Raw genomic sequence first — 57,671 nt, forward strand, 5'->3', positions numbered from 1 at the left:
ACGCCGGAGGGAGATATTTGTCCATCGTACACAATGACTCCACCTACTGGCTGACTATAGCCGTAATGTCCATCCGCACATAACACGCCACCTATGACATTTCCGGCTTCCAAACAATTTCGAAACTGACGAAGAGTATTTTCTTCGTGATCTCCAAAAATCACTGTTTGCATAAAAGGATTCCTCCTATCATTCTAGTACTTAGTATCCTTGGCTAAAATATTCTATTATTCAAGTATATAACAGGTTTAGACTGCATACACCTGTTCTCGTTGACAAAATATGTGTATTCTTATGATTGCGAATATAATAGCAGAGAAATGTATACTATTTCTCTCACCACTAAAAACCCCAGCATCCATTTCTGAACACTAGGGCCTTAAATCAATCTTATAAAGTTCTAAACTTCTATCCCACTTACCGACCACGCAAAAAAGCCACAAGATCTTGATGATTGTCTGGCGTGACACCATGTCCGTCATTGTATGTCTTAAAGGTCACTTTCGCACCTAGCGTTTCGAAGTACTCCTTACTTTCCTCACCCCAATGCGGCGGAATAATATAATCATAGGCCCCATGTGAAATAAAGATGTTCAAATGAGCAACTGTGTGCTGTTCATAATCCATCTTCACAAAATCTGGTACGTAGCCACTTAACGCTACAACGCCACGTATCATGCTGCCCATCGTTAACGCTAAAGACTGAGCAAGGACCGCGCCCTGACTAAATCCAAGTACATAAATCTGATCCTCATCAAGCCCAAATTCCACAATCGCCTCTTGAATAAAGGATTGAATAGTGGTTAGTACTTCATCAAATTCAGCACGGATTGGCTTTCCTTCCTCTTCAATTGTAAAAAAAGTATAATCTGGATACAACACAATCGGACCCCGTAGACTGAAAATATGGTGGCTACCTTTGAAATCTTGGACAAGCTGCGGCAAATCTTCCTCATTACTTCCCATTCCATGCAACAAAAAAATAGCTGGTTGCTTGTCAGCCGTCGTTTCAGGCACTGTATGTATAAATGTTAATGGTGACATCATCACAAACGCTTCCCTTCAAATTAACCTATCTCTATCTTAGCATATTTCGTTTCCCCTAAAATAATCTACACCACAACAAAAGCGATTGCATCTATGATAGATGTAATCGCTTTTTATATGCCCATATCATTTCCAACTATCGCCAAGTAATTCACCTAACCCATTTCAACTGTGCTTCATGATCTGATGTCTTTATCGTCAGCATGTCAATTAATTTTCGTTGATGCAGCAGAATTTCTTCAAATAGTACATCATTTTCTTTTAATTCTTGAATGTCGATTTTCATTCCATCCGTCGTTTCTCTTACTGCAGCTAATTCATGACGTGATTCTAATATAGCTTGTTTAATTAACGGAATGTCTGCAACATCAGCTTTAGTTGCTAGCATCGAGATATCTTCCTTGGTTGCCATGTTTGAAATGTCTTCCTTGGTTGCCATTTGATTTCGAATTCCATTCAGTTCATTTTTAATTTCAAGTAGAATATTCTCCATCTTTCTCCTCCTCCCTCATTACTCCAATTATTTCCTTCATTATATTACTGTCCCTCATAGCAGCAATGAAAACCATAGTCACCAAAACTACCACGTGAGTTTACTTACTTAAGGTTACTCAAAAGAAGTCCTCTTAATTATATCACGCGAGAACGTACGTTTCAAACATAAGTATTTGAAATGTTGCTACTTCAGAGCGCAATGGCAATTGAGTAGATTTCTTTGAAAAAGGAACTTATCTTTTATTTTATTCAGTATCCCAGTCTATATCCTCAAGCCGGACATATTCACCATTTTTCATTTCTTCTCGAGCCTCATCAATTCTTTTTTGTTCACGTGGAGTTAATTTTGTGAAATCAGGATCCCATTCGCGAATAAGGGTATAAATATATTCAATCGCCAATTTTTGTTTATCTTCTGGTAAAGCCTCGAGCAAATCTATGATTAGTTCTGAATCTATCTCCATATATGAAAAACCCCTTCTCCAAATAATTAGTGTGCTGCTTGTTTCAAAGGTTCTTTAATTACCCTTACAAAATTAATCATTGCCTTACATAAGAATTCTATGATTTTGTCCCAGTCATCTCGATTAAAATAATTTACATCCTCTAATCTATAGGATATACGTGATGACTTCTTATCATCTAGCCTTTGCCAGAACAATGGAGAACCAAGATTTTTTTCGATGTCTTGGATTGATTGATAAAGCGCATCAAAAATTCGTTTATTCTCAGCTTGTCCTCCTACATTTATGAGCACTTCAACGGCTGCATAAGATCTTGTAATAACAAAACTAAATGGTACACCACTTACACCAGAGCCACTTGAAAGCCAATGATCTTTGTTTGGATTAACATTCTTATATTGGTCGGACATCGTATTAAACTTTTCAAGCAACTGTCCCCAGAATTCTTTGCGAATTTCATATCGCTTATGATTCAGTTCTTTGTTTTCCATCACTTGGCGTTTTTTATCAGTCATTTTAATCATTAATTCTTGAGTTTCTTTAACGGGAATAATTTGTTCAATATCCAACAAAATCTTACTCTCGAATTCATACGGTGAAACTTTAAAGCATTGAACCTTAATCCCATGGTCAATTAGCCATAACACTGTAGACGTAACCTCTTTACGAAACTTCCCAGCAACCAAAATCATCCGCTGATCATTTTCATTTAAGGCTATCTCTTGAAACGGTTCACCATTGAAAAATTCCTCGATATTCTCTTCTGCATCTTCGCCTGTCATATTCTTGTCCAAATAGGACTGGTAAATCTCCTTAATTTGCGGTTTAGTCAACGTGTGGCAATAGGAAACATACTTTAACGCCTGCCACGTAACATCCCTACCACTGTCATCTAACTTATTTTCTATAATGACCAAATCCCCATTTTTATCAAGCGCAAGAAGGTCTAATCTTTCATTGGTATCATCAAAACCATCGAATTCCTTCTGAATGATTAACAGCTCTTCTCCAAGGCACTCCGTATTATCCGCAATCCACTCTTGGAGATGCTCTCTTTCCCTTATACCCAATTCTTGAAAAGTTTTATTTGCTATTTTTGTGATTTTATTTAATCCTTGATCGACGACAAACATGATATACCTCCGTATCTAGTAGCTTCATACTTAAAATTCGCTCTGCTTAATTATCTCCATTAATTTCGCAATTAATTTTTCCTTCTCACCACTTTCATTCGTGGCTACTCTAAGCAATGGAAGATTACTTTTGGATAATACGCTATCCTTCAGCGTATCCCTTTGTCTTTGCTTTTCATTATGATGAAACATCACGCCATCTACTTCCACTGCCAACAACGCTTCCTTATCTAATTTATTAAAAATCAAAAAGTCTACATGTGACCACGGATTCCTAGCGAACTTCTGCTCTTCTACTGTTAAATCTGAATAATCGATGACCAATGTATTTAGAGGTATGTGTATGACACACTTAAAAGACTTAAATTCAGGAAGTGCAAGCACTTCTTCAATAATAGCGTACATCAAATTCTCTGACTGGTATTCAGATACTCTTTTGCCTTGGTTTCTATACTGCAACAGTACTTTAGAATATTCCGTATATAAAAGATCGAAAACTGAAACCTTTTGACTCTCAATAACACTATCAAAGGAATTGTATTCTATATAACGGATTAAATCACCTAGTTGGCTACCTTGCTGTTTATAAAGCTTATCTGAAGTGACAACCACTAGTTCATCGACAGCCCTTGAAACAGCTACATTGATGAGATTTGGATCATCAATGAATGAAGATATTTTATTGGCGACAGTTGGAAAGATAATAGTCTTTTTTTCACGCCCCTGAAATCTATGTACTGTATCTACTTCTAACGCCGGGTATGTAATTCGCTGATTAGTTTCAATCACATGCATTCTAAATGGAGAAATTATACCTACATCACCACAATCGCTATATCTTTGTCCATGAACAGCAATTATTTCATCTTTAATTACTTCTATTTGACGAACATTGTACCACCCTTGGCTTTCACCTTGCCTACTTTTTCGTGCATGATTACCAGGTGCTGTTTTATAAATTTTCAAAGGCGTATCATCTGGAGTTTCCTGAGTCATCACAACCAGTTGGTTATTATAATATTTTGCGTTACAAAAGCCAATAATCTTTGGATGACAGCGATAGTGTTCACTTAAAAATGTTGTTGGCAATGAATGTTCATATAAATTCATTAAAGATTCAATAATGCTATATTTATTATAATCATAAGCTTCTTCTATTGAGTATTCACTAAATAAATTAGCACTTAGCTCTTTCATCTCAGGAGATACTATATGAGGCAATTGCTTGACATCCCCTACAATAACAACATTTTTACAACACGCTAATGCTAATGACGCTGTCACAAGATCTACTTGCGATGCTTCGTCAATAATGATGTAGTCAAATAAATACTCTTTCGGAATTGCATTCAATATTGAATGCGTTGTACTTAAAATTACGGGATAATCCTTTGTAAATTCAGAAAATCTATACTTATAATCTTTTGCTGAATAGCCCCTTTTCCCATGATCTAATCGAGAATATTTGCGACTAAATGATGCCCTAAATAATTTCGACGATAGTTCTTCATAACTTTCTAGCAACAAATGATAACTTTGAGTGTTAAGCTTCATTTCTAACTCTTTAATTTTACCGTTTCTGTCTTCAATATTATTTTTGTAGTACTCCCTTTTAAGAGAATTTATTATATGATTACGATTCTGCTCGAATAAACCAAATTTATAAACGCCATATTGAAAAAAAACTTGTACCTTCGATTTAAAAGTAATTCCCTTATTTGAAAGTGCCAGCCCCTCTATCTGCATAATAAATTTGATAATATCCTCGGGCGTCCACACTTTCCGAAAAGAATATTCTTTCTTCGTGATATATTCTCCTATAAAGCTACTCTCAAAATAGCGCTGCTCCAATTGGAATTTTGATAATTCTTCTTTTAACTTAGCCAATTCCCTTTGATTTTCTAACAACTTAGTAAGTGTTTGGGTCGTAGCCTCAAGTTGATCTGAAAGTGCCTTTTCTTCATCCTCAGTTATTCTCCAAACAGTCATATCTGGAAGTTGGGATTGATGCTTTTCAAAAAACTCCTTTCTTAATGATGCATTACCTAATAACGCAGTCATAAAGCCATATCCATGCTTCTCCAGTTTCTCTTGTACATTTTCTGTTGCAGAGTTGTTGCCAGAAACGATGCCTACTGTTTTTCCTCTCCTAACAATATTGGCTACAATGTTTAAAATCGTTTGGGTCTTCCCTGTTCCAGGAGGACCTTCAATTATACTAACTGAATTTTCCATAGCCATTTCAACTGCTTTTCTTTGGCTTAGATTCACACCAAATGGAAATATCATCATCTCTTCATTTGTCCTACTTACTATCGTACTTTTAGATAAATACTGATACAGCACACTTTGCTTATTTGGCTTGACTAGCTGTTCATATTGGCTTAAGAGTATTGATTTCCCATTGTAAGAAAAACCAATAGCAGCTGATAGTTTTTTTAGATATTCAAATACATCTTTTGATTGTCTATCTTTTTCATGTTTGTGTTCATTTGTAGAAATGTTAGTTGATGCTTTAATAATAACCACTCTTTTCTCTCCCCCCCAAAAATATTGCTTAGTGATTGCATCAATTTCATAGCCCCAATCCCTTGCGAGTCGAGGACTTCCAAACAAAAAAAGAAGTACCCTCCAAAATGTCAAAATGAGAAAGTGACCAAATAAACTCACAGACAAGAAGGGGAACTTCTTATGTCCATAATACGACAATCATCGCAGTTTGAGTTAGAAAATAATACTCTAAACTAACTTCCAACCGTCAACTTCTAATATGAATATAATCATGATTATTAAAATGTTCTTTCATTCCATCGATATCTATCTCATTTTCTATATGCATAGCTATTTGGTAGTTATCTGACAAAAAGTTTGAATACTTTGTAACGTATCGTTCATGATCTAATGTTACTCCTAAAAAATCTTCATCTTTCCAATATCTATCTTTTATTTCCCTTAGAACATCCATAATTTCATGATTGGATCGCTGTATAAATATCCTGCCAACTCCATCTAACTTCGTTGGAGTCACCCCCATATATCTCAATGCCCATAATAGTGTTTTAGCTATAGTGGTTCCAGTGTAGGTCTCTATGATAATACCTTCTCGATTTTCCCACACAACTCTCTTCAAAGGGTTAACTTCATAGTGATGATACGGTGCTCTCGCTTCTTCCAAAGCATATGTCGCTTCATCATTCATATAAGCGATCTTATTTTTGCTACAACGAATTTCCATCATTTTTTGGCCAATACGTTCATGAATCTTTACGCCCCCGCCAGAATAATGGGGTCTTTTTGCATTTACTGCTTTTTGTACATACACTTTATTCGTATTACTATCAACCACTATAATGGTCCAAAGTTTGCCTGCAAGAATAATATTTTCACCTACATTAACCATCGGGGTTTTATCAATGGCCCCTATCTTTCGGATCCCTTCAAGCACGATATATTCTTCTGGAGACATAAATACAGCATAGAATTCTTTACTTCGAAGAAGACGTTCTCCTTCCAGCCCAACAATAACCTCGCCACTTCCTTTGATTGCCTCAAGGTAATCATTAGCAATCATGTCTAAAATAATTTGTTGAATATCTTCTTCCGCGATATGATGAAAGACATCATTTCGCTTCATTCGCAGTAGTAACTCATCCTGGTTAAGTCCATTGGTTTCCGCACAAAGGGAGATAATCTGATGGAATAAAATATCATAAGGAGCGCTTATAGATTGCGCTGGCTCAATCCATTTCTCTACTATCAGTTCCATCACAGCTACCGACTGTAACAAATCATCTGAAGAAGTCGTATATAGTTGTAAGATCTGATTGGCATTCATTTTTCGTCCTGAACGTCCCAATCGCTGTTTCAACGATGATACTGTAAATGTACTGTCAATTTGAATAACAATATCTACATCACCTATATCAATCCCAAGCTCCAGGGAACTAGTCGCAATAACACTTTTGGGCGTCTTGGATTCTATCATGCTTTTTTCAACATACTCTCGCTCTGCTTTGTCTATAGATGAATGATGAGCATAATAAGTTTCCCCTACGTGTTCACGCTCCGCCAATCGATTTAACATAACTGTCGACTCTTCGACATCTCCTCTGCTATTACAAAATACAATCGCCTTTTGATTTCTGGTCAAATTCCTGATATCTTCAAAGAGCGCAACTGGCTTTTTTCTATCCTCTTCAAGATTAAAATGCATTAGATGATACAATAGTTCTTTGTCACTACCTTTAGCCTCAACAATTTCTACGTTGTCTGGTTGCTGATAATTAACCCAGTCTTTCACAACAGAAAAATTGTCTATCGTTGCCGATAAACCAACTATTCTTGGACGGGAATTTGCATATGGCTCTATACGTGATAAAAGTGACCGAAGCTGTGCCCCACGTTCCGAACCAATAAATGAATGTATTTCATCAATCACAATAAACTCCAAGTTTTTAAATAGATGATGAATATGTCCAGTCCTATTAATAAAAAGACTCTCGATTGATTCGGGAGTAATTTGCAAAATTCCTGTTGGATTTTGAATCAACTTTTTCTTTTTACTTTGTGTGACATCTCCGTGCCATTTATGTATTGCAATCTGATTATATTCACATAACTTTTCAATTCGATCAAACTGGTTATTAATTAAGGCTTTTAAGGGAGATACATATAATACTTTAAGCCCTTCATCTGCCCTTTCTTCTATCATTGATAGAATCGGTAAAAAAGCTGCCTCTGTCTTGCCAGAAGCAGTTGCGGATGAAATGACGACATCATTAGTAGTAGTCATTATAATTGGTATTGTTTGATCTTGAATCGGAGTAAATCTATCCCACTTCATATCCCAAATCTTTTGTTGCATGGATTTTGATAATAATTGAAAGGAACTCATGGACCTCTCTACCCTTCCATTCTAGAAAAACGATTTTGAATTGTCGATGACTCCGCGTATACGTTCTTTTCACCAAATAGACCATCACGATTAATACTGGGATTCTGATGAATAATATTTAATGCACCTAAGAAAGTACGAATGACATCTCCTACAGTTAAGTGCTCATCCGCTCCAGGTCGTGAGTATTCCCCCCTGATAAAACTCATTATTTCACCATCTGCTACAGTAGAAATATAGCCGTGATGAAACGCATGAATGTCTCTTAATTTCTGCATTAATACAAAAGTTTCATCATGCTGAAGCGGTAATAACTTAATAACAGGTTGGGAATAATCACGAAACTCTGTTGTTTCGAAACGATTTGATTGCAAACGACGTTTCAAGGCACCATAGCTAAATAGGCCTCTTCTTTCATCCTCTAAGAATTCAGGTGTACCTCCAATTGTTACGTACAATCCTTCTACATTTCCTTGTAAAGTATCATTGTAAATTTTAAGGATAGTCTCATAATTCTTATCCCTCGTTTGGGAGTGAGTTATTTTGTATAAATTTATGGCTTCATCAAAATTTACCACAAAACCCGAATATCCAATTTGTTTTACAAATTGGGAAAACACTTTAATGTAATCATAATAGTTATTGTCATTAATAACTTCCCGAACACCTAAATCTGCACGTGCTTCTGTCTTCGTACCATATTCCCCTCGCAGCCATCTTAATGCACGTCGTTGTAGGTCGGTATCGTCTTCCACAAATCCACGAAAATACTGAATCAGTATCCTTGAAAAATCGTACCCTCCCGTTAATTCATCCATTTTGGAAACTAAATTCACAATTTCATTTTCGATATCTTTTACAAATGAAGGATTATCAAGCCCGACAAGATCATAATCCTTTTCTTTTGCAATGCTTGACTGTACTTCACTAATCCATTTGTCTAAAATGGTCGGAAGTGCATTGCCATCTGGAACAGTAGAAATGGACAGGTTTTTCATTAATTCTGTATATATAGCGACGGCCTTCCCCTCGCCCCCATACAATCTTCTCTCAGGGGTAAAATCCGCTTTGGCTATAACAAAGTTTTCACTAAACGCAATTTGTTGGATTAATGCCTGAATGAAGCTCTTTCCACTCCCGAAAGGACCGATGAAGAATTTAATAATCGATGACCCTTTCTTAACATTTTGCAAATCGATTAAAATTTGTTTAGCTTCGTCCGCTCTTCCAACCATAATATAATGTAATCCCCTACTTGGTACGACTCCACCAAAAAGAGAGTTCAAAATAGCAGAAGAATCTCTTGTTTTTATCTTCATCTTCATGCTCCTTTCAAGGTTTCAATAACAAAAGTGAACTCTTCATAAAGTAAAATCTTATCCTGCTCAAGTTCAATAATATTATCGCCTAAATGCTCACGCGCTTTTTCATTTAACTCGCTCAAAAAGGCTCCCAGCATCTGACCTTTTCCTTTCACAAATACAGATGCATCTTCCAAAGTGCACTCCCCATTGTCCAGGCTAATCAAAAATTCTTTTTCGATTACTGTTAAAGTTTGAATATAGCCTTCTTCATCTTCTTCTTGATTTATATCTAGATTATCGAAATAGGAATTGATTGAATCAACATGACCGATCACATCAGTTTCCAAAATGGAAGGCTCAATTAGTTCTTCTTCCAATTCAGTTATAGGGTCCAGTTCATCGAATAGCTTTTGTAAATCTTGGTTTTCACTATTTAGTCGATTAATGTTTTCGCTGTCAAAGGAGATAGTAGATGCAATAGTAATCGCTACTTCTGCTTCGGCATGTCTATCAGGTGATTTCGGAATTTCACTACCTGATACCAAGTGATTTTTTGATTGAACCTTCTTAAAGCGTTCTTTTGTTTCATTAGATTTCCCCCTTAGGTTTTCCATCATTTTTTCTTGGAATTCGTCAGGCAACACACTGTTGTCCACCTTTATTTTTCGTTTTTCCCCGCTATGATCTCGGACTATATTTTCCGACATTCTAAACAGTTCCGTGATTTCACTATAAAAATTGTTTCTCGCGATAACTTCATCGGAGTAAACATGAATTGGCTCTGTTTTCCTACCAATAACAGCTCCAGAGAATAATTGAACTACATTTCGAACCTTCTTTGTTTCAAACCAAATTTCACCAAGATCTTTGCTCTCACCCTCATAATGTTGCTGCAATAGAGCTACTCCAGATTTAAATGTTTTATAAATTTTGTTTTTATGAGTGTCGAAAAAAGCTGTTTCCCTATAATTACGTATATATGGCTTCCAGTTAGTAATCGAGATTTTCTCTATAGGAACTTCGGCTTCAACAATCCGTTTATATAAAGTGGGTTTATGCTCCTCACTTCCCCATTCATTCGCCAGCTTACTTTCCTCTAATTCATTTAACATATCATGAATCCAACGCGGTAAATAATTATCAAGTTTAGGATGCATGTCTATATAATTCTCGTGAATTCTCACTAACGCACTGACGTTGAATGCCGCTTTTTCATTAAAGGAATAATTTAGAAGTTCGTAAACAAATACAAAAATATAACTAAGATCTACTTCAATATAGTTCCCTTTCAGCATTTCTTCTCGCCAGTACAAGTACCACTTTAGTTTTTTATCATCTAAATGCTCAAAGGTAGTCCAATAAGCTTGTAAAGGTATCTCCCTTGCTTTTTGACCTTTTTGATTGGAGAGCTTAACGGATTTCTGTATAAACTCTTTGCCAGAATTCGAGTATGATACTTCAATATTAAATCCCGTAGATCCGGAACGCTCTCTTGTATTAGGCTTTACGGAATCACGGACAGATTTCAATATAAAATCGGGTGTTTTTAGATGACTATATTTAGGAAGGATTATCGCTCCCTCATCATAAAATAATTTTGATTTACTTTTACTCGTACCTAGATTTGTTATTCTCTGCTCTGGTGTTGATGACTCCCTAGATACAGCTACTTGCAATTGATTATCACCATTGTGGGGAATGGTAGTCACTTGCTCCTCAACCAAATGACTATCTGAACCATTAAATCGTTGAGTCCATTTCTTCACAAAAAACATATCAATCCAACCTAGTATAAATGGTATGTATGTCCAGCTAAATATAAGATATAAAATCCCCCTAAGATACTTTTTATAGTAAAATAGATGGATTCCAAAACCTCCCAAAAAGAACGCTAATAAATATCCAACGACGCTAGACCGATTGCCTTTGACACGAAGATTCCTTTCCATTTAACTCCCCCTCAATGTTTTTGATATAAAATCCACTTTCATGTCCACCATATGCTAATCGTCATGGTTCATAAGTAGTTATATTCATTGGAATTATTCTACCATAGATGACAATCTTATTCACCAAAACATTCTAATAACTCTTTTTATTACCTTTCTTAAAATAGGAAGAACTACAAAAAAACACATCCGGACACCAAACGTTAAATATAACTACTGATTGTTCGGCACCTACAACCCAAAGACCCCAGCATCCATTTCTGAACACCAGGGCCTTACATCAATCCTATAAAGTTCTAAACTTCCATCCCACCAGCCATCAACTTCGCCTGCTTTATATGGATCATTCATTCCCTTTGCAAGTGCGATGAGTTCTTCGATGGCTCGTTTGTTGTATTTATTGATGGCGTTGTTCAACATGTCCGTGAATTTCACACCTTTACTAGGTTCGTTCGTTGCATGTTTTTCACTTTTCCTAAATTAAGGTGTCTCTAATACATTAGAGCAATTTAAATCCTGTCCCCATTTAGATAGGAAACAGGATTTATTGGGTAAGTCATCTATCAATAGGTTCTATCCATCCTTAGCCCTTCCCACAACACTTTTTATACTTCTTCCCACTGCCACAAGAACAAGGATCATTTCTGCCGACTTTTATCGTGGCTATTGACTCCATCTTAGGAAAGCTTCCACGCCGTTCATATTCTTGCATAGATTGTTCTTTACGTTCCCTAGAAGCCTTCCATGACTCGCTATCCGGGTGCGTTCTTCCCATAAGTTTAAAGAAACTATAGAGAACTTGATCCATGTCATTTACTCCGTACAGATACCCTTGAAGCAGGTAGTCATCAATTAACGGAAATGCCCTTTCTGATAATTGATGTGTCAAGCCTTCAATGACCATACCCTTTCCATCCTCATCAAGGACATCATAGCAATCGACGAGAACCGTCTCCGCGTAATCAGTTTTTGTGTTTCCCAATACAGACAAGGCAAATATGAAGGTTTCATGCCGCATGGCGAATGGTTTAACTACTTTTACAACCTCATCAGACTGATAGCGACTAAGTGCTTCCGCTACTTCCTCCAGCAGTATATCTTCATCTCGAGCGAGCAATTCGGCTAGCGTAGGTATGTAGGATGGCAGCTTTAATAAGCCGATTGCGCGAACAGCCAACAACCCACAATATGAAAACCAGTCATTTGCTAATTCAGCTTTTAGAATGATAGCTAATTCAGCTTCATCAAGCCATCCGCGCCTGAACAGCTCATTTTGAATAAATTTTGCTTCCCTGTAAATGGATTGATTGAATCTATTTTGCTTTTCTAACTGGGCAATTTTATCATTGAATTGTGATATTAATTCCTCTTGAGTGCTATTCACTAAGCCGTGATAAAACTCGAATTGCTCCTTTGCCAAATAAGGAGCCAGGTCCATTTCATGTTCGACAATTACTGTAGGGCTTAATTCAAAAAGGAAGGACATACCCAAATGCTTAAGGTGGCTAGGAAGCTTATTGATCAGTCGAATTAAAAGAGGTACAGATTTTGCATCGACATTACGTTCATTCAGCCAAACGAGAATGGCCGAATTCACTTCATTTTGATTTAATAAGTCCTGGATGATGAAATCTGTCCATTCCGGTGGCGTGTGCGGATATCCTTGTAATGCTTGCACGACAAATTCTTGTACTAATGGTTCTCGATCAGTGAGAAAGGGCTGTATTTTTTCTAGAAAATTATTTTGCATGGCTTTGTTCTCCCTTTATTGTTTTTTATCCTATGACTAATAACGAGTACTAATTTCCAAATCAATTCGCTTTTACATCGGAACCCAGAACCTATTATAGTTGATATTCCCCTTCTCATCAATCCTTTAGAAATCTCTCAATCACCATAAAGCGTATCGTCCAGTGTAAATGGAGTATCATCATTTTCGAGTATGATCATCTGTTGAATGCGCTTTAGGAAATAAACCCAATTTGCAACAAATCGGTCCAAAGACTTTTCTGTTTCTTTATAGTTGCCACCGACATGGAGCACACAACGATGAGTAGAATCAATGTTCATTCCCTTTAACAATAAATAATGCATAGTTAAGCTTTTTAATGAATTCTCCAACACTTCTTTTTCAAAGGAATTCAGAACAACAAAATGATCGGGATGAAAATCAATTCTTAGCTGATGTTTTCTAACAATCTCCCCAATTTCGCCCAATTTCTTTTTTAACGGCTCCATATAACTCCAATTAGGAAGTTCTCCATGGTTCGCCAATGGAATCAGTCGAGAGGTTAAGCGATAAAAATGAATTCCATTAAATACATTATGTTTCAGCAATCTATGTGTATTTTCAAGATTAGCCAGCGCAATCCTTTCCAATTTGCGAATCGCCGCCTCACGATCCCCGATCTTTTGGAACTGAGCAAACGTCATTGTTTTGGATGGAGAAGCATTTTTCAGTTCCATACTCATCGCAACATATCCTAGTCGTACAATCGTCATTTTACCACCTCATCCATCAGTATGAAGCTAATGTGGTGACAGTAGACATTGTTATGCCCTTACGATTAAACTATCCTTCTTGCTTTTCAAGTAGATTGCATAGGTAGTATAAGCAGGCAAATCACATCCAAATTTGTGATCCAGTTCATATAGATTCTCTTTTTGTAGATACGAATCCGAAGAAATCCCCACTCATCAAGTAATTGACGAGAAGTGCTATTTGAATGATCTAATTGTATTGGTGCGATGTTAAATAATTAAAATTCGATAATTGTTATAAAAATACAAATGAAATCGTTCTACACATTGGTTTAACAGACTTTTCATTTTTTATACAATTGCAGTTAATTTTCCGAATTGTTCATTGCGGGTACCTGAAAATAAGACAAACAGGAAGTGTTGCTTTATGGCAAGCGTGGACTCGTTTTGACATGGAAAAAGGGAATTTCACACCATTCGCCTACGGAAGCATCCGCGGAGCCATGTTGGATGAATTAAAAAAGAAAAATATAGTTGATTCGAACACAACCCAAATGGACAATGAGGCTCTAGAAGAGTTGCTCAAAGTCGCTGATACAGTCGAATCCGAATGGTCTGAGGCAGTAGACGAAGCATTTGAACAAATGACAGCTGCTGACCGCAATCTCGTTCACTGGCTATTTGTAGAGGAGTTGTCCTTGTCCGAATGCACAAAAAGGGCTGCTATTTCACTTCCGGGCATTAAAAAACATCGGCAGAAAATGATCGCGAAGTTACGGGAGGTTATGGTGAAATAAGTTGAAGGTTCAAGGAGAAGTTTGGAGAGTAACAAACAAGTAGAGAATAAGAGATGTAAAGCCATTGGAACAATAACATTCCAATGGCTTTTTTGCAGTACCTGTGTACTAAAACAACAAATCATTCAACTCTCCAACAAAACTAAATCATCCTTCGTAATTTCTTTTTCGAGCGCAAGCCTATTTTGTTTATTGCTCGCCACAGCCATTCGATAATCAACTTTACGCGTCATTTCTTTCGCTATTTTTTTAGCAAGACCGGCATTTCCGAAATGACTATCTCTACGCGCATAAATCTCTTCATAGTGACGAACTAATGCACTCTTTGCTTCATCTGTTATGCCGTACCCTTTACTATAGAGGTCGGTAATCTCCATTAATTCCTTTGGTGTATAATCTTCAAAATGGAACGTTAGTCCGAAACGTCGACGGAGTCCGGGGTTGCTGTCTAAGAAACGATTCATTTCTTTTTCGTACCCTGCGGCAATTAATAGGAACTCGCCTTGTCGATCGGACATTTTTTTCAGCACCACTTCCACTGCTTTTTTCCCGAAGTCATTCTCTCCACCACTCGCAAGCGTGTACGCTTCATCAATAAATAACGCACTACCCATCGCTCGTTCAATCAGCCCGGCTGTCAGCTTCTCCGTTTCACCAATATGACTACCGACTAAATCGCTGCGATCTACTTCAATCAGATCGCCTCGTTCTAATAATCCAAGCGCTTGATAAATACCAGCGAGCACACGACCGACCTCGGTTTTACCTGTCCCTGGTTTACCAATCAACAGCGTGTGGTTCATCAACTTCTCTGTAGAATGATTTTCTCGTTTGTAGTATCTCATTAATTCAATCATTTTATCTATTTCAGCCTTCACAGAACCAAGGCCGATAAACTGATGGAGTTCTGCACGTTTATGGGCGAGTAGTACTTCATCGATTGGAACATCGTACGTCTTCACTCCACGCTCTTGTACCGCTTGTACAACGTCTTGTTCTTCAAACGTCGTCAATACCTTTTCCGTCCACTCTTCACGCGGAATTTTCGCAATTCTCATCGACTGAGCAAGCCCGATTTGATCGTATAGTATACGTGCCATTCGAGCGTTACTAAATGTTTCATCGCGCATACGATAACGTTCCACGAACTCCTCATAAACTGCTTGTTTGGCAGCAGGAGTAAGCACATAGCTTCCTTCACACCGGCTTAAGAAGATTTGAAGCAACTCATCTGGTGTATAGTCAAGAAAGTGAATCTTTTCAGTAAAACGATCTTTCAATCCCGGATTAGACGCTAGGAAACTGCTCATTTCTTCGGTATAGCCTGCCGCGATGACAATGAATTCACCGCGAGAATTTTCCATTGCAGGAAGCAACGTTTCAATTACTTTTTTACCGAAATCATTACTAGAATTGCCCCCTGCTGCAAGCGTATACGCTTCGTCTATAAAGAGGACGCCACCCATAGCTTCCTTAATAATTACTTTCGTTCGTTCTTCTGATTCACCAACATGCGTTCCAACGAGATCTTCCCGCTTCACTTCAGTTACGTGGCCTGTCTTTAATAAACCTAGTTCCTTAAAAATCTTTCCTATAAGCCGAGCGACTGTCGTTTTACCAGTACCCGGATTACCTTGAAAGACCATATGAGGCGCTATCATCAGATTAGCTTTCATTCCACGCTCTAATTTGAATTGATTAATGTCGCTTACGTTTTTAAACTCCTGGATTTTGTCTTTCACATCTTCCAGTCCAATAAACCCGTTCAAACCACTCATGAAAACATCCATCTGATCAGTAGGTGATGAATCTATAGTAGAGGAATGTCCAGCACTGCCGCCTAATTTACTAGTGATTGGTGGAACCTGCAAGTCCGTATCGGTAAGCAAAGGAACACTGTCATCCCAACGAACTAAATCTCCTGCTTCGTTGTTCTCAAAAGAACAGTCGTTAAGAACCGGAACCGAACGCTCGAGCCTCAGTCCAGCCTTCTTCCCATTCATCACTTGCACCCCAGTGAATACAGCATCTGAACAATCTTGCAAGATGATTTGATCATCACGATGACCATGTACTCGAGTTACCGTCACTTCAGTACGCTCCACCTGACTCAAGACGATTCCTGACGATTGACCGTCATAGATTTCACATTCCGTTATAAAGACTTCTGCAGATTCCGTTGCTCTTATTTGTGGCCTTTTATGATTGAACAAAATTGACCGTTCTACTGAAATAACTACTTCAGGACCTGCAAGTATACCGTTCTTATCGCCACCCGATATTCTACAATCCGTAATTTCTGCTTTAGCCGCAGCACTGAGTAAAATGTTGGATCCCTTATGACCGAAGATGATGCAATTGGCTGCCGTCAACTTGGATTCTTTTACAACTATCCCTACACTATCCCCACTCTTTACTTCGGTCGCCGACAGAATTACTTCCGATTGTTCAGAAGCAAAAATCTGTACACCACTATGATGGCTAATAAGAGAATCCGAAATAGTCACTTGACTACTTGTCACGTAAACTCCTTTATTGTTTCCACTCTCAACTTCACAACCCAGAATCGTGAACACGCTTTGAGTAAACGCAGAGAGTTGCGTCATCTGATTGTACTTCACTTCAGATTCGATGAGTGTACACGTGGAATTTCCGGAAACAATTCCTCTAGACTCACCCGAAAGGATCTGTGTTTTTGTAATCGAGAGTTTGCTTTGTTCGTTACAGGAAATTTGGTCTCCTTTTTGGTTTTTAAACTGTGAGTCGGATAGCTCAACTGATGAACCACTGACGTTCATTCCTTCAGCCTCACCATTTTCAAACGTACTTGCCTCGACTTTGATATGGGATCCATTCGTAAATGCTACATGCTCCAAACTTTGGTTTTTAAAGACACAATTTTTCAGGACACCCTTAGATTGATCACAATAGATTCCTTGGACATGTCCAAAATAAAAATTCGTACTTTCTACGTCCATAGAACTGTCTTGTTCCAAACGAAGTTGAACCCCGCGATTTCCGATGAATGAACTTTGTGTGATTGTTGCTCGACTCGTTTCATACAAGCAAAGGCCAGCATCTTGCCCACTTAAAATTCCGGAATTCGTTACCGCGACTTCTCCTCCCGCGCGCACACTAATTTGTGCAGACTTGATCGTGTCTTCTACTATGCATTCGAACAAAGCCAAACGCCCTAATACCTCAATCCCTTGTATGTTTTTTTGAAAGTTCGAATGCTCTACGGATACTTTTGCAGCTGCATCAACTCGCATTGCAACTCCTTGAATCTCAGAGAAAAGACAGTGGTGAAGCGTTACATCTCCTGATTCGATATGTAAACCAAAGTCCACTGGACCAGTGCCTCCTCCAATACTGATCGATTCGATACGCACTTCTTCCGTTGTCGCGATACGAACACTTCCTGTTAGACGAACTGAGCTCGCTTCACCTTCTGAACTTCGAAGAACGAGCAGCTTATCGATTGTTACATGTTCATAATAAACACCTTCATCAACTTCCACTGTATCTCCTGGTAAAGCTGCCTCTACTGCAACCTGAATGGTTTTGTAGTTGGATCCTTCACGCTGAGACACTTGAATAATTGCCACGTATCTTCCCACTTTCCATTAGTAAATTCAATTGATTTCTATACTTTGTATTTTTCTAAACACAATTATACGAATGAGTTCGATCATCAGTTAAGTATACTAGTAAGCCTAGGGATAGAGTAAAGAACTGCTTGTGAACAAGAGTAGATAATTGTTTGTGTGCCTGTGCAATAAAAAACAACAAACAATTCACCCAGTCAAATAAAAAAACAATATATATATTAGAAAATCAGTTATCTATCTTATCTCCTGTTCATAAATATACAATTACATTGAATTAATCGAATACAACCTTACACAGGTTCCTAAAATTATACATTTTATATTTATGTATTATTACAAAACCGTATTGAATACTCTGTGTTAACCCATGCGCTGGAAATTTCTTTTTTCACCAGTCATCACTTCGTATAGTTCCGGAAAATAAAGCTCTTTATTTAACAATCGTAATCGGAGAATTCACATGCTACATTACTTTGTGACTGACGCAACCAAGTACCATTCCTTGATAAGTATTTAAGCTGCGACTTCCGATGACAAGTTGATCAATGTCTTTTGAATTCATGGACTTTATTTTTTCTAGACTTGGATTCCCTTTAAACATGGTAATCTTCGTCTTCACTTCAACGTCTTTTGCTAGTTCTAAAATAGGACGTTAAAGAGGTACCTAAAAATCAGACACAAAGACGAACTACTTACATTTCTGAATAATTATACAAAAAATAAAGAACTGCACACCATAACGGTGTCGTCTATGCTCTTCTTCTAAAGAAGACACTACGACCATTCCCTAGAAGATTTTGTAATAAAGATATCCAGACATTATGGTCAGGGTTTGGAGATTTAGATTTCCCCATTCTTGCTAACTGCTGTTCATACCAACCAATTTCTAACAAGGAAGCACTCTTGTCTATTCGTTTAATCCCCGTTCGGATTGGTTTTGCATGAATGGTTTCATAACTGCCATTAAAGATTCTATTTGCCAAGTCCGGCACTAAGGCAAAAGGTCTTGCAATTCCAACCATATCAGTTTCTTCGTTCGCAATAGCTTCTTCCATCCCTTTTTGAGAACGAAACCCGCCTGTGACTACTAGTGGCGTAGTGATTAATTCCTGAGCCTTTTTTGCATAGTCTATAAAATACGCTTCTCTTTTTTTTGTAGTTTCTTTTACATCTGTGCCCATCATTATTGGATTTTCGTAATTCCCACCAGAAATTTCAATGAGATCAATCCCTAATTCGGACATTTTTTGAAGAACTTCCATGGACTCGTCTTCAGTGAATCCACCCTTTTGAAAATCAGCTGAGTTAAGTTTAATACCGATTGGAAATGATTTTCCGACTTGTTTCCGGATTTCTTTATACGTTTCTTCCAAAAACCTCATCCGATTCGCTAAGGCTCCGCCCCATTCATCTGTACGTTGATTGTGGTAAGGGGATAAAAACTGGTTGAAAAGGTATCCGTGTGCTGCATGGATTTGAACACCTGTAAATCCTGCTTTTTTTGCAATTCTTGCCGCTTCTCCAAATCGGTTAATCAAGTCTTCAATTTCAGACACCTGAAGAGCACGTGGTTGGTTAAAGAATCGTTTTAATCCTCCTGTAAGAGGAACCGCACTTGGTGCTACAGGTTCTTTTGAAATCATTTTAGGTGATTGCTTCCCTGGATGATTAAGCTGCATCCAAAGGTGAGTCCCATTTTCAGTTCCTGCTTGCGCCCACTTCATTAGCATCTTTAAATCACGTTCATCTTCCACAGCAACGTTATTCGGCTCGCCTAAAGCATTTCGATCTATCATAACGTTACCTGTCACGACAAGACCAGCACCTCCTACAGCCCAGGTTTTATATAATGTAACTAATGATTGACTCGGATTTTGATGAGCCGTTCCCAACGCTTCACTCATGGCAGATTTAAAAATTCTATTCTTAATGATTGTTCCATTTGGAAGTAGTAGTGAATTACCCAAAACGGACTTTGGTTGATTCATTTTTAGCATGTCCCCTTACTTTTTTAGATATGCAGAAAACGCATACATATTGTGGTGCCTGCGCACGAAACCTTCATATTTGTTTCAGCAATCAGTTTCTTTAGTAGAAGGAGCAAATCAGAATTGTGCTTGAATTGGGTGATGCACAGGCAGCCATCACACAATCCAAGTTCATCAAGATCTTTCAGTGATAAAGGTAGCTGTGCAAGAATGTACAAGTTACTTTATATTCAAGCCCTTAATTGATAAGAACAATTTCTGATAGAGTGATTCTACATGTGTAACCTCGATACCTGCTTGCTCTATCATTGACAACGTAGCACGGTTTAAATTACAACCATCACAGATTTTAGTCCATAAAGGATTCATGATGTCTTGCGTTTTTCCGAATACAGGACTATTCATACGTACATGCTCAAAAAACGTAATTTCAGCACCCGGTTTACTAACACGCCTCATTTCTTCCAACGCTTTTGACGGATTTGGAATCGTACAAAATACAAGCGTTGCGATAACTGTGTCAAATGTATCATCCTCAAAAGGTAATGATTCGGCACTAGCTTCCCATACATCGATTGGCACATTTGCTTGCTCCAGGCGCCGCTTCCCCCGCTCACTCATCATAGGATTTGGTTCAATTGCAGTTACTTGAGTAGCGCACCGATAATACGGGAAATTAACCCCTGTCCCAGAGCCAATCTCCAAAACGTTTCCCCCTGCTTCACGCACAAGCTCAGTTCTTATTTTTTTAAATCTTGTCGCTTCTAATGGCCTCATTGCCAAATCGTAAAGCTGTGGAAACCAACTTCCCATGCAATCATCGCCTTTTTTGTTTTGTATAGATTTGAGGCACTGTGCGCCACACAATGGCAAACAATTCACACGCCTGAATATACATACACAAAAAGCAGACATCCGCTAATTTGTCTGCTTTTCAAACTATTATTATACAATTGTATTGTATTAACAGAGTAGTGTCACGCACAGGTTCCTAAAACGAAAGTGTGAGTTTGCGCATGATTTCCGCGTACCACACATCAAGTTGTATAGTCGAAAGACTGGTACCATTCACCTTCAGTGGTGCCAGACCCTCGACTTTTACTCGTTACAGTTCAACCAACGCTTCATATTTTACTTTGTACTTCAAAGGAATCCCCAACGTACTACTCTCAGCTTTTTGATAAATACTATCAATGCCATACATATGCTGCAAATCAAAAGCGATTTGGTTATTTATACTCTTAAACAGTTGTACATCCTTATACCGATTTGTTTTTGCACCGATTAAGAGGCTTGGCGATGCAACAACTGCCGCCACTCTACTCTCTATTACTCGTAATTTCAGTAAGGCAATCGCAACTTCTTTATCGATCTCTTCCTCACTTAAATACACAATAATTTGGTGATCTCCTTGATTTCTTGGTTGCCTATATAAATACGTACGATCCAACAAATCCTCATAATTTGCAATATGTACATGCACATTTTCATTACCTTTTAATAATCGATAGGAATACTCATATTGATTAGTTTCTTTTAAATCAGTACTTACTGTTAGGTCCTCCAGATTGATTACACAATCAGCATTTTCATTTATCCCCACTGTAAATTGGTGATAGAGCTTGTCACTATAATAAGGCTCGTCTTCTTGTATAAATTGCTGCGTAGTTCCTAATGAAAAGATACTAAAGGCATGCTCTTTTTCACCAACACCTAGTGTATACGTGGGTTTCACTTTTTTTCCTTTGTAATAGGAAATTCGGTCTGATGGCTGTTTCATATTAATTCGATTTCCCATCGTGCAAAAGACAGGTGCTTGTAACTCGATTGAACGTCCTTTTAATAGATTGCACCATTTAGACATTTTTACGTTGCCACCTGTTAAATTAATTAAAATATCTAAGCCTTCTTGTTCAAGTCGTTCAGTTATAAGTGGAAAGAACATGTCATGACAAACATACACTTGAATACGTTGGCCATTTAATAGGATTGGTTGATATATTATTTTTATTTCTTCATTTGTAAGCTCATAATCAAATATCGTCGTATCGGCCGTTGAATGTTTAATAAAGGACTTCTCTTCCGTTTCACCTTCTTTTGGCTCCCAATTTAAATAGTAGGCTCTTTCTGACCCGTCCGCCATAGAAAAGCCAAGTAAAACTGGCTTATCCAAAAAATCCGCAATATACTCAATGGTTGTCCATCCAGCATCATCGTTTTCTACTGGAATAAAAGCTTCTGGAAAGACAACTAAATCTACTTCTTTCATTTGAATTATTTCTTTTACTTTATCATAAAGTTCCTGGTAGTTATACGCATAATCTTCATATGGTTGGACCAATAAAATCTCCATAACTACAACTCCTCAATCTGAATATACTTAACGTTTTGCATACCTAGATGATATTTATATGTTTCAATGTATGATCCCATCGCGACAGGAGCTACAAGCCAGCCATTTTGATGGAAGTTTGTTAAATTCATTAATCCCCCTAATGCGTGTTTTGACTCTTTCATTTCTATTTCTATTCCTAGTAGCGGATAATATAGTTCTTCTAGTTGTTTATCCAGCAGATATTGCAAAAGCGGGAAGTGAATCGCATCACTTTTTAATCGCAATGCCATTTCTTTCAAGAAGTCAATAAAGCCTCCAGCAATATAAAAACCCGCCGCTATATCAATTTTCGGCTTATAGTAATATTGACCGTTTTGTTTCACCTCTTTTTGTTCAAATGATACGGGATCAACTGTAAACTGCGCTAGGTTCATAGTTTTTTTATCAGTATGGAAAGCCCACTTGAAGTAATCGGGTGTACGATCATAGTCAATTTGGAGTTTTGATTTTACTAGTTCATTAACTACTTTTTCCGAAACGTCAATGGAACCTTTTTCACCACCTGAGCCTTTTAATCTAACTTTCTGTGTTTCATTCACATTAACATACGTTTCTTCGAAGATCGGTAGCTTCTCAAGCATACAAGCATCAAATAAAAATAATGGACGTTTCCCCATCATTTGCTGCATCGTGCGTACAATTTTCATCGCTCTTCTATATGTATCCTTTTCCTTTGCTGCAGCTGCATTATTGACCACTAAAAAGTTGTAATAACATGGAGACAGCTTAAGATTTCCAATATTACCTAACTGATTCTTAGACGATGATGTTGACCCTTCAATCTCAAATGCCGCGAATGGAACATATTGATTTTCAACCAAAGGTATATCTGATACGGCATCCACATTAAGCTCTGATACATCTAGTAACCACACCACATCATACCTGGGTGCGTACATATCTTGCATTTTTTGAAATGAGTATTCTTCCTCAACTTTAAATCCTAGTTCTTTTCCTAACATTAACAGTTGAGTCTGTATGGTTTTAGTCGTAGATTTCACCATAGCACTACCCCCTTTCTGCAGTTATTATTGTTTTTGGTGACAAGCACCTTTCTTTGTTACATCTATCAAGTTTGTTCGTTGGACTTTTCGACTGCTCTTTGCAGTAACTATGTGATAATTAATTCTGTTATTTATTTGCATTTTGAACCTATTAACAGCGAATCGATTTGACACCTTCAATCTTTCGGATTTGAATTTGTTTTTCAAATTCTTTCCGAGCTGCCTTGTTTCCCAGTATCGTTAAAGTTGTACTATACCCACCTTTATTAATGGCTCGATATAATGCGTTAGTTTTCCTCTTAATATAGTGGGCCAAATAGAAAGTAATGGTATAATGTTCACACTCATACGCTTTATTACTAATAAACCAATCCGCAACCCGCTCGACTTGTATTTCGTCTGGCATAAGGAAGGATCCGTTAAGGTACTGAGCAGATCCAATAATTGTGTTAACAGTCGCATTTGCCAACATTGCACAGCTGGCTCCTAATTGATCATAATGCTCTTGCCCCTTATATTGACAAGAATAATGTTTTATCAGAGCACGCGCTTCATTTTTTTCAACTTTAAATTCGATTAAATCATTCTGTGATAATTTCTTTCCTTCTTCCAATTTCCTTTTTTCCTTTCATCTCGCATTGGGTTAAGCGCTACTCATTCGCGTAGCGCCCCTTTCCTTGTATGTATCATGTGCCAAACGTTCTGGATACTTTTCTTTTGCTGTTCCATACATCTCGTGAAATTTAAAGTTATAAACTTTACAGTGGTTTCAAATGTAATGGGTGGCTTTCATTTATGTCCTATGCAGCTCTATTTCTTGTCTCAAGTGGCTCCAAAACATGTCCGAGCTGGCTCTTTCAGATGGCTATATTCAAAAAAACAGGGAACTCCTATAACTATAATAAATAAAACAACAATATAGCTGCTAGCGTGACAATGGATACGGTATCTATTATCGCTTCTTTCCCGGAAAATAAATAAATCCTCCACCAATGACCTTGATCTTCGTAATGACTCCTACTTAGACGATATACTCTTGTTCGAATAGGTACTCCGATGGAGCGAGAGATACGATCATACTCATCACCAAATCTCCCAGAAAAATATCCCCATAACTCTTGATAATTTTCTTCAGAAGCAATCCGAAGTCTTTCAGCATATATTTTCAACGAGGGATAGTAATACATGTTTGCATCATCGAGTATTCTGACTATACTTTCACCATAATAACGGACAGTTTCTAGGCGCACCTTCTCCGAAAATAAATCATATTCAATGAATTGAAAAATTTTCGAATAACATTTTTCAAAGATTATTCGATTTGTTTTTTGATGTTCTCTTCGGCTAATAAAGCGTGCAGAAATAAAAGCTGCTAGCAACGCTAAAAAACCTGGAATTATTGTTTCAAAAATCTAAATCACCCTCCCTCCATTAAGCCTTCTGTTTTTCAAAAACTACTTAAATCTACTAGAAAAACAAACTACAGTTCCAAAGAACATGCATTCTCAATTCTATACTATCACAAACTCTATCGTTTATACTAACAAATCGAAATCATTAATCTATTCATTTCGCCCCCAAAAACCCAGCATCCATTTCTGAACACCAGGGCCTTAAATCAATCCTATAAAATTCTAAACTTCCATCCCACCAGCCATCAACTCCGCCTGCTTCACCACGGTATCCACCGCAAACTTCTGCAAATCAGGTGGATAGCCGTACTTCTTCAGCAGCCTCCGAACCGTAATTCTCATCCTCGCTCTCGCGGAATCGCGCAAATTCCAGTCGATGCTCATATTCTCTTTGATCGCCTTCGTCAGCTCATGCGCGATCACTTTCAAGAATGTCGTCACCTAATACTTGTTCAGCCGTATCATGTGAGGCCAAGGCATCATAGACAGCCACTTCTTCTTTGATTAACCCGGATGCTTCGCCTGCTTTATATGAATCATTCATTTTCTTTGCCAGTGCGATTAGCTCTTCGATGACTTTGGAGGTTTCAATGGCACGTTTGTTGTATTTATTGATAGCGTTGTTCAACATATCCGTTAATTTTTGCGCCTTTACTAAGTTTGTTCGTTGCACGTTTTTCACTTTGCCTTGTAGCAATCGATTTAATAGCTCAACCGCCAAATTCTTTTGGGGCAATGCCCGTACTTCTTCTAAAAACTCATCGGACAGAATCGAAATGTCGGGATTTTCGATACCTAGTGAAGTGTAAATATCAATGACTTCATCGGAAATGACCGATTTTGAAATGAGCTGATTTAGCTGCGCATCGATTTGCGAAGAGGTCTTTTTCGCCCCTTCAACGGGAATCAGTTTCACAATGCCTGCTTTCACTGCTTTGAAAAATCCGATTTCGGCATTCAACTCTTGTGCTTCTAGTTCTGTTGCACACAGTGCAAATGCTTTTGCTAATTCCGTGACCACTTGCATAAATCGTTTCTTTTCTTCCTCTCCAAGCCCGATGACAAAGTCCATTGTCTGCGTAATCGCTTTCATGCGCGCAGATGGTTTATCGGAATGAAAATCATCGTAACTATGCTTGTACAGCATGTCTTGAATGATCTCGAATTTCTCCAACATGATATCTACTGCGAGTGATGTATCAATGCCGGTATTACCGCGGTCACTATCGGTATACTGCTTCAACGCCTCTTTCAAGCTATCGGCAATGCCAATATAGTCGACAATCAACCCACCTGGCTTGTCCCTAAACACCCGATTGACTCGTGCAATTGCCTGAATCAAGTTATGCCCCGCATGGGCTTGTCAATATACATCGTACTCATGGATGGAACATCAAACCCCGTTAGCCACATATCACGGACAAGGACGAGTTTCAGTTCATCGTTAACATCTTTCATGCGTCGCGCCAATTGATCGCTCCGTTTTTTAGTACCAATGAATGGCTGCCAATGCTCTGGATCACTAGATGTACCTGTCATAACGATTTTAATAATGCCTTTATCGTCATCATCCGAATGCCAATCAGGACGTATATTGACGATTTCGGAATAAAGTTCAATGGCAATGCGGCGACTCATAATAACAATCATTGCCTTACCAAACATAGCTTCCTGCCTAGTTTCATAGTGCTTGACGATATCTTGCACCATTTGCTTCACACGTTGTTCAGCCCCGGCAAGTGCTTCAAGTCGTGACCACTTCGATTTCAAACGTCAACGGTCAGTTTGTTCTTGGAATTCAGTTATTTCATCGTATTCAGCATCGATATCTAATCCTGCTGGCAAATCGAGCTTGATAATTCGGCTTTCATAATAAATCTTCACCGTCGAACCATCTTCTACTACCTGCGTCATGTCGTAAATTGTAAGTCACTCCCATTAATGACATAGTCTTTCATTTTCATGCTAATAGAGTTACTAATACTTTTACTATTGTACGCAAAAAAGCGGACTGCTGGATTGTGACTTTCTCTTGCCTTACAACTTGAACTACCACCAGACGATACAATTAAAGAAAACTAGCCAATTTTCATTTTGTTCAATTATTTAATTATTCACTTGTAATAACTCTAAACCCGATTTGATAAGTACTAAGTAAATAATGCTCTGTTGAGCCCAATACTTCTAATTGGGAATCTGATATCTTGATTCTTGAAACACCTGGTTGCACTACAATCACATTTAATTGTGCTCGATAGTGCTTTAATTTCTTTTCGAGAATAGCAAGTGTTTTTTGACTTCCAATTTCAAAACGACTTCTCTCTCCTTTTTTATACCTTAACGATTCCCTACTTTTCATATGCATGATTAATTTTGATATATCTTTTTTCCAGTCAACACTTTTATTAGATTGACCACAAACCTCATATAAGTCACCAACTCTAGCCCCTGGTTTTATTTCTGCTGAATACTTGCAATGGTAAAACTCTATATATATTTTATTATCATTCTCGTAAATTGTTATAATATCCGCGGCTTCTCCTTTGCCATCGTCATCAAATATCAAGCTGTACTTTTTAGTAGATTTTAAGTTCTGAATAACATTATATTGAATGGAATCTACTCTAATCGATTTGGTAGCAGTATCATACTGTGATTCCTTTTTTATATTTATTTCCATCCAATCCCAAACATCGATTTTATCTTTATCAAAAATATGTTCATTTTGCGGAACCTTAATATAGTAATTTCCCGCCAAATATGATGTATCCATAAACCTAAATATAACGTCTTCATTTTCAAAAAAATCAAGAAGAGATATCTCTGGCCAATTTGCGGAATATTTTATGGTGATTTTCGGTCCGCCAATATGTTTGTATTTCACTTCCCCATTTTCTATGTTCATTGAATACTTTACAGAGTATTTGTCACTTTCTATTTTGAATATATATCCATTTTCTTCATCTTTAGAACAAAAATTAATATTCAATTCAAATAATGAATAAGTAACATTATCAAACTTTAACTTTGCAGAAAAGTATTTCCTTCAAACAATAAAATTGGCCAATCAACAGATATAGGTAATTCTGAATGCAGTTCTTTCAATACAACTGGTTTGAGCACACCTTTCAATATTTCATCTACACTTATTTCTTTATTAACGAGTTTCTCTCCAGTTCGATTACACCATTCAATCCAACTAGGTAAATCAGAAGATGACCTTGACCAAACCTTTCCTTTGTAAGATGCACCTACACTAATTTGTTCACCATTTTCATAGCCGACTCCAAATATATTGGACTTGACACTTGTTCTTTTTTCAGCACTACTAATAGATTCGGCCACATCTGTTGATTAGCTAGTTTTTCCTAATAAAAACATAGAAAAAAGACACCCAATCTGATACGATGTAAAGCAACTAAACCAACATCGATATACAGGAAGGGTGTCCTCAGGGAAGGATTGAACTGCATCCTTCCTTTATGAAACAGTTTAGCACAATTTCAAAACTTTTATCTACCCTAATTTCACCAGAAGAATTGATGGAGCTTGTAGAAAAGCATCATTATGAAGATGTCGCACGCAAATTCCATGTTAAAGATCTTCTCGATTTCTTTGTGGCAGCTGCCCTTGAAAAATGGGCGGGTTTCCGGGATGGCACTGAGGTGATGGCATCTATCGGTCTGTCGCCTGCTAATTATTCGACCGTCAGCAAGAAGGCAGCCGACGTTCCCTATGAAATTTTCAAGGATCTCTTTCATCTGCTGATTCGTAAATGTAATCGAGCAAAACGCAGGACAAAAGTAGTGAAACAGGCGCTCCTTCTCGTGGATTCTACGACGATTACTGTCGGAAAAAACCGCTTACCTTGGGCGCCATTTCACGGCGAACGATCCGGCATCAAACTGCATGTCGCCTACACTTCGGAAACCGGCATGCCACTTGAAGTAAAGGAAACGGGTGGGCTAAGTCACGATGGTCCAGCTGGCGAATGCCTTGCAAACAAGGCATTCATACTCGTCCAAGACCGTGCGTACGGTAAGCATGATCGGTTCGATATGTTCAACAAATCCAATAAACAGAAGCAGAAACAGTACTTCGTCATTCGCCTTCGTGACAATGTTGAACTGCATCGACCGCATTCGCTTAACAGGATGCAGCAGCCGGATTCGAATGTAGTCGGTGATGTGACGTGTCAGGTGGGGACGAAACAATCACGCACGATTGACCGTTATCGCGTTGTGACTTTCTGTGATCATGAAGGGCATGATATCCGTGTCGTTACGAATGTGATGGGCGTAAGCGCTGAAGAAATTGCCGAAATGTATAAAGCTAGGTGGGCCATCGAGTCTTTTTTCCATTGGATTAAAGGCTACTTGAATCTCCCCATTTTATTTGGAAACTCCAAAAACGCTGTATTTACGCAACTTTTTATCGCATTAAGCGTATTTGTGTTACTAAAATGGTTTTTTGATCAAGTGAAAAAAGCAGTTAGAAAATCAATCTCTTTCCGTAGCTTCACCCGCAGTTTTTTAGCGCAGACATTAGCTGTGGAATGGCTAAGTGCGGTTGTCGATTTCCTATGTCGTTTGAGGGAATACAGCGAAAGAGGTTTACCTATATTTGGTTAATCAACAGACGTGAGATTCGGCAATATCTGCCCCTGTATACATTCTGTATCTCAAAGGCCCTTCAACAGCTTCGTTCAATCCTACTGTATTTAGTTGTAAACGATTTACTCCATAAAAACTATTAAAAGTAATCTCTCTATTTAATCGTACAGGATTAACAATTATTTTTTTATCCACTGATCTAGCCATTGATTATTCGAGTTATTGACGAATAACAGTTGTTTTTCTGGATTCCAGTAAAAAATACTCGCCTCCCACGATATATCATGAAAATCCTTTGATTTACTCCAGGGAACACTTACTTTCTTTTTCTGAACCACTATCAATATATTTAATGTGACATTTCTCATTATTATTGTATTCTCAACATCCTTAATGCTTTTTTCCAATTCTTCAGGTGTCCATTTCGGAAAATACGTTTTATATAATACGGTACTTGTTTTTGGACGAATCTCCTGGATTGATAACTCTTTTATTTGACCTTCAAAGCCTTCTGCTATCTGATCTAAATTAATTCTCTTGTCAATCGTCTCTTTGCTTTTTTGATTTATTAATTGATTCCAATCTGAATCAAGTTGATATAATTCTTCTATTTGCTCACTTATCTTTTCATTGGCTATATTTGCAACTAACGTAGCATTCCCTAACTTTTTTGAAGTTCTCGTAAATCTTCCTATAAATTGCAATGTAATAGCTAAACTTTGATGCTTATCATGCAAAGCCGCTATTTTTAAATTAGGTAAATCAAAACCTTCACCTAACATATCTACACACACAATTATCCTAGTATCTCGGCTATTAATCTGCTGCAAAATCGTTTCTTGGTCTTTTTTTTTCATTGTGCTATAAATTTTAACTGGCTTATGCTGCGAAAAAGACTTATAGAGTTCATAAACTTCATCCGCCCTTGCGGAAGATTTAACTCTCGCCATTAACACATGGTCATAATTCTGTCGCAAGTCTTCCTCTAATTGTTCCACAGCATTTTTTGCAATAATCTCATCTGATTTTATATCGTCATATTCTTCTAGGGGAATAAAGTTAATCGGATGAAAATAACCTTCGGCCTGTGCCTTATGCAAAGGATAGTTGTATATTATTTGCCCTTCTATATGCTTACCATCATTTCTAAATGGCGTTGCTGTAAATTGAAGTATTTTTTTATTTCCAAAAAAATTTTTAAAGTTATTCCAAGTTAATGCTGGAACATGGTGTGCCTCATCAATAATTAAACAATCGAATTCCTCAGCAATTCTTTCCTTCATATGATTGTTATAGCCTGATATAAGCTGCATTGTAGTTACTATTACATTACAATTTGATAAAAAAGCTTCTAAATCTTCATTTTTTTTAAGTTTACTGCTCATGACACCCACAACAGGATATAGTATATCCTCAATTAATCCTAATTCAGCAAGAATTCCTAACGAAATAAACTTATCTGAGATTTGCTTTCTTAGTGCATTGCTAGGTACAATTACTAATACTTTCTCCAATTTTGCTGCAATCATAACACTTAGCATCGTTTCAGTTTTTCCTGTACCGGTTGGCATTACAATTGTTGCTGTATCATTAGAAATCGTCCAGTGAGCGAGCGCACTACTCAATGCACCTAATTGTGGATTTCTCAAACCTTTTTTATTAAAAAAATTATTTTTCCAAGAACCAACTATGTCTGAACTATTTTTATGAGTACCCATTTCCTTATTAATTCTCGGGTGTTCAATCCATACTCCTTTTTCTACCAGTTCTATTAATTCTTCATTTCTTTTTTTTATGTCACTAACTTCTAAAATATATGTAAACCCTTTCAAACTAATTTCCACTTCTGGATCTACGACAATAACTTCCAAATCGACCTGAACCAATTTAAGATAGTCAACACAATCCTCCACTTCAAAACCCTGTAAGTTAAAGGAAGCTACAGTATGGTACAAGTAATTCTTATCATTTTTAAAACTGTTGACAACCGACGGGAGTTTCAAATAAATAGTCTCCATTTTACCCCTCCACTCATATACTGTTATTTATTATTATGAACAGTTCATCTTTTCTCTAATAAACTCACCCAATTCTCCATCACAACAATACACATAACACCCTTTCATCCCTCGTGTCATCAGCGTCTTATATGTATTTCTAACCAACACATCTAGCATATCGACCTGCCCCTTTTTAGGTTTAGCCGGTCGTGCGCCCTTATCTTTAAAATGTTCTCTTCTTACCACAAGAGTCTGAGTCTGAGTTTCAGGATCAAATCCTAAATCATTTCCGATAATTACACCTGCATACTCCATTTCCAATCCTTGAACAGTATGAATGCAGCCTATTTGATAAGCACAATCCGGATGTATGGCCCAATCAATACGATTAGGATCATTCCAAGGCATTGCAAAATCCATTTCTTCAACTATTACATCATTTGGCAATTTGTCATCCACAAGTTTCTTATTCCAATCCCATGCATAGCCTGCCATTACTCGTCCGTTTTGTTCACTAATAACCTTTTGAATTAATTCTTGTGGAGTATCGACAACCCGAAAATCAAAATCTCCTTCTAATGCAATTGGTGTTTCAGATTCATTTAGTAGATGGCCTAACCAATCTATATAGTTTCCTGATCCAGAACACCGGAATTGTGAATCAAGTTCAACTACATGAACCACTGAGTTTTGCTTTTCCGCTTCTTCTTTTATTAAATCAAAGTTGCCGATATCTTTATTAGAAATAACTTGGTTGTCATCCACGAAAAACACACTAAGTTTACTTGCTCTAATAATCTGTGTGGCTTGGTTTTCTCCTTCAATTCTTCTTTTCATATGGCCTTGGTTTTTTAGCCTGTGGGCTTCATCACAAACTAATACGTCAAAATAGTTGTTGGGTGCTTCTACATATGAAGCCGAGCCTTTGAACAAATCCCTTATTTCTACAAATCCACTTGATCCTATTAATTTCTTTCGAAGTATTTCTCGGAATGCTTGATTGGGAGTTATGTATTCGATTGTAATTTCTTTTGAGAGTAAATGATTCATTAAATTTAAGCCGATTACTGATTTCCCGGTACCCGGTCCACCTTTAATAATGATTGTATGCTTATCTGTTGAATTACTTATTTCTTCATTAAATAATGTAATGACTTTCTCATAAGCTACCTTTTGTTCGTCCAATAAAATGAATTCCTCATTTCCTTGGAATAAAGAATTTACCGTTTCAACTAGTTTTTTCGAAGGACGAATTTTCCCTTCTTCAATCGATTTTGCAATTTCAAAACCATCACCCTCTGATACATCCTGTTTTAGCTTTTGAGCTAACTCACGATCATTAAACTGAAAGTAAATTGGCGCCTCTTGCAAGTAATTCTTGTACCGTGAATCAAGTAACGGTTCTTGATCCCTAGCAGGAATATAATTATGTAAATAGGCGCAAGATGTAAGATTTATTGCCGATGAGTCCTGATAGAGAGCTTCATTAAAACTTTGTAGATATCTTTTATAAGACAATGCTTGATAAGATGGATGAACAGTTTCTCGCTCTCTCTGCCCCAAAAAAGTCCTTACAATTCCATCCCCTCTTGCTACTTTTGCTTTCTGCCATTGTTTTAATTCAACAATGACCGCATTTTTCTGACCCATTTTATCATGCCCAGCGAGTAAAAAGTCTATTCTTTTTTCTGTTGATGGTAACTTGTACTCCAAAAGTATGTGCGTATTATCTTTTAAGCTTGCGTCTCTTAATATCTTTGCCATCTGAGGTAGCGAGTTTTCCCAAGATCTTAATTCACTTGCTGAAATGGATTTATTCATAAGGCTTTTCACATTTTCTTTCAGTACGTAACCAATTTTATTTTCGTATATATGTTCTAGAAAACGAGATGAGGGTTCGTTATATATGATCAATTTATATCATCCTTTGCAAAAAAGTATTAAAAAATCTACTCTTCGCATATTTGACTATGCTGATTGACATAGTTCATAAGTAACCACATTCATTGGCATCATTCTACCATAGATGCCAAACCTATTCACAAAAATATTAAAATAATTCATTTTCATTATTGTATATCAGTAAAATCACATCAATAATATAAAGTTTAACTCCCAAAGATTAACACCCACCCCAAAAAAAATACGAAAAGACACCTTCTCTGATACAATGTCAAGCAACTACACCAAACATCAGTATACAAGAAAGGTGCCCTTTATAAAAAAAGTTCACACAACTTCAATAATTTTTATCTACCATCAGTAAATATGTTCAAAACAAAACGACAAACAAAAATCATGAAGCTGGCAATGCAACTCGAAATAAAAGAAATCAGTGGATTGAATCACGATGGACGCCCCCTCGAATCAAACATTTAATGTACAATATAAATTGAACTTATGATTTTCATTTAGTTTTCAGCAAAGTCGGTTCTGTGACTATTCATCACTAAACAATGACGCTACCATTTTCATTTCTTCAATCTCTTTTCCATTTGCTAGATAGATATACATATTATCAATAATACTATTCAAATCCTCAACATGCGCTTCACTTAACATAAAATCCGGTTTATCTGTGAGTATAATAAACCTCTCTTCACCATTAAATCGTTCACTATAAAAATCGATTAATCCAAGGTTGTCATACTGCTTTACAAGTCTTCGCCCGTTTTCTTTTTCATATGCTGCAACCATTTCGTAATAATCGGATGCCATTACACGATATGAGTTGCCTTTTGGGATGAGTTCAAACTGAGCTATTTTTTTGGGTGGCTGTAGCGTAATTGTACGCTGTTTGTTTAGTCTATCAAGACGTTTTTTCTTTTGTTCTTCAATATCGATTAGTTGTGCGTTCATTTGGTTAATCAGAGCTGAATTTTTGTTGTCTTCATTTTCAGTTTGATAGTGTATTAATTTTTCATATACTTCGTTGTACTGCATATTGAATGTATCAACCAAATAATCATGCATCCGATTTAATTGAGTAGTACGTTTTTGTTCTATATGCCCTTTTTCACTAATAGCCAGTTTTAAAATATGATTTTGCAAGGCTGGGAGTTCAATTAATGGAAGTTCTGTTATAGCATCCGAGAAATGGTCAATCGAAAGCCAATAGGGATTCAATTCGACCAGTGATTGGTTAGCACGTTTTGCAATAAAAACAAATTTGTTTTTAAGTTCTTTGCCGACACCATCTTTTAAAACGACACGGTACATATCAACTTCTAAACGTTCTGGCACATCGTAAGTGGATAAATAGCGTTTAAATGCAAATTGGTCACTTGTTCTTTCCAAAAGTGTTTTTGACAACTGATAGATAGGATGTGTTTTTGTAACGTATTGGACGTCTGAATCACTATGTTCAACAAAACCAGTAAAGCGATAAGAATCATCAAGCTTTGCTATTTTTGAAAATTGATCGCGTATGAGTTTAGGGAAGCGCTCAATTCGTTTCACTTTACCTTCTTGACTGTCAAATACTTTCACTTTTGATTCTTTTAATGCATAATCAATCAGCTCTACATAAGTGCGATTTGGAATTTTATTAATTTCCACATCATATTGTGATTTTTTCATTGCCTGTATATCGATTGCATCTGCATCAAATTGCATTTTCTTCATTGTTTGCAATAGTTCCTTATGCTCTTCACTTAAGGCCTTATCCATTTGTGCAATTACATCATCTAAGTTTTCACGTGTTAGAATAGCTTCTTTCATTAGGTCCGCCAAGTTAATATCATCTTCTAGTAACTCCCCCATGAAGTTATAAACTAGGTCATTCCCTAAATCCTCTTTCATCGTTTCTAATTTTGCTAGAAGGCGCGTCATCACGTATCCTTCTCGCGTATTTTGAGCGACAAGGTTAAATACAAACACTTCATTTTTCTGTCCAATTCGATGGATTCGTCCCATTCGTTGCTCCAATTTATTTGGATTCCAAGGAATATCATAGTTAATCATTTGGTTGCAAAATTGTAAGTTGATAGATTCTCCACCGGCATCCGTTGCCAGCATAACTTGTGAGCCATTTCGGAACATTTCAACCTGTCTCCTACGTTCATCCATTGAAAAGCTACCCACTATTTTGGTTATTTGTTCCACTCGATCTACCAGTCGTTCCTCTAAGAAGTTGAGTGTATCAACAGATTCAGTAAAAATTATAATCTTCTCACCCGTGTATATTAAACCGCCAACACCAAAAAGCATTTCTTCGAGCTCCAAGTACTTTCTCTCTGAGCCGTACTTTTTAAGAGATGTTGTCTTAATTAGTAATTTCTTTAGCTCCGCAATTTCTTCTTTCAGTGCATCTATGTCGATTATATCCACTGCAAGTTCTAATTTTTTCTCTAGCACATCTTGTGTATCTGTAATTTCTTCTACCAAACCATTGTTATATAATTTTTCTAGACGTTGCGAAAATTGCTTTCGCTCAGCTTCCGTTTTATCTAAAATTGCTAGAAGTTTTTTATAGCGACGAGTCAGTGAGCGATGTATCGCCTCAATAGAAGAACTCAAACGGCGCTGTAAAAGCATCATTGCAAATGCTGTACTATTATTACCTGCATTCATAGCACGATTAAAATGTGTTTGTACATACGCCGTTACGGCATCATATAAATCAAGTTCAGGCTCAGTTAATTCATATTGAATCGTTTTCGTTGTCCGTTTTGGAAAAATCGGTGTACTATCAAAATTCACCATAGATTCTTTTAACCTGCGGATAATAAATGGATTACTTTTATCACGTAAGCTTTCACTCGCGGACACATGATTAAATAAATCAGATTCAATCAATTTCATTAATAAACGGAAGTTTTCAGCATCACCTTTATGTGGTGTAGCCGTTAATAGTAAACAATGTTCAGTTTTAGCCAATAGCTTTTCGCCTAAATGATATAGTTTTGTTTTAGACGTTTTCTTTTTAATTTTCCCGTAAGAATAGGCAGCCATTTTATGTGCTTCATCTACAATGATTAAGTCAAACTTCGCCTCTAATATTAACTCTTTGATTTCATCACGTGTAGACCAATAAATCGAGGCCAAACAACAATCATTTTCAATGAATGGATTTTTACTGCCGTACTCATTTAACACAGCCCGATTAATGATTTTAAAAGATTCTTGAAACTTTTGATCCATTTCTTCTTGCCATTGACGTAACACCAATGGGGGTACTAACACTAAAATACGTTCAATACTTTCGCGTGCTTTCAATTCTTTAATAAGCATCCCTGACATAATTGTTTTACCGGCACCTGGATCATCAGCAAGTAAAAATCGAACATTCGATGTCTGTAGCATTCGGCCATACACGGCTTCTATTTGGTGCGGCAACGGAATAACTTGTTGGTTACCTAATGCACGTGTTTTCGAATACTTATCCTCAATTTCAAGCGTTAAATGTAATAGCCTCTGCTGAATGTCTTGTCCAGTAAACTCCATATTCGTTTCAGTCGACGTACTTAGTATTGTAATTTGATTTACATCATTTTTTGCTATTAATTGTTCGTGGTACTGATTCGTTTGACGTCCAATCCCTTCAAGTAAATAATACTCGTCACCAAATTCTTCTATTCGTTTTATCTCAATGACTTCCGGGAAAAATGGTCCAGTTATAATATCGCCTATGTTCATGCACAGTTGCCTCCTTTTAAAAAAACCTCACTCAAATGAGTAAGGAATTTCAGGGTTTCTTTCAATGATTGTATCCCGTATATTTTTAATAATGGTAAAGCGCTGTTCATTTAACCCACTTACACCTATATGGAAATCGAAAGGGAAAAAGATTGTGCTATTATTCACCATCTCAAGTGTGACACTATTTGTTTCTAGATGGTCCATTAACACTTCAATCATCAGCTGGTTCAATTCTCGTGAATGAACTTCTATGCGCTCTTCAGGCATCCGATAAACACCTGGAGAAACCATTTTTATTAGCCCCCAGCCTTTAACTGTGGAAAAAACTGCCCCAGTTGCGACTTCCACACGACGACGATCTCCATAAAGGTTCTTCATCTCGGCAAGTACTACACGGCTTCGAATCTCATCGGCCATTCGGAAATGCTTTCCTATATGGTTAACTTGTTCTTTAAAAAATGGATAAGCCAAACAAGTCATGCACCAATGCAATAAATGCTTTTCGGCTCTCGTCAGCGTTGGATACAAATAATGCGCATAGTCACGAATAAGTCGATGGTTTTCTTCGACAGACCACCATGTTTTCATAATAATTGCATGTGCACAGCGTCTTGACGCAGGACCTTTAATATCGCCCATCAAATAGTCATCAAGTAAGCTATGCATATTTGCTATAGGCATCTCATTAAATTTCTCTGCCACAAAGTTTAGTTGGTGTAGTAGAATTTTCTGATCAAAACCCACTGCTTTCATAATTGTGTACCCGCTTTCTAACGATTTACTTTTACAAATGGGACAATTATTTCTTCCAGATGAATGCCACCATGAGTTACAATTTTATCGTTTTTCGGCACAAATGCAAAATTGTTTTTTGCTAATAGTACATGATAATCACTCGGTAGGCTATCACTATCCCATGGAATCGTTTTTTCATGTTCACTCGCAGTCTGATTACGAATATTTAATGAACTATAGACCCTTACGCGCTCGCCTTTTGACTCTACTGTCACACCTTCATGGATTCTCCCAATCCCGCAGCACTCTACATTGCCATGATCCGAAGTCAGATACACTTCAAAACCTTCATCTACTAAATCAGACATCATTTTGTGTAAATAATTCGTGTTGAGCCATGTATGAAGTTCTGAGAAAACGGTTTGGTTCCCTTGTATGGCACCGTGCATAAACTGGTCAATCACATCTATTACTGCCCCATAAACAATTACGGAAGGCGAGTGTCGATAAGCAAGGGCTTCCTTATCATAAGCCTTTAATCCTAACGATTTTTCGTAAGCTACGTTTCTGCTAGATAAACCTTCATTCTCCCAAAATGTAGACCATAATGATTTTTCTTTTCTAGTTGTATCAATAGTCTCTGCGAAGTGACGTGGTTCCAGACCAGAAAAAATTGCTTGCCTGGAAACCGATGTTAAACTAGGTACCCACGCAAAAACGGCATCCTCTTCAAATGACCATGACTGTTTTAAAAGTGTTTCTTTAATCATATTCCACTGCGTAAAACTCATACCATCTAGTACGATCAGTGCTAGTTTTGTGCCTGCTCTTTTAGCTAAGTAATGCGGGATTTGGTGTACCATCTTTGGCTTAGGCAAAACCGGTAACGTACGCAATTGTTGATAGTCAGAAAGCATCCAGTGTTCGAATGCCTCATTGGCTATTTTAATTTGTGATTTGAAGTCATCGTCTAACAGCTCTTTTTTCAGCAATCTACTTTGAAGTACCCCTAGTTCAATCGCAAAATTTACCCAATCAAATCTGCCAAATGAATGGTAGTCTTGCCCGAATAACTCTTCTTTATCAACGCAACCGGAATCACTTTCAACTTCTTTCATGACTATTCCTGGTTGCATCCATTTTTCGTAATCTACGGTTGACCGAACTTCGATGGGTAGAATAAAATCCCTCATGCATCTACGAATAAACGGATCATCAAAGTAAGCATTGCCATAATAGTCCTTTTTCTCTGCCACTTGTCCATTTGAATAATTTAAATAGCCTTTTAAATAACTATTCCATTGTTCATTTAAATGGCTATATAACTCGCCTTCAGAAGCTAAACACTCAAAAATAGGTATAGATACGAGAACACGTTTTTTCATCAAACTTTGCCGTAAGCGCTCAATAAGTACATTTGGCAATGCTACTTTGAACCGTTCAAAATGGAGCAATGCTGCTTTCACTATACTAACATCGTTTACAAGCGAGGCAGCATCCATCATACAAACTTCACGTAAAATAAAGTCTGCTGTCTCATTTATAGAAAGAGTCGTTAAACAACGTGTATGAGCGTCGAATAAATCTTGGAACATTTCAACAGGACATTGTACAGCAATCGAACGATCAAAGTTTGGGAAGAGCGTTTCAAATGATAAAGTTAAGCGATTTGCATCTACATATACATCATAAGGAATATGATTGAACTGATGGTCTTGAATCACAATAAGTAAAGTAGGTCGCTCTTCTCTCTCAATGTATCTGAAAGTTGTTTCATATGCATATCGAAAGACAACCGGATCATCATAAAAATGCACTATAGTATTTTGTGCTTGCAGCATTTCTTGTACAGTTTTGTCCCGTAACAATTCCTGCTCATCTGATACGATGTAAAGCGACCCTTTACTTGTAAAATACTTTGTGATTTTCTCCTGCCAACTCAACCAAATCCCCTTCTTTCCTCACATACCTAAGCGAACCTGTGCATTATCAAAGTACATTAGTAATTTGTCATCTTCTTGGATAACGGTTTCAGGTAAACGGTCACCCACTGTAACAATTTTTTCATAGTCTTTCTCGCTCCAAGCTTTCTTAAATCCTGCACGAACAGCTTCTGTACGGAACTGACGCAATTTCTTTTTATGCGTACCCAACTCTTCTACATAGTTTTCAAACTCACGCAAAAGTGTTTTTTCACGTAGTTTCTCCAAGTCAGCTTGTTTATTTGGATCGGGAACATACCAACGATTCATTGCTTTTTCTTTCAACTTTTCATCTGTATTCTCTAATCCACGGAACTCATGATAATTTCGACGTAAGTAACTTCCGATTTGATCTGGCACGGCCTCATCGCCTTCAAAACGTAAAAAGTTTTGTGCTAGTAAATCATCTAGTTCAGGCAATTGTTCATGCTTCGCAATATGCTGAATTTCTTTCATAAATTGTGGATGTAAGTCTTGGCGAGTTTGAGGCTTCCTCATTAATTGCTGACGAATCCATTCAATTGCACTATTTTCATCTGATACGAATAAACTCATTTGCGAAAACTCTTTTACAAGGGTACGTTTCTTGTCATACTCAGCTACTTGAGACTCTAAGAAGGCCATTCCATCTCTCATTGGGAACTTTCGCATTATTTCAATTTGGAATTCTGCTGAAGAAATAGGTACAGGAAAACCATTTTGTACATAATACGAAACTAATCGGTCGTATAATATTCTTGGAGTACGTTCAACAATAAGCCCAACTTCAGACTTATTACCAACAAACGAAGGTAATAATTCTAAATACTGTTTCACAAAAGACCAATAAGATTGATTTGTTTGATTTTGCACGAAGAATTGTGACGAAATCGTCTCCAAAGGTTTATACGCAGTAATAACTAAATCTTGTGTTACCGATGTAGGATTTGTCTGGGCATTATAAGTTCCTTGACCTTTATGTAAAGCAGCCACACTAATAATCATAAAGCCTGATTCTTGTATTGCTTGTTGAATAGCATTCCAAATAGACGCTTTCGTATTAGAAAATTCTACTGTCATCCATCTATTTGGTTTTAATACTCTAAAGCATTCTGTAAATCCAGCACTCATTAATACTTTATAATCTTCGATGGATTTTTTCTGAGTTTTATTTACGATAGCCTCAAGGTTGTTATTGGTGAAAACTTTTAACCATGATTCCCATAGGAAATTTAGTTCTGAGTACATAAGATTGGATCCGAATGGTGGATCTATAAATATATAGTCTATAGATTCACTAAGTGTTTTACTAAAGTAATTAGCACCCATCGCTGAACAACTAACAACATTAGGTGATTCACGTTTATATAATTCAGCTTTTTCGATATCTTTTAATTTATTTTCGAGTAAAATAAAAATATTACGTTCAGCTACATTTCCTGGTATATATAGTGAGTTTGGTAAAGCCCCGGCTAAATTTATACTTCCATTCTTCAGACCAATATTGTGTAATAAACTTGCTGTTTTTAGTAAGATTGATGTTAAAGTTAATTTAAGTACTTTATTATCCTTTGCTTTTTCCCATAAAATTGAAAGCAGGTACATATTTCTCTTTGTATAAAAATGATGTGTATGTGTGATTCCAGATTTATCATTTCTACGTGCTTCATCACCTTCTGGCATTCTTACGATAGGAACAAATAGATTGGATTTTTCAAGTTCATCCTTTGCTAAATGCTCAATAAGTAAATCAAATTTACTGGCCTTTTTTAATTGCTGTTTTCCGTTTACTTTATAATTAATTCGTACAATAGGTTTGTTAATTACTGAGATAGTTTTATTTAAAAAAGTATCAATTTCATCGATGAAAATCTTCTCTGTATTCTTTTTTTTCAATTCCGCATGACAATTGGGACATTCAAAACCGTCTGTTACACCTTTATCAATTGTCACATCCCACAATTTCATTTCATTTAAACAATGTGGACATGCCATTAAATCACTTTTAATAAAATAGTTTACCTCATGAATTTTATTTTTATCCAGTGTATCTAAATTTAATTTAAGCTCTTCAAGATTAGTTACATTTTCATAATTAAAATCAGTATCTTCGTCTATAGTGGTATAGATCCAGCTGAGTTCTATTCTTAACGATTGAATTATTTGCTTTGCCGTAAGAAGATTTTCATTAAATTCAATCGGGTTATTATAATTGTTAGATATGTGAGTAGCAACAGGAGATAAATCGTTTAGAATTGCTTTTCTTTCTCCTATCTTTGAAATTTTTTTTGTAAAACGATTTCCAACATCATCTATATAATCTTCAAAAATATCGCCATTAGTCTTCACTAAATAGCCCATTTCCTCGAGGATTTGTTTATTTCCACAAAGCGAGGAAGCGACACCTGTCATTCCAGTTCCACCAAATCCATCTAGAACAATGTCACCTGGATTTGTGTAATGCAAAAGGTAGCGTACTATAGCCTTCGGAGGGACTTTAGTGTGGTAATTATGCGCCATATAAATCGGGTCACTTCTCCCTTCACTTACATCCGCAGCGAATGGTTCTCTGTGATATTCTTCATTTAAATCTCGATTATATATCGTTATTTTCTCATTTTCCCATTTCTCTACAAAATCGGAAATCCAAGGATTCGGACATGCTGTGTAGTATGGGGGATCAGATAAAGCAATAATATCCTCCTCATCTCCGATAGGAAAGCCTTCAATTTGCTTTAGTTCCGGTAGTTTCTTTCGTAATTCTTCACGAAAGTGTTGTCTTCTTGCTTCTTCATTTTCAAACGTCATGCCTAAGCAGACAACTGGTGTGTTGTCTGCCACAGGCTGTTCATTTAATAACGAGAGCTGTTCTGGATCATGTGTCATTTAGAATCGCTCCTCTTATTTTTTTAGCATAATACGTACTTGGTTGGATGGTATATTCCCTACTGTCCTATGAATCATTTCTTCGAAACGTTTTCGAAGTTCCTCAACTGTTAATGGACTTCCATTTGCCATCATCTCTTCAATATCTATTAACGATACTTCTACCTTATCAATCCCTTTTAATAGATCATTAATTGCTTGGATTAGACGAACATCTACGGGTAACGTAAATGCTTGATTAGTGATAAGTTCCGCTATGAGCGTTTGTTGCTCAGGTTTTAGAAGCAAAATATTTTCTTTAACTGTTGCATCATTGAAGTTTGTTAATAATGTTTCAGTCCAGTTCTCAAATATGTTAGGTAGCTCTTGTTCGAGATTTTTCAGCATGGCTTTTTCGTTTGTTGTTACTTCTGTTGGACGGAACTTACACTCCGAACACATCGGTGCATGTTGTAAATTGTCCGCTGAAACTTGATAGCATGTTTTTAAACCAACCAGTGCTTTTTCCCAATTGATAATTTGTTCTCTTGGCAAAATGGAAATATGCGCTGCTAATTCTTTCAACCCTTTTAATGTTGAATCTGAATGTAATGTGTTTTTCAATATGTTTTCAATAGCATTGAGTCGCGATTTATCATGTGCTTCAATATAGAGTTGAATGTACTGCTGTTTTAACGTATCAAGTGCAGCTAATTCTTTCGATGTGTCATGGTGATGTTTTAGGGCATCTTGTAATTCGTCAAGTGCTTCATCTACGTTTTGTGACCACCCAGATTGGCTCCCCATATTCGGTTGTGCAATTTGAAGATAACTAACGTGCTGCTGGATTTCCTTAATTTGTTGTTCCAGTTTAGTGAAGGAGGCTAGTTTTTCAATCGCCACTTTTTGCTTTTCAACTGTTGCTAAGTCATATTTCAAGTTGCGCATTTTTGCTGGTGTATTATAACGTTTTAATCCTTCACAAAATCCCTTGAATTCCTCAAGTACTTCAATGTTTTCTTGAATTTCCGCATTATTTAATAATTGACCATCCCATGTCGGGAAGCCTTTTTTTATAGTTTGTATGGTGCCTAGTGATTCATTAATAGCATTATTAGCCATTTCAGTAACTGTTACTATCGTTTTTTGGAGCATGTCCCCTTCATAGTTTGGGATGGAGACATCAAATAAACCAAAGATTGCATTTAGTACTTCAACAGGAAGCCCTGTTGGTTTTTTCACATGACTAAATTGCGTTAGTTTTGATAATGGTAATTGAATATATTCATTTATACTAAGTGCATTGTAGGTTTTATTTTCAATCGTTACTTCAATGGCACCAGTGCTTATCATTGCACCTAGTAAAACAACTAATAATTCTGGTTCTAAATGATATTGCCTCGTATACTGCAAATCCTCGACACCACGAATAAAGACAGTCTCAATCAACTCGCTATGGTTCACGACTTGACCATGACCTTTTGAATCTAGTAAATCGACAATCCACTTAGCATAACCGGATTGCTTAGTCGATATTTTTTGTGTGGAATCAAACAAGACAAGACCATTTAAAATGGCGGCTCCTTGACTCGTTTCCTTACCAACTAGGTACTGTAATGCATCTTTTACGTATGTCTCTAAATTTTTCCTTGTTAAGTAAGAGTCTTTAATTTGGCGAAATGAAGGGTAGCCTTCATACTTTTGCTCAAACCAACCTGACAACATTTCTTCCGAAACAAAGTTAATAATTTCCTGAATCGTAGCATGAGCTGGAAGTAACATGCCGAAATCAAGCACAGTCCCTTTTTTACCTTTATAAGTGATTTCAAAAGTGTGTACAAAATATTCATTTAACCATTTAGTTAGTTCTTTAAAATAGCTATCGATTTTTCTAGCATATAAACTTTTTGTGGCTGATGTTGCATCTAGTCTTAAATCATTTGCAGCCGCATAAAGCTTTAAGAGCTGATTAAATCGATCATCTGTCTGCTTGAACTCGAAGAACAGTTCATCAGCTTTTTGTTCGTCTTTATATATTGTTTTCATGTATGGTCGTATCATATAAATATAAAAGTCACGCTCAGGCTGCGCTGTTGAACGTTCATTCGGTGCACCAAAGAATAGGTACCCTTGACGTGTGACTCGATTAGCATTCCAAGGTAAATCATGTCGCCATATTTTATAACCCGTTACGTAAGTATTATCATCCAATGTTATGACTTGTTTTAATATGTCATAGTAAAAACGATCCAATTTATCCTCTTCAATCGTTTCTGCACGTTGTGTGATTAGACTGTCGATATCGATATCTTTCTTTAAATCCAAATAATATTGACCATTCGATTCATTTGTAGATAAGTATTGGAAACTTACTGTCTTTTGAATTTCTTTTGTCGCAGCATCTACCGTAGATTTCAAGAAATCTGCTGGATCATCTTCTTCTAGGAGCATATCGTTACTACCAGTTAGACTTAAAAATAAATCATCACGTAATTCTTCTGCTGTTAAGCCCACACTGTCATAAATGTCTACCGTAGATAAACGATTTAACGCAAGAGCATCTACAATCCGTAACGCCATTGGTTTGTAAATACGTTTCGCATAAGCATTTTGCACACGGTCTTTTAAAATTTTGGCTTTATCTAGTACTTCGGCTACTTCAGGGATAGCCTTATATGATGGGTCTTCCTCGATGAATTTCCAGTAGCTATCATACGAAATCAAACCCGGTGCCCCTTCAGGAACTTCCTCGTTAATAATTTTATTCATTTCGATACTAATCGTCTTTAACGCTACCCGCTTCTCAATATTATTTACTTTTTCAAAAGCCGTTAAGTAACTTGGATGGATAGGGAATAAGTTTACAAATGATTCCATGTCTTCATTTAAGCGATGGTATAATGTCGTGTACTTTGATAGATGTTCGCGAATTAATGCCCTTTGCTCATCGGTTTTCTTCAACAGGCGCTCTGATACGACATGTGCAATATCTTCTCGAATAATTCGGACTTGATCAAAACGTTCTTTCACACGACGTAACGGTTGTGCAACATAGCTGAATCGTGGATTATCAAATAGCATTTCTTGAATACCTGCAATAAAACGGAAACGAGTTTTACTACAAATCTCGCCAATTTCACGTAAGAATCCCAAATCCAGTGTTAATTCTTGTTCTTTTCGTCCACGTAAATAATCGAGTAGCTCGTCGACAACAACTAATAAGCCATGTTCGGGATATTGTTCATTGAAAAAGCCCATCATTTCTTCCAATGCATCTTTGTTGTTCGTAATTTGATTGAACGCCGGGAAAGTGAAGTCGATTCCTAAGTTTGCCAAACCATCTTCAATCGATGTACATAAAATATCTCGTAGTGATGTACCCACACTACCGATTTCCAAACGGATAACTTTAAATTTCCCTTCAATCTCTTTTGCTTTTTCAGCCACAGCTTCATTCGAAATATGTTCACTTGCCCCTTCGCGCTCAGCAATTGTTGAAATAACACTCATTAAATGTGATTTACCCGTTCCGTAGTTCCCTACAATGAGCAGACCTTTATTATCAGTAGCACGTGTAAATTGTAGCTGGTTAATAATAAGCTCATTTAATTGCTCTGCCATACGTTCAGAAATGACATATGTATCAAGAAGATGGAAGGCGCGTTCTTTGTCATTTGCATCTGTTAATTGAATGACAGATTCAATTGGTTCGAATTGTAATAGATCTCTATATTGCAAAATAATCGCTCCCTTTATTTGATGACCAACGCATCGTCTGTAGGATAAACTCGATATTCGGGATGTCCAGGTTCTGCTTGAATGAAATGGCCGTCATGGATATTTCCACGCCAAGCTATAATCAGTGTTTTATTTTTGCTAATGTTTTCAAATAGATCAAAAGGATTTATTTGTAATGATGGTTCAAATAGCAACTCAAAATAATCAAGACAAATAATTTCTTCAGTCATTGCATTTAGACGCTGATTTAAATAATCTGCTATTTTATAAGGTCGTCTGTTTATTTGGATGCCTTGCAGCAATTTTGCTAACTCCAAATTTAAATTGAGATACGGAATATTACATTCTGAGCTGTAATTTTTTACGGTGTTCCCTGATTTATGTTCATGAATGAAAACTTGCTTAAAATATCGTTTCTTTAGGTCGGGAATAATGTTTTTTAACTCTATGATGAATTGCATATTTGAAATATTGATCCCCCCTAATTTGCAGGTCTTGCCAAAACGATTTGATTACAAATTCTTATCGTAATCTCGACTTTTTTTAAGAATAAATAATTTAAGACTAGCTTAGATATTTGCTATAAACAGGATGAAACACGCTCTTTTTACAACTGCTTACAAACGTAATATAAAAAAGCTCTCACATGTACACTATAACGTATATTACATAACTTTTGTTCTTTTTAACTGATAATCATTTCCCAACAAATTCTTTACCCTTTAAGGTAAGGGGTGATTCACAAATGGCAGCATCTTCGGACCTCATCAAACTGGTGGGCGAACAATTGAAATTTATAAGAGAAGAGAAGGGATTCAAGCAAGAGAAGTTAGCGGAAATGGCTGGCATTGCGCACGCACGTATTTCAGAGATTGAGACTTTCAAAAGTAATCCAACGTTAGAAACGCTAGATAAAATTATTGATGCGCTAGGCATTTCGCCGTTGGAGTTTTTCCACTATCAAAAGCTGAATACTATTGCTGATATAACGAACAAAAAGCTATTAATCGATATCCATCGAAGTATTTTGTTAGAACGTGATCTCGGTGAGGTTAAATATGTGGTGAATACGACTAAAGAGTTTTTAGAGACAATCGATAACAAATAAGAAAAGTGCCAAGCATCCATACAGCTAGAAACTGTACGGATGCTTGGCACTTTTTCACTTTATTCTCCCCCATTTCTCCAAACCAAACCCAACATGCTATCATATAACTAACAGTTTCATAATTTCAAACAAATGGAGATGACACTCATGCCAATCTACAACAAACTTGTACGCGACAACATCCCAGCAATCATCGAAAAAACCGGTAAAACATTTACAACTCGTCTATTAAACGATGAGGAATACATAACAGAAATCAATAACAAATTGGGCGAGGAATTAGCCGAGTACTTGGAAACAACAACGACTGAAGATGCACTGGAAGAACTTGCGGATCTATTAGAGCTCATTCATGCTGCCGCTGCCTATCATGGGTCTACATTTGAGGAGCTTGAAAAAGTGAGAGTGGAGAAAGCGGAGAAGCGCGGGGGATTTAATGAACGGATCTTTTTACTGGAAGTAGAAGATGACTGACGTTCGTTTAATTACATCAAATTTAATCGATACAATTAGCGAGCTGACGCGTACAGCGGATACGGTCTACTGGATGACTGCTTTCGCGATGCAATCGGGTGTGCGACTTGTACTCCCCCATTTACAGGAGGCCATTGCACGTGGTGCAGAGGTCAAAATTCTTGTTGGGGATTATTTATTCATTACACAGCCGGAGGCGCTAGCGTTATTAGTTGAGCATGTCCCGCAGGCCGAAATCCATTTGTATGAGAGTCGCGGCACTTCATTCCACCCGAAGGCGTATTTGTTTCGGAGTGATGCACAATCCCATGTCATTGTTGGGTCGTCGAATCTTTCTAAATCTGCTTTAACTAAAGGTGTTGAGTGGAGTATTCATGCCCCTTCTACTGTGGATGAAGTGCTTTTTGAAACAGCGGTAGCGGAGTTTATGAAATTATTTCTTTCATCAAATACGGTGCGGGTGAATAGTGAGACGATTGCGCGGTATAAAGAAGACTACCTGGAGGCTAATCAGACAACTGGGCTGAGCCAGGTTTGGGAGCCACAAGATGAAATTGAAGTGATGTTTGGCACTCCGGCAGAGCAGGAGGTCATTTTTGAAGAGTCGGCTTCCTATGTTACGAAACAAGCGCCACTGACTCCCCGCCCTGTCCAACTGTTAGCGTTAGAGGCGTTGCAACAAACAAGAGAAGAGGACTATACAAAGGCATTAGTTGTGTTGGCGACAGGTTTGGGTAAAACGTATTTGGCTGCCTTTTTCGCTAAGAGCTTCAAGCGCGTGCTATTCATTGCCCACCGTGAGGAGATTCTTTTGCAGGCGAAGGAATCGTTTAGCCACGTCCATCCAACTCGAACGGCCGGGATTTACAATAGCTTTGTGAAGGAAGATGATGCAGATTTTCTATTCGCTTCTGTCTTTACGCTGGCCTCTGATTTCCATCTGAAAAGGTTTCAACCTGATGCATTTGATTTAATTGTCATCGATGAATTTCATCATGCCACGGCTCCAACCTATGAGCGAATCTTGAACTACTTTACGCCAGATTTTCTACTCGGGATTACGGCAACGCCTGATCGACTGGACAACAAGAATGTTTATAGTCTTTGTGATGGCAACGTGGCGATTTCGATTCATTTCTTAGATGCCATTCGTCGTAATTGGCTAGCTCCCTTCACGTATTTCGGTGTTTTTGATGAAACGGATTATAGTGGGCTAAGATGGAGAAATAATAGCTATGACGATGAGGAATTATTGCTTGTACAAACTCAAGTTGCTTACGCAGATGCCATTTTTACAGCCTGGGAACAGCATAAGCAGACGAGAACCATTGGGTTTTGTTCGTCTGTTAAGCAAGCGGTTTTCCTGAGTCATCATTTTAATAAAGCCGGCTATAAAACGATTGCACTTCATGGGGATTCTAAACGTGACCAGCGACTGCATGCACGGCAACAGCTTGAAGCAGGACAACTTGACGTTATTTTTACAGTTGATTTATTTAACGAAGGTGTTGATATTCCATAGGTCGATACGTTATTATTTGTGCGACCGACAGAATCATTGACTGTCTTTACCCAGCAAATTGGGCGTGGTTTACGTATTGCAGATGGAAAATCGCATTGCGTCATTATCGATTTGATTGGCAACTACCGCAATGCAAATCTAAAAATGCGGGTATTCACTGAGGATGGGCAATTGCCCCCTTCGATTACATCGACAACGTTGGATTTACCCCCTACTTGCGCGATTCAGCTCGATTTGGCTGTTATTAATCTATTGGATGAGATGCAGCGAAAACGGTCTCCTCGAAAGCAACAGCTCGTCGAGGCATTTTTCGAACTCAAAACGGATCTTGGCTATCGACCGACTTATTTGGAGTATCACTTAAAAGCACGGGCTGATTCACGGGCGGTCAAGCAGGAATTCGGTTCTTATATAGGCTTGTTGGCGTATGCCAAGGAGTTGAATGACGTTGAACTAGATACTTTCGATACTTATCGTCAATGGATTCAAGAAGTGAACGGCACGCGGATGACGAAAAGTTATAAAATGATTGTCTTGCAGTATATGCTTTCAAGGGGATCTGCTAACTGGTTGGACGCGATTACTGCTGAAGAAGCTGCTCCGTATTTTTATCGCTATTTGACTGAAAAAGAGTATAGAATGCGAACTGATTTGGCGGATAAACAGAGTAAGGGATTGCGCTCTTATGATGAAGGAAGAATGGCTACTTTGATTGCCAAAATGCCGATGGAGAAATGGAGTGCCTCTTCGAAGGGGTTGATTAGCTATGAGAATGGTGTGTTTTCGATTCATGTTGAAGCGTCTAGAGAACAGGGGGAAATTTTGTATGGTTGGATGGAGGAGGTTTGTGCGTATCGGTTGCATGTTTATTTTGAGAGGAAGGGTTTGAGGATTGGTTAATGGATTATTCTATAAATTACTGGTATAATTTTCATTAGAAACACATATACTAACTATTACTTTTTAAAAAGAAGGTTGTGGTTGTATGTGTAAGAAGGAGGATGTCGATATGTCCACAAAAGAAATAGTAAAACCCACTCCTGAATCTCAAAATAATCATGTGATGAATGCCTTAAAAGAGGTTAAATTGATACAAGCAGGAAAACTTCCTAAAAAATCAGCTAGAGATTTCTTAAAAGAATCTCGTCAACGATAAGTAATGAAGTCGCGATTTAGTACGATTACTACGCCAACTTTTGAATCACGGTATCATAAACTTCGAAAGAAATACCCGAAAATTGATGAAGATTTTGAGGCATTCCTTAATGAGGTTGAACTCGGCGGCGATTTAGGTGAAGATATACCTAACATTATAAAAGACGGCAATAAAGTTTTTAAGAAGAGAATGAGAAATAGTAGTGCGAAAAAAGGGTTATCTGGTGGATTTAGAGTTATTGAATATTTAGTCACAGCTGAAAATACTGTATACCTTTTGGACATATACTCGAAGTCCTACCAAGAAGATATTTCGAAAAAGAAGATTTTAAATTTAATAAAAAGTAGTATTCCTAAAGTAACTTCCAAAAGGCACAATTAACTGACTATTATAATAAAGGGTCCATATAGGACTCTTTTTTCTTTGCTCATCTTTCTAAATTCATTATCCATTTAATATTTTCTAGCAACAGTAAAGGAGGAGTGTTAGCATGAAATGGGCTGACTATAAAAAACAAATAACCCCTTTAGACCCGATTGAAGTTCATGAAATTGAAATCATCGCCCAGCTCATACAACGGCGATTAGAGCTTGGTTTAACTCAACTTGAGGTAGCCAACCGCTCTGGACTGAAGCAAGCCGCCATTGCGCATTTAGAAAAAGAGCATACTATTCCACGCCTCGACACGTTAGAAAGGGTTTCGCATGCACTTGATCTTCGCCGATGACAAACAATCTACTAACGCATCCAGCAGCATGGAACATGTATAAAGTAAGCCCAAACTATAAAAATAAGCATAGCCCTACGGTATTCATGACAAAATAGCCGTCTATGACGATGTTCAAATCGAATAGGTGGCTCATTTTATGGTTTGCTACATGTTGCTTGGATGTTCTTTGACCAGGGCTAGGCTAGTATTGGTCTATCATCTCTCTTACAGACCCGTCCTAAACTCGAGTCGATCCACAACTGTAGGTAAGTCCAGGGTTTTTAGCAACTCAACTACTACTTTCAATACTTCACCATCATAATCGGGCGTAAGGATGTACCAGTAGTAAGCATCTCGAATAAATGCTAACTTTTCCTCTCTAGTTGCACTGGCTAAAAAGTCTCGCATTCGCGTTAGTTCCTGCTCAGTTTGTCGATGTTGGTCATCCAGTTTAAATCGTTGCCCTTTTCTCACCGAATCCGCAGACCCTATAATACCAAGACCATCAAAAGTAGGGATTATCATTTTCTCATGCCGTTCCTTCAATACTTCCTGGACATATTGTTGTACAGGTAGCGCCCCTGTACTGAATGTTTTATGAAATCTTCTAGCTATCATTTCCCTCTTTTTATTCCATTCAACATCTGTGTTGCTGAGGAAATCCTTTTGTATCGCTTCCATAGAGCCTTCATTTTCACAAGGCCAAAAACTCTCCAGCATTTCGACATGTGGCACAGATGACGCTAAACTCAAAAACTCTTGAATGTTCCGGGCCAAATACCTAATAGGTGGATCATTTGTCGGTGAAACGCAGACAATCGGTGCTTCATGCAAGTCGGTTATTTGATCAAAATCTGTCAAGAATCCAAAATGAATACCACCTCCGCCTGTATGCGCAAATGGAATGAGGTCTGGCGGAGTTATGGCATACGCAAATTCGTGGACGATCGGCATAAAACCGATTGTATCGAGTGACTCCCCCTCCTTGTTTAGTTCCTCTTCAAGTCGTATTAACATACCAACTTCCTCGGGAATTGCATACAAGCCATACTCTTTTTTTAACATTTCCTCCATGGTTGTTCCCCCTGTGATTACGTACCCCGGTGCCAGTTCCACGCTCAGACACTTCAGCCTTTAACCGCCTCACTAACCTTCAGCTTCTTCCCTTTAATCGTAGTTTCTTTCATCGCTTGCAAAACCAATAAACCTTTGCCATTCAGCATATCAATATAAGTCAAACTATCCTCTATGGTAATTATTCCAATATCATCCGCCGTTACTCCAGGGATATTCGCAATCGTTCCAACAAAATCTACAGCTCGAAGCTTCTTCTTTTTTCCACCGTTGAAATGGAGCTTCATCATAGTATTGTTTTTGACTCCTTGACGCCCAGCTAGTTTTTCCTCGAATGCATTTTTCCTAACAGCTACTTTCTGCTGCGCTGGTGCTTCCCTTACAGGTATTTCAAAGCCAATGTATGTTTCAATTGTTGAAAGGGCCTCGCTGTCAGCTGGCATTGCAAACGTAATCGCCTTTCCCTTTTTACCCGCACGACCGGTTCTGCCTGTTCGATGGACATAGCTCTCTTTTTCCGTTGGAACATCATAGTTGATGACTAGTGAAATATGCTCTACATCGATTCCCCTCGCTGCCACATCAGTCGCCACAAGATAGCGGAAATTCCCCCTTTTGAAGCCATCCATAACCGCAAATCGAACTTCTTGGGCAATTCCACCGTGGATTTTTTCACAGGAATAGCTGGATTTCTCCAACTCTGCAAACACAGTGTCAACTTGTCTTTTCGTTTTGCAGAAGATGATACAGCTGGCAGGTTTTTCAATAGCAGTTACATTTTTAAGCAATGCCATTTTCCCTGTTTCTTTCACATTAATGATGCTATGTTCAATCGCTCTCGTGGTGATTCCTGTAGAAGCAATGTGGATAGTTATGGGATCGGCCATATATTTATTGCAAAGATTTTCAACAGTTGTAGGCCATGTAGCGGAAAAGATCATCGTTACTCTAGTGGTAGGAAGTTTTTCAATAATCGCTTCTACTTGGGCAGCAAAACCCATACTAAGCATTTCATCTGCTTCATCAATAATCAAATACTTTATGTCATCTACAATGACTGTTTTTTTATCAATATGGTCTCTCACACGCCCAGGTGTACCGACAATAATATGCGTTTTCCGTTCCAATTCTTCCTGTTGTTGTACAAATGATTCTTTACCGTAAACCGCCATCGTTTTAATGCCTTTAACTCGCCCGATAGCCGCTACATCCTCTCCCACTTGAACAGCAAGCTCCCGAGTAGGTGTCAGAATTAAGGCTTGCGGATTGTCCCCCGCCCAATCAATCATTTCGCAAAGAGGGATACCAAATGCCGCCGTCTTGCCACTGCCTGTTTGAGATTTCACTATGAGATCCTGTTTGTCTAAGGCTCGTGGTATGACTTCACTTTGAACCTCTGTCGGCGCTTCATATTTTAATAAAGCAAGGGCTCGTGTTATTTCATTGCTTAACTGATAGTCTTCAAAACTTCTTTCGCTCATTTGGTTAGCCTCGTTTGTCATTAGTTGATGTTGATTTTTCTATATCAGTAAGTATAGCCTATCTAGTGACACTTTTTATAATGGAAAATATCTTCGGCATTTTCTGTAATTATTTCGTCATCATAGTCGATAGCTTCCAGTCGTTTGGAATCCTCTTCTACTCTGACCTTCCCATGCCAAGTGAACCAAGTACATTTCATAGAAAAAAGCTGATGACTACTCCGTTAAAGCGGCCATCAGCTTGCTTTAAATTATCATGGATATTCATTTACAAATATGTAGTTTTGATTTTCACCTTATTTGGCAATGGTAAGATTGAAAATAATACATTTTGTTTTCAATGAATTATTTTCAATCTTACCATAACTTTACGCTACGTCACTTGTATTAATTGATCAAATTCTGCCATTTGCTCATCAAATAGCGGCCTATTGCTCGATTTCAATTCTATATGGGCAATCTGAAAGAACTTCTTAACTGCATTACGAGGCAATATTCCAGCATCTACAACTAACCTACAGAAATCCAATAAACGATGGTGCGTAATCAAAACAGGTTCTTTCGAGTCATCTCCGTCGATAAAAATATGTAACGGTATTTCTCTAATCACTTCTTCAATTGAATAATCATTACTGCAAATAAACTCCGCATTCAGTAAATAAGCAGCCGCTAAAGAAGCAATTTCACCAGTACCGGCACTTCCAGTTTTTCTTCTTTTTGTGTCAACTTCAATTAATGTTGACTGGATTTTTGATAACATGAACATGTAGTCCTCATAGAAATTTTGAAATTCATGAACTGGTTTAAATAACAACCACTTTTTCGCATCACATTTTTCATCTACAAATCTTTGTCCCATACTACTTAGTTCTTTATATACTTCCTCATGTATATAAACCGATTCATACACTTGCTCAATGATATTTAAAAAGCCATCCTTTGATTTTAACTTCTCAATATAGAAAATAATATTGGCATCAATGAAGCAAATAGAGGAAATCGGCAATGTAATGTTACTCAATTTTCATCCCCCCATTACACTCCATCTAACTCATTCCAAAGTTGATCAATATCTTTTTCACCCACAGATTTTCCAAAGTATTCCTCGGCTAGCTTGGGATTTAAGTGAGAAAGCTTTTTTGCCACATCTAAGCTCGAAAGTTCTCCTTTCACCACCTTATCCCTCACAAGTTGTTGATATTGTATGAACTCAATACGTTTAGGTGGTGCATCTAACACCGATTCACCTACTTGCTGATAGCGAAGTTCAGCTAATTCCTGCTCTGTTAAGGAGCCTAATAAGGAAACTTTAGTTAAGTCAAGTTCACTCATCCGTCGAACAACACTGACATAAGGGACTTTGAAAATATCTGCTAATTTAAATACTTTATATTCTAAAGTACGCCCTCGGATAATTTCAAAATACGAAACAAACGCCTCTTGATTCATAAGAATAGATGCTGAAAAATAATCACCTGCACGCTCAAACTCTTCCTTCGTTTGAATTTGAATCGCATATTTCTTCATATCCTCTGACTCTAAAATAGCATGAAACCATTCATGTGCTAATGTAAAATTCTGCGTACGAATTGTATCCAATTGATTAATCACGATTTTGGGCTGCACAGATTCGTTCACATGCTTAAAAAACATCCCGTTTAATCTACGCTCTTCACCATCTGCTTTAGGGATACTTACATAAATTACTTCAATTCCTTGTTGTACAATAATATCTGCTAATACATCTGCTAACATAAGGGACGTCTTATTCGACACATACTTTTTATAATAATCATCTGCTAAACGCTCGACTTCTTGCATTAAATGGTCCATTTTCTTAAACCCCTTCCCCGCTTTTATTTGAAGCTTTCATATTCATTTAAAAGCAAGGCAATCAGCTGAACCTGATGCTTATTTGCAACGGAAAGCTCTGTGCCCCCACGTGGAATGACACTATAGCCTGCAAATAATTCTTTATCTGATAATCCTAATAACGATGCACGTGGGATCTTTGTGATTTCCGCAAATTGTGTTAATCGCTCTGACGTAATACGACGATCACCTTTTAAAAGTGCACGCAATAATCCTTCGCTTATCCCCATTATTTGCGCCATTTTTGTTTTCGTTACCTGATTTTCTTGCATCCATTGATTCAATAATGATGCCGTATGTTTGAAGTCCATCTCCATCACCTCATCATTAGTATATCACAATTCGTACAGAAAGATGCATACATCAATAAACTCTGTACGCTTATAACTAGCCAGGCGCTTTTACAATTAAGCCAACAAGGGAAGGATTAATAACCTGCATTGCTCATAATCGCATTATAGCTAACCAAAAAACCTCTCCTACTAACTTTAGGAGAGGTTTCATCTATCTATTCACTATATTATTCAAGACATAAAGTCTATTTTCTTTCGCAATGAATGGAATATCATACCACCGACTGTCATCGACAATAATTCCCCAATACCCACTGTGAAATAAGTAGGCCAGAAAGGAAATCCGTATAATACCGTTAATTGTCCGGCAACCGTAAACATGGATACGGCAAAAAGGATAGCCGTAATCCCCATTTTCAACACATCATTCTTGATGGTTCTCGTCACACGTCGGCAGAGTAGTAAAACGAGTAAGGTCGCAATGCCACCAATCGGCACATCGAGTAGCCAAGTAGGCGACATAAAATTAGCGATGACGACACCTGCTGTAACGGCAACGACATAGCGTTTGTGGTACAAGGCAAGGTAGTTAAACATTTCCGACAAGCGGAGTTGGACAGCACCAAAACTAATGACTGCCAGCAGCATCGTCACAACAACATACAATGCAGCAACCAGTGCGATTTTGGCGAGTTCACTCACGGCAATACGTGGCGAACTTTTGAGCGCTGACATATTCAATTGACATTTCTCCTTTGTAAAATAGCCAAGGCTATTTTAGTCATAACTACGGCCAAAGGAAGGATGAGTCATTACTCAATCCGAAGTGCCGTAGTGCAAGCGAAATTTGCTTGCTTACCAAGTATAGCAGAAAGATCTGTTCTTTTGAATATGACTTACTTCGCAATCCAACCGCCATCCATTGGAATCACTGTACCGTGAATATAATCAGCCGCTTGGCTTGCCAAGTACAATGTCAAGCCCGCTACTTCACTTGGTTGAGCCCATCGTCCTGCTGGTGTTTCCTTCGCAACCCACTTCGCAATTGCACCGTCCCCTTCAAAGTCCGCTTTGTTCATCGGCGTTTGAATGGCCCCTGGCGCAATCGCATTGACACGAATCCCCGCGCGGCAATAATCAGCATCGGTCTGTTTCGTATAGCCAATAACAGCATGCTTAGATGTTGTATAAGCCGCACCTCCCCCACCCGCAACAAGTCCCGCAATTGATGCCATATTCACAATGACCCCAGATTTCCGTTGTAGCATATAGGGTAAAATCGCATTCGTTACAACATACATGCCTTTTACATTCGTATCCATAATACGATCCCACAATGCTTCATCCGTTTCTAATGTTTTAGCGAATCCGTCTAAAATGCCGGCCGTGTTCAATAATATGTCGATGTGTTGAAACGTCGAAAGTGCCTGTTCTACAGCTTGTTTGACATCATCGC

Annotated in this window: 43 protein-coding genes and 5 pseudogenes (1 of these 48 running past the window's edge); 9 read left to right on the top strand and 39 right to left on the bottom strand. The window is 37.6% G+C overall.

The genetic code is table 11. The annotated features are described in order from the left end of the window. The 13 genes and pseudogenes from H4683_RS12640 to uvsE form a co-directional block, all read right to left on the bottom strand. Positions 1-173 (bottom strand): annotated as a pseudogene (locus H4683_RS12640) (RtcB family protein); the annotation flags it as partial. 244 nt (positions 174-417) lie between these two features. Next, positions 418-1,047 (bottom strand): alpha/beta hydrolase, encoded by a 630-nt coding sequence (locus H4683_RS12645; protein WP_192599191.1) that lies wholly within the window; start codon positions 1,045-1,047, stop codon positions 418-420. Positions 1,048-1,198: 151 nt separating this feature from the next. Then, positions 1,199-1,540, bottom strand: coding sequence for a hypothetical protein (locus tag H4683_RS12650; RefSeq protein ID WP_192599284.1), 342 nt, complete (start codon positions 1,538-1,540; stop codon positions 1,199-1,201). 247 nt (positions 1,541-1,787) lie between these two features. Beyond that, positions 1,788-2,006: a hypothetical protein gene (locus tag H4683_RS12655; protein WP_192599192.1), complete on the bottom strand. Its 219-nt coding sequence runs from the start codon at positions 2,004-2,006 to the stop codon at positions 1,788-1,790. A 26-nt stretch (positions 2,007-2,032) separates the two neighbouring features. Further along, the gene (locus H4683_RS12660; protein WP_192599193.1) at positions 2,033-3,139 is read right to left on the bottom strand and encodes a DUF4268 domain-containing protein; all 1,107 of its coding nucleotides are present in this window, start codon (positions 3,137-3,139) and stop codon (positions 2,033-2,035) included. Between the two features lie 30 nt (positions 3,140-3,169). Then, a complete protein-coding gene (locus H4683_RS12665) occupies positions 3,170-5,755 on the bottom strand; it encodes an AAA domain-containing protein (RefSeq protein WP_192599194.1) in 2,586 nt (861 codons plus the stop codon). Positions 5,756-5,897: 142 nt separating this feature from the next. Then, on the bottom strand, positions 5,898-8,033 hold the full coding sequence (locus tag H4683_RS12670) for a DEAD/DEAH box helicase (protein ID WP_192599195.1): 2,136 nt from the start codon (positions 8,031-8,033) through the stop codon (positions 5,898-5,900). A gap of 8 nt (positions 8,034-8,041) precedes the next feature. Then, the gene (locus H4683_RS12675) at positions 8,042-9,352 is read right to left on the bottom strand and encodes an ATP-binding protein (RefSeq protein WP_192599196.1); all 1,311 of its coding nucleotides are present in this window, start codon (positions 9,350-9,352) and stop codon (positions 8,042-8,044) included. 2 nt (positions 9,353-9,354) lie between these two features. Continuing rightward, the gene (locus H4683_RS12680) at positions 9,355-11,112 is read right to left on the bottom strand and encodes a TerB N-terminal domain-containing protein (RefSeq protein ID WP_239027721.1); all 1,758 of its coding nucleotides are present in this window, start codon (positions 11,110-11,112) and stop codon (positions 9,355-9,357) included. A 6-nt stretch (positions 11,113-11,118) separates the two neighbouring features. Next, a pseudogene (locus H4683_RS21745) lies at positions 11,119-11,286 on the bottom strand (TM2 domain-containing protein); the annotation flags it as partial. A 315-nt stretch (positions 11,287-11,601) separates the two neighbouring features. Continuing rightward, a pseudogene (locus H4683_RS22415) lies at positions 11,602-11,762 on the bottom strand (type I restriction enzyme endonuclease domain-containing protein); the annotation flags it as partial. A 107-nt stretch (positions 11,763-11,869) separates the two neighbouring features. After that, on the bottom strand, positions 11,870-13,036 hold the full coding sequence (locus H4683_RS21420; RefSeq protein WP_225942075.1) for a HEAT repeat domain-containing protein: 1,167 nt from the start codon (positions 13,034-13,036) through the stop codon (positions 11,870-11,872). Positions 13,037-13,182: 146 nt separating this feature from the next. Next, positions 13,183-13,788, bottom strand: a pseudogene (gene uvsE, locus H4683_RS12695) (UV DNA damage repair endonuclease UvsE); the annotation flags it as partial. A gap of 338 nt (positions 13,789-14,126) precedes the next feature. Between uvsE and H4683_RS12700 the strand changes: the two are divergent. Then, positions 14,127-14,564: a sigma-70 family RNA polymerase sigma factor gene (locus H4683_RS12700; RefSeq protein ID WP_192599200.1), complete on the top strand. Its 438-nt coding sequence runs from the start codon at positions 14,127-14,129 to the stop codon at positions 14,562-14,564. A 125-nt stretch (positions 14,565-14,689) separates the two neighbouring features. Here the strand turns inward: H4683_RS12700 and H4683_RS12705 are convergent, their stop codons facing one another. The 11 genes and pseudogenes from H4683_RS12705 to H4683_RS12765 all read right to left on the bottom strand — a co-directional run bounded on the left by H4683_RS12705 (position 14,690) and on the right by H4683_RS12765 (position 28,319). Next, positions 14,690-18,172, bottom strand: a complete 3,483-nt coding sequence (locus H4683_RS12705) for a right-handed parallel beta-helix repeat-containing protein (protein ID WP_192599201.1) — start codon at positions 18,170-18,172, stop codon at positions 14,690-14,692. A 466-nt stretch (positions 18,173-18,638) separates the two neighbouring features. Beyond that, the gene (locus H4683_RS12710; RefSeq protein ID WP_338062469.1) at positions 18,639-18,821 is read right to left on the bottom strand and encodes a universal stress protein; all 183 of its coding nucleotides are present in this window, start codon (positions 18,819-18,821) and stop codon (positions 18,639-18,641) included. Between the two features lie 103 nt (positions 18,822-18,924). Further along, the gene (locus H4683_RS12715) at positions 18,925-20,163 is read right to left on the bottom strand and encodes an NADH:flavin oxidoreductase/NADH oxidase family protein (protein ID WP_192599202.1); all 1,239 of its coding nucleotides are present in this window, start codon (positions 20,161-20,163) and stop codon (positions 18,925-18,927) included. A 219-nt stretch (positions 20,164-20,382) separates the two neighbouring features. After that, entirely contained in the window at positions 20,383-20,976 is a 594-nt protein-coding gene (locus H4683_RS12720) for a class I SAM-dependent methyltransferase (protein ID WP_192599203.1), read from the bottom strand. A gap of 292 nt (positions 20,977-21,268) precedes the next feature. Next, positions 21,269-22,516, bottom strand: coding sequence for a carbon-nitrogen hydrolase family protein (locus H4683_RS12725; protein ID WP_192599204.1), 1,248 nt, complete (start codon positions 22,514-22,516; stop codon positions 21,269-21,271). A 2-nt stretch (positions 22,517-22,518) separates the two neighbouring features. Beyond that, positions 22,519-23,562, bottom strand: coding sequence for a hypothetical protein (locus H4683_RS12730; protein WP_192599205.1), 1,044 nt, complete (start codon positions 23,560-23,562; stop codon positions 22,519-22,521). Positions 23,563-23,713: 151 nt separating this feature from the next. After that, positions 23,714-24,175 carry a hypothetical protein gene (locus tag H4683_RS12735; RefSeq protein WP_192599206.1) on the bottom strand — a complete coding sequence of 154 codons (462 nt, stop codon included), beginning with the start codon at positions 24,173-24,175 and terminating at the stop codon, positions 23,714-23,716. 283 nt (positions 24,176-24,458) lie between these two features. Continuing rightward, positions 24,459-24,941, bottom strand: a complete 483-nt coding sequence (locus H4683_RS12740; RefSeq protein WP_192599207.1) for a hypothetical protein — start codon at positions 24,939-24,941, stop codon at positions 24,459-24,461. A gap of 255 nt (positions 24,942-25,196) precedes the next feature. After that, positions 25,197-26,903: pseudogene (locus H4683_RS21425) on the bottom strand (type I restriction endonuclease subunit R); the annotation flags it as partial. 181 nt (positions 26,904-27,084) lie between these two features. Then, positions 27,085-27,879 (bottom strand): hypothetical protein, encoded by a 795-nt coding sequence (locus tag H4683_RS12760; protein ID WP_192599210.1) that lies wholly within the window; start codon positions 27,877-27,879, stop codon positions 27,085-27,087. A gap of 116 nt (positions 27,880-27,995) precedes the next feature. Further along, positions 27,996-28,319, bottom strand: a complete 324-nt coding sequence (locus H4683_RS12765; RefSeq protein ID WP_192599211.1) for a hypothetical protein — start codon at positions 28,317-28,319, stop codon at positions 27,996-27,998. Positions 28,320-28,456: 137 nt separating this feature from the next. On the opposite strand from H4683_RS12765, the gene H4683_RS12770 reads away from it, so the two are divergent. Then, a complete protein-coding gene (locus H4683_RS12770; protein WP_192599212.1) occupies positions 28,457-29,605 on the top strand; it encodes an IS4 family transposase in 1,149 nt (382 codons plus the stop codon). 161 nt (positions 29,606-29,766) lie between these two features. On the opposite strand, the gene H4683_RS12775 is transcribed toward H4683_RS12770, so the two are convergent. The 8 genes from H4683_RS12775 to brxF form a co-directional block, all read right to left on the bottom strand. Further along, positions 29,767-31,605, bottom strand: a complete 1,839-nt coding sequence (locus H4683_RS12775) for a DEAD/DEAH box helicase (protein WP_192599213.1) — start codon at positions 31,603-31,605, stop codon at positions 29,767-29,769. 33 nt (positions 31,606-31,638) lie between these two features. Continuing rightward, positions 31,639-33,501 carry a DUF2075 domain-containing protein gene (locus tag H4683_RS12780; RefSeq protein ID WP_192599214.1) on the bottom strand — a complete coding sequence of 621 codons (1,863 nt, stop codon included), beginning with the start codon at positions 33,499-33,501 and terminating at the stop codon, positions 31,639-31,641. Positions 33,502-34,026: 525 nt separating this feature from the next. Then, complete coding sequence (locus H4683_RS12785; RefSeq protein ID WP_192599215.1) at positions 34,027-37,224, bottom strand: helicase-related protein; 3,198 nt, start codon at positions 37,222-37,224, stop codon at positions 34,027-34,029. 27 nt (positions 37,225-37,251) lie between these two features. Then, positions 37,252-37,980 (bottom strand): hypothetical protein, encoded by a 729-nt coding sequence (locus H4683_RS12790; protein WP_192599216.1) that lies wholly within the window; start codon positions 37,978-37,980, stop codon positions 37,252-37,254. A gap of 17 nt (positions 37,981-37,997) precedes the next feature. Then, positions 37,998-39,905 (bottom strand): BREX-3 system phosphatase PglZ, encoded by a 1,908-nt coding sequence (gene pglZ / locus H4683_RS12795; protein ID WP_192599217.1) that lies wholly within the window; start codon positions 39,903-39,905, stop codon positions 37,998-38,000. A gap of 18 nt (positions 39,906-39,923) precedes the next feature. After that, complete coding sequence (locus H4683_RS12800; RefSeq protein ID WP_192599218.1) at positions 39,924-42,809, bottom strand: DNA methyltransferase; 2,886 nt, start codon at positions 42,807-42,809, stop codon at positions 39,924-39,926. A gap of 15 nt (positions 42,810-42,824) precedes the next feature. After that, positions 42,825-46,526 carry a DUF6079 family protein gene (locus tag H4683_RS12805; RefSeq protein WP_192599219.1) on the bottom strand — a complete coding sequence of 1,234 codons (3,702 nt, stop codon included), beginning with the start codon at positions 46,524-46,526 and terminating at the stop codon, positions 42,825-42,827. A gap of 14 nt (positions 46,527-46,540) precedes the next feature. Further along, positions 46,541-46,987 (bottom strand): BREX-3 system P-loop-containing protein BrxF, encoded by a 447-nt coding sequence (gene brxF / locus H4683_RS12810; RefSeq protein WP_192599220.1) that lies wholly within the window; start codon positions 46,985-46,987, stop codon positions 46,541-46,543. A gap of 284 nt (positions 46,988-47,271) precedes the next feature. Here brxF and H4683_RS12815 point away from each other — a divergent pair, with 284 nt between their 5' ends. The 7 genes from H4683_RS12815 (at position 47,272) to H4683_RS12840 (ending at position 51,513) form a co-directional block, all read left to right on the top strand. Further along, the gene (locus tag H4683_RS12815; protein ID WP_192599221.1) at positions 47,272-47,634 is read left to right on the top strand and encodes a helix-turn-helix domain-containing protein; all 363 of its coding nucleotides are present in this window, start codon (positions 47,272-47,274) and stop codon (positions 47,632-47,634) included. Positions 47,635-47,781: 147 nt separating this feature from the next. Beyond that, positions 47,782-48,108, top strand: coding sequence for a nucleoside triphosphate pyrophosphohydrolase (locus H4683_RS12820; RefSeq protein ID WP_192599222.1), 327 nt, complete (start codon positions 47,782-47,784; stop codon positions 48,106-48,108). After that, on the top strand, positions 48,101-49,630 hold the full coding sequence (locus H4683_RS22175; protein ID WP_338062467.1) for a DEAD/DEAH box helicase family protein: 1,530 nt from the start codon (positions 48,101-48,103) through the stop codon (positions 49,628-49,630). Before H4683_RS12820 ends, H4683_RS22175 begins: the two co-directional genes overlap by 8 nt. 18 nt (positions 49,631-49,648) lie before the next feature. Further along, positions 49,649-50,530, top strand: a complete 882-nt coding sequence (locus H4683_RS22180; protein ID WP_338062468.1) for a P-loop NTPase family protein — start codon at positions 49,649-49,651, stop codon at positions 50,528-50,530. Positions 50,531-50,639: 109 nt separating this feature from the next. Next, positions 50,640-50,786, top strand: coding sequence for a hypothetical protein (locus H4683_RS12830; RefSeq protein ID WP_192599223.1), 147 nt, complete (start codon positions 50,640-50,642; stop codon positions 50,784-50,786). A 3-nt stretch (positions 50,787-50,789) separates the two neighbouring features. Beyond that, the gene (locus tag H4683_RS12835) at positions 50,790-51,167 is read left to right on the top strand and encodes a type II toxin-antitoxin system RelE/ParE family toxin (RefSeq protein ID WP_192599224.1); all 378 of its coding nucleotides are present in this window, start codon (positions 50,790-50,792) and stop codon (positions 51,165-51,167) included. Positions 51,168-51,276: 109 nt separating this feature from the next. Continuing rightward, positions 51,277-51,513: a helix-turn-helix domain-containing protein gene (locus H4683_RS12840; protein ID WP_192599225.1), complete on the top strand. Its 237-nt coding sequence runs from the start codon at positions 51,277-51,279 to the stop codon at positions 51,511-51,513. 207 nt (positions 51,514-51,720) lie between these two features. Here H4683_RS12840 and H4683_RS12845 read toward each other — a convergent pair whose 3' ends face one another. From H4683_RS12845 to H4683_RS12875, 7 genes are all read right to left on the bottom strand, one after another. After that, the gene (locus H4683_RS12845; RefSeq protein ID WP_192599226.1) at positions 51,721-52,569 is read right to left on the bottom strand and encodes a hypothetical protein; all 849 of its coding nucleotides are present in this window, start codon (positions 52,567-52,569) and stop codon (positions 51,721-51,723) included. Between the two features lie 53 nt (positions 52,570-52,622). Continuing rightward, a complete protein-coding gene (locus H4683_RS12850) occupies positions 52,623-54,050 on the bottom strand; it encodes a DEAD/DEAH box helicase (protein WP_192599227.1) in 1,428 nt (475 codons plus the stop codon). Positions 54,051-54,423: 373 nt separating this feature from the next. After that, complete coding sequence (locus tag H4683_RS12855) at positions 54,424-55,071, bottom strand: hypothetical protein (RefSeq protein ID WP_192599228.1); 648 nt, start codon at positions 55,069-55,071, stop codon at positions 54,424-54,426. Between the two features lie 14 nt (positions 55,072-55,085). Next, positions 55,086-55,883 carry an ImmA/IrrE family metallo-endopeptidase gene (locus H4683_RS12860; protein ID WP_192599229.1) on the bottom strand — a complete coding sequence of 266 codons (798 nt, stop codon included), beginning with the start codon at positions 55,881-55,883 and terminating at the stop codon, positions 55,086-55,088. A gap of 23 nt (positions 55,884-55,906) precedes the next feature. After that, positions 55,907-56,233 (bottom strand): helix-turn-helix domain-containing protein, encoded by a 327-nt coding sequence (locus H4683_RS12865; protein ID WP_192599230.1) that lies wholly within the window; start codon positions 56,231-56,233, stop codon positions 55,907-55,909. Positions 56,234-56,446: 213 nt separating this feature from the next. Further along, the gene (locus tag H4683_RS12870; protein ID WP_192599278.1) at positions 56,447-56,950 is read right to left on the bottom strand and encodes a QueT transporter family protein; all 504 of its coding nucleotides are present in this window, start codon (positions 56,948-56,950) and stop codon (positions 56,447-56,449) included. Between the two features lie 161 nt (positions 56,951-57,111). Continuing rightward, on the bottom strand, positions 57,112-57,671 hold the 3' portion of the coding sequence (locus tag H4683_RS12875) for a 3-oxoacyl-ACP reductase (protein ID WP_192599231.1). 196 nt of this gene lie beyond the right edge of the window; the window shows 560 of its 756 coding nt (coding positions 197-756); its start codon lies off the right edge, out of view — the gene reads right to left on this strand; its stop codon occupies positions 57,112-57,114.

Origin of the sequence: Sporosarcina limicola, assembly GCF_014873855.1 — a bacterium.
GTDB classification, from domain to species: Bacteria; Bacillota; Bacilli; order Bacillales_A; family Planococcaceae; genus Sporosarcina; species Sporosarcina limicola.

Excerpts from the sequence above, each read along its gene's own strand:
- H4683_RS12715 (WP_192599202.1), bottom strand. The coding sequence starts at position 20,163 with ATGAATCAACCAAAGTCCGTTTTGGGTAATTCACTACTACTTCCAAAT.
- H4683_RS12775 (WP_192599213.1), bottom strand. The coding sequence starts at position 31,605 with ATGGAGACTATTTATTTGAAACTCCCGTCGGTTGTCAACAGTTTTAAA.
- H4683_RS12865 (WP_192599230.1), bottom strand. The coding sequence starts at position 56,233 with ATGGACTTCAAACATACGGCATCATTATTGAATCAATGGATGCAAGAA.
- H4683_RS12645 (WP_192599191.1), bottom strand. The coding sequence starts at position 1,047 with ATGATGTCACCATTAACATTTATACATACAGTGCCTGAAACGACGGCT.
- H4683_RS12770 (WP_192599212.1), top strand. The coding sequence starts at position 28,457 with ATGAAACAGTTTAGCACAATTTCAAAACTTTTATCTACCCTAATTTCA.
- H4683_RS21420 (WP_225942075.1), bottom strand. The coding sequence starts at position 13,036 with ATGCAAAATAATTTTCTAGAAAAAATACAGCCCTTTCTCACTGATCGA.
- H4683_RS12650 (WP_192599284.1), bottom strand. The coding sequence starts at position 1,540 with ATGGAGAATATTCTACTTGAAATTAAAAATGAACTGAATGGAATTCGA.
- H4683_RS12835 (WP_192599224.1), top strand. The coding sequence starts at position 50,790 with ATGAAGTCGCGATTTAGTACGATTACTACGCCAACTTTTGAATCACGG.
- H4683_RS12790 (WP_192599216.1), bottom strand. The coding sequence starts at position 37,980 with ATGAAAGCAGTGGGTTTTGATCAGAAAATTCTACTACACCAACTAAAC.
- H4683_RS12800 (WP_192599218.1), bottom strand. The coding sequence starts at position 42,809 with ATGACACATGATCCAGAACAGCTCTCGTTATTAAATGAACAGCCTGTG.
- H4683_RS12840 (WP_192599225.1), top strand. The coding sequence starts at position 51,277 with ATGAAATGGGCTGACTATAAAAAACAAATAACCCCTTTAGACCCGATT.
- H4683_RS12730 (WP_192599205.1), bottom strand. The coding sequence starts at position 23,562 with ATGGTGAAATCTACGACTAAAACCATACAGACTCAACTGTTAATGTTA.
- H4683_RS12785 (WP_192599215.1), bottom strand. The coding sequence starts at position 37,224 with ATGAACATAGGCGATATTATAACTGGACCATTTTTCCCGGAAGTCATT.
- H4683_RS12670 (WP_192599195.1), bottom strand. The coding sequence starts at position 8,033 with ATGAGTTCCTTTCAATTATTATCAAAATCCATGCAACAAAAGATTTGG.
- H4683_RS12660 (WP_192599193.1), bottom strand. The coding sequence starts at position 3,139 with ATGTTTGTCGTCGATCAAGGATTAAATAAAATCACAAAAATAGCAAAT.
- H4683_RS12860 (WP_192599229.1), bottom strand. The coding sequence starts at position 55,883 with ATGGACCATTTAATGCAAGAAGTCGAGCGTTTAGCAGATGATTATTAT.
- H4683_RS12820 (WP_192599222.1), top strand. The coding sequence starts at position 47,782 with ATGCCAATCTACAACAAACTTGTACGCGACAACATCCCAGCAATCATC.
- brxF (WP_192599220.1), bottom strand. The coding sequence starts at position 46,987 with ATGCAATTCATCATAGAGTTAAAAAACATTATTCCCGACCTAAAGAAA.
- H4683_RS12725 (WP_192599204.1), bottom strand. The coding sequence starts at position 22,516 with ATGGAGATTTTATTGGTCCAACCATATGAAGATTATGCGTATAACTAC.
- H4683_RS12675 (WP_192599196.1), bottom strand. The coding sequence starts at position 9,352 with ATGAAGATAAAAACAAGAGATTCTTCTGCTATTTTGAACTCTCTTTTT.
- H4683_RS12830 (WP_192599223.1), top strand. The coding sequence starts at position 50,640 with ATGTCCACAAAAGAAATAGTAAAACCCACTCCTGAATCTCAAAATAAT.
- H4683_RS12870 (WP_192599278.1), bottom strand. The coding sequence starts at position 56,950 with ATGTCAGCGCTCAAAAGTTCGCCACGTATTGCCGTGAGTGAACTCGCC.
- H4683_RS12720 (WP_192599203.1), bottom strand. The coding sequence starts at position 20,976 with ATGGGAAGTTGGTTTCCACAGCTTTACGATTTGGCAATGAGGCCATTA.
- H4683_RS12845 (WP_192599226.1), bottom strand. The coding sequence starts at position 52,569 with ATGGAGGAAATGTTAAAAAAAGAGTATGGCTTGTATGCAATTCCCGAG.
- H4683_RS12815 (WP_192599221.1), top strand. The coding sequence starts at position 47,272 with ATGGCAGCATCTTCGGACCTCATCAAACTGGTGGGCGAACAATTGAAA.
- H4683_RS12850 (WP_192599227.1), bottom strand. The coding sequence starts at position 54,050 with ATGAGCGAAAGAAGTTTTGAAGACTATCAGTTAAGCAATGAAATAACA.
- H4683_RS12680 (WP_239027721.1), bottom strand. The coding sequence starts at position 11,112 with ATGTTTTTTGTGAAGAAATGGACTCAACGATTTAATGGTTCAGATAGT.
- H4683_RS12760 (WP_192599210.1), bottom strand. The coding sequence starts at position 27,879 with ATGAACATAGAAAATGGGGAAGTGAAATACAAACATATTGGCGGACCG.
- H4683_RS12655 (WP_192599192.1), bottom strand. The coding sequence starts at position 2,006 with ATGGAGATAGATTCAGAACTAATCATAGATTTGCTCGAGGCTTTACCA.
- H4683_RS22175 (WP_338062467.1), top strand. The coding sequence starts at position 48,101 with ATGACTGACGTTCGTTTAATTACATCAAATTTAATCGATACAATTAGC.